Origin of the sequence: Salimicrobium salexigens, from assembly GCF_900156705.1 — a bacterium.
Classification (GTDB): domain Bacteria; phylum Bacillota; class Bacilli; order Bacillales; family Halobacillaceae; genus Salimicrobium; species Salimicrobium album.
Genome location: NZ_FTOK01000005.1, coordinates 173,015 through 228,885 on the forward strand (window position 1 = coordinate 173,015; position 55,871 = coordinate 228,885).

Here is a 55,871-nt window from a genome sequence, read left to right on the forward strand (position 1 = left end):
CCATTAATCCAAATTTTAATAAACTAACTAGGAGCAAGAAAGAACTTATTATTAACGCGTCAATCCAGGAATTTGTTCAAAACGGATTTGATAAAGCCTCAACTAATGCAATTGTAACAAGTGCCAACATTTCCAAAGGGTCGCTGTTCAATTATTTTAATAGCAAGAAAGATCTTTATGTATATTTGATCGAATTAAGCGTTCAGGTTATTGAAGATTTTTATGAGCAAATTGACTTGAGTGAAACAGATCTATTCAAAAGACTTGAAAATATCGGTTTGCAGAAATTGCATATTCAGGAAAAGCATCCTCAAATATTTGATTTCCTGACTGCTGCGGTCCAAGAGGAATCGGTTGAGGTAAAAGAAACTATCAGGAAAAGAATCGATCCCATCTATGAGCGGGGCACAGAATTAATATATAAAGATATTGATTACTCCAAGTTCCGTGAAGGGATCGATATTGAAAAGGCGATTGAGATTCTGAATTGGACGATGTTCGGTTTCAGCGATAAAGCACTTCGACAGATTAATACCTTTGAAAACTTAGAGGAATTCAGAGAAAAATATTTTGCAGAATGGAAGAGGTATTCAGAGATTCTCAAATACAGCTTTTATAAGTAAGCATGAACTGAAAAGTTGAATTCTCTAAAAAAGGAGTGTTCGTGTTATGACAGAGATTGTAACGATCCAAGGTTTACAAAAGAAATTCGGTAAGTTTCAGGCATTACGCGACGTTTCATTCACAGTAAACGCTGGAGAAGTTGTCGGCTTTATTGGTCCGAATGGGGCTGGTAAATCTACTGCTATCCGTATTTTATTGGGAATTATGAAGCGGGATGCAGGTCAAGCACAGATATTCGGTAAGGACGTTTGGAAAGACAGTCTTGAGATACACAAACGAATTTCATATGTCCCGGGAGATGTCACCCTGTGGGGAAACTTGACAGGCGGGGAGATTATTGATTTATTTCTTAAATTGCACGGGGGCGGAAATAAAAAAAAACGCGACTATTTAATAAAACGCTTTGAATTGGATCCTAAGAAAAAAGCCAAAGGGTATTCGAAAGGGAATCGTCAAAAGGTGGGTTTAATAGCAGCATTATCTGCTGATTCGGATCTGTACATTTTCGATGAACCGACTTCAGGTCTTGACCCATTGATGGAAGCGATTTTCCAGGAAGAAGTAGAAAAAATCAAAGAAACTGGCAAATCCATTCTGTTGTCCTCACATATCTTAAGTGAGGTGGAGCGTTTAGCTGACAAAGTGGCAATCATTCGCCAAGGAGAAATCGTGGAATCCGGGAGCCTTGATGATTTACGCCATTTGACCCGTTCTGCAATAACGCTGGTAACAGAGGGGGATGTGGCTGAGATGACCAATGTAAATGGCGTTTTCGATTTCGAACAAAAAGAAGATCAGGCAACGTTCTCTGCGGATAATAAACACCTTGATGAAATTTTAATGGCAGCAAGTAAATTGGGGGTCAAGAAATTTGAATCAGTGCCACCGACTCTTGAAGATTTGTTCATGCGTCATTATGAAAGCTGATTTTCAGAAAGGAGGGTGAATCAAGATGAGAGAAAATTTTGCACAATGGGAGACCTTGTTCCTACTTAATCTGAAACGGGACTGGAAAAAGATAATTGTCTGGATTTTGGGGTTCGGCCTGTTTTCAGCAGCTTTTGTGCCAGCCTTCAAAGAAATAGCGAAAGGCAACGGCCTGCTCGGAATGTTCGAAACGCTCCAAAACCCTGCAATGATTGCAATGGTAGGTCCAACGCCGGTTGGAACAGCGGTTGATTATACACTTGGAGCCATGTACGCCCATGAAATGCTGTTGTTTTGTGGTTTGTTTTCAATGGTCATCGCTGTTCTGCATGTAGTAGGGCACACCCGAAAGGAAGAAGATCTTGGTCTGACCGAACTGGTACGCTCCTTCCAAATCGGCCGACAAGCTAATTCGTTTGCCGCGATAATGCAAATTGTTTTCATTAACCTTTTATTAACACTTTTTATTAGCGTCGTGATGATCAGCTTTGATGCTGAGACTATTTCTGTCGAGGGCGCCTTTTTGTTCGGAGCCTCGGTTGGAATTGCCGGTATTATTGGTGCCGCTATTGCTCTCGTGATGGTACAAATTATGCCTGCTTCCTCCTCTGCAACAGGTTCAACGCTCGGAATAATCGGGTTATTGTACATTATTCGTGCCGGGACAGACGTTTCGAACGTTGATCTCTCCATGCTCAATCCGTTAGGCTGGACCTACCTCACCTACCCGTTTACTGAAAATAATTGGATTGCGCTTGTTTTTGCATTGATTTTCAGTTTGATTGCAGTAGTCGTCGCTTTTTCACTTGAAAGAGGCCGCGACATGGGGGCCGGTTATCTCCCGAGCAGAGAAGGTCGGGAAAGCGCAGCTAACTCTTTATTGTCCGTCCATGGTTTATTTATTAAGCTTAACAGAGGTACTATAATTAGCTGGTTGATAGCTTTTATTGTTATGGGCGCTGCTTACGGTTCAATTTATGGTGACATGCAAACTTTTCTCGAAAGCAACGAAATTATGAAACAAATGTTTGCGCAGGCGGACGTTTCCATTGAAGAATCATTTACAAGCACGATAATGATGGTGATGATTGCTTTAGTGTCGATTCTGCCGATTGCCATTGTAAATAAACTGTTTGCCCAGGAAAACAGGGCATATTTAAGTCAGATTTTTGCTACAAAAGTGACCCGCAGCCGACTTTATTGGACCAGCATCGGTTTAGCTATTATTACAGGAGCAGCGGGAATTCTAATAGCTGCCGGCAGCCTTGGTGGTACAGCTTTATCTGCTATGGGAGGCAGATCAACAATGGAGATAGCTGATTTTCTTGGTTCAGGCTTCAATTTCCTGCCGTCCCTGCTGTTCTTTATCGGTTTAGCTTCCTTAGCTCTTGGCTGGTCACCGAAATCAGGAAAAGTCGTATATGTGTACCTTGCATACTCTTTTCTGTTGAACTATTTCGGTGGGATCGTAGATTTGCCGGAATGGTTTTCAAAAACAGCCATTCAAAGCTGGATACCTCGATTGCCATTAGAAGATTTTGATGCATCAATCTTTATTACAATAACCTTAATGAGTATCGCTCTAATAATAATTGGTCACTTTGGTTACAATCGACGGGACATGATCGAAGGAGCTTAATGTTTACCAAGAAGCAAGATGGCGAACGCTATAAAGTATATCAATGAATAGCAACAGTACTGATTATTTGAAAAGGCGCATTTTTCCACGGAAGAATGCGTTTTTTGATGTGAATTCTCAGGGAACTCTACGTGGGTGCTTACGCTTCTATAACTGTTTGGTATACTAGGAGTAACAGGGGGTGGATGTATGACGCTTAACGACTGGGTCCTCGGAGCTATGTGTTTTTTTCTGATTCTCGGGGCTCTGGACTACTATATACTGAACAGACGGCTGAAGCTCGGGGACCGGTTTTACGAGGCATTCCGGATGATGGGAACGCTTGCTCTTGCCATGATAGGGGTTATCTCGTTCGCCCCCGTGATGGCCGAGTGGATGGCTCCGGTAGTCGTGCCGCTGTACGAATGGCTGGGGGCGGACCCCGGTATGTTTCCATCGATGCTTCTGGCTATCGATACCGGGGCGTATCCCCTGGCCGAGTCCCTTGCCGAGGACGCGGAAGCGGCTGTATTTTCATGGTCGCTTCTCGGAACGATGATGGGTTCGACCGTAGTGTTTACTATACCGGTAGCGCTTTCGGTATTACATAAGCAGGATTACCGTTATTTTGCCAAAGGAGTTCTGATCGGATTTACGACTATCCCCGTGGGCTGTTTTACAGGCGGGTTTCTTGGAGGATATGCTTTTGACTGGATGTTTGTAAATCTGCTCCCTTCCATTGTTCTTGCAATTTTAATTTCCATCGGTCTCGGTTTATTTACAGCTGTCACTATACGACTGTTCGCCGCATTTGGTAAGATAGTGGAAGTCCTTATTGCTGTAGGTCTCGTTTCTATTACTATTGAAACACTTCTTGGAGTGAGCGTTATCCAAGGTCTGGCTCCTTTGTCGGAAGGGGCGGTGATTGTCGCGAAAATAACAGTCACCCTGGCCGGAGCTTTTCCTCTGGTCGCTTTTCTCGAAAGAATGCTGCAGAGGCCTTTTGAGATAATCAGACCTTGGGTGAAAGTGGATAAAGTGGCGATGACGGGGCTGTTGGCCTCTATGGCTCACAATATACCTATGCTGGTAACAATGAAGGATATGGAGCCGAGGGGGAAAGTGATCAACTCAGCTTTCGCTGTCAGTGGAGCTTTTGCACTCGGAGCTCATATCGCTTTTGTGGCAGGCATTGAAAAGGATATGGTAGTGCCGGTGCTTGCCGGTAAGTTGAGTGCCGGCTTTCTTGCAGTAGTTATCGCATGGGCAGTAACAACAAAAGAGGAGGGGAAGTCCCATGAAACGGTGGTCGGATACGATTGAGGTAGAGACACCGATTGAACACGTCTGGTCATATTTCGATCAGTCCCTGGAACAGACCAAAAAAATTATGCCGAATATCGAAGAACACCGGCTCATCCATTCTTCCGGAGAGACGGTCGGGAATGTGTACAGACAATCGTACGGCGTAGGAGAGACAAAGGAAGAATACGAGGTTACCGTAACTGAATTCAAAGATGAAGAAAATGAAAAAAGACTCACTTATTCTTATACACTGGCCGGGGTTTATGATATACAGGCCACTTATTTACTTGAAAAAGCGGGAGAGAAGAAGACGACGTTCACCTATCTATCTTCAAATAGGCCAAGGAAATGGTATTTACGGATACTGATTCTTTTCTCCAACGATCAGGCCGTCGCTAACTTTGTCCGTCGCGTGAAAAGAGTGGCCGAGGAAGAATATAACGAATAGTACGGGTGTATACAAAAGTTGCCGCTCTCCCTTAGTGCTTTATGAGGGGGAGCGGCAACTTGTTTTCCTTACCTTCTTCCGAGAAGGTTAAAGTATGAAGATCCAGATCAGTGCTAACGTAATAACAAAGGTGATAACGTAGATGATGCTGAGACGACGGAAACTGGAAGTATCACGGGAGTCGGATTTCAGGCTGGCCAATTCTTCATCACTGTCGGCCGAATGTTCCTGCTTGTTCAGGTTTTTTCCGATATAGATAGTGGCTCCAAGGGCAACGGCTGTCATAATGATAGCTGCGGTATAATACAGTGGATACATAATATCTCCCCTTTCAGAAATAGGGTATATGCCAAACATACTATTATTATATAAAGAACGCAATTTCTTTTACATTTTTTCCACGGTTTTCATCCCGAGCAGATGGAGTCCTTTTTTCAGCACCGTAATTACCGCCTGTACAAGAGTGAGACGCTGATTCATCTGGTCCGTCTGTAAAATTTTCGTGTGGGCGTAGTACTGGTTGAAATGTTTTGACAGTTTTAAAAGATAGCGGGCAATGACGGAAGGGTCTTTCTGTATAAAAGCTCTTTTCGTTTCATCGGGGAAGAGATGCAGTTGTTTTACAAGTTCCCAGGCGCTCCCGTCTTTCAGGTCGGTCCTGAAGTCGAAATCGGCTTTTTCGGTAAGTGAAACGGCACGGGCATAAGTGTATTGCAGGTACGGTCCCGTATTTCCTTCGAAAGTGAGCATATCATCCAGTGAAAATTCAACGTCGTTTTGTCTCTGATGTTTCAAGTCGTGGAAAATCACCGCTCCTGTCCCTATGTCGGCATTGCCTCCGGCCCGTTCCCGGGCTTCTTCGAGTACGTCTTCAAGCAGAATAGTTCTCCCTTTCCTCGTCGACATCTTTTTTCCGTCCTGAAGCATCATGCCGAAAGAGATGTGCTTCATGGAGGGTGCCCAGGGGAATCCGGCTTTTTCCAGCACCTTCTGAATTTGTTCAAAGTGGAGCGTCTGTTCATTTCCGACCACGTACAAACTTTCAGTGAAACGATAGGTCCGATATCGATCGATCGCAGCCGTCAGATCTCTCGTAGCATAGGTTGTCGTGTCGTTACTTTTAACGATCAGACATGGGGGGAGATCATATTCATCCAGGCGCACTACGAGGGCCCCTTCGGATTGTTCGAGCAGTCCTTTTTCGTCAAGCATCGCTATCGTTTCTCCCATTTTATCACTATAATAAGCTTCTCCCCGTGTCAGATCGAAAGTTATATCAAGCTGTTCATAAATTCTGTCGAACTCTTTAAGAGATAACTCACGGAAATGACTCCAGAGAGCTGCGGCTTCCTCCTCTCCTTCTTCAAGACGCTTGAACCAGTCACGCCCTCCTTCTGTAAGTGACGGATTTTGTTTTGCCTCCTCGTGAAATCTGACGTAAATGTTTGAAAGTTCTTTCAGAGGATTTTCCTCTAATTTATCTTTCTCCCCCCATCGTTCGTAGGCTGCCAGCAGGTGACCGAACTGAGTGCCGTAATCGCCTACATAATTGATTTTCACTGGAGTATAACCGCAATATTCGGCGAGCAGGCTCAGAGAATTGCCGATGATTGTAGAACGAAGATGTCCCATGGAGAAGGGTTTTGCTATATTTGGGGCCGATAAATCCAGTACTACACGTTCTCCTTCCCCGAAACGGTGACGGCCGTAGTCATTGTGGGCAGCACGGCGGAGGATGTGGTCGGTCATAAAAGACTGGTCGAGAAAAATATTAACGTAGCCGTTAAGGGCTTCCGTGCCCGCAAAAATAGGGTGATCCAGCTGAGCGCTCACATCCTCTGCTATGTTTTGAGGATTTTTTCTGAAGTGCCGGGCCAGGAAAAAGCACGGGAAGGCGATATCCCCATGGCCGTTGTGTTTCGGCTGCTCAAGTTTCTGTTTCAGGTCTTCCGGAGTGAACTCCTCCCCGAGGATGTGAGCGAGCTGTAACGCGATGATTTCTTTTTCCATGTTTTCATCTCCTTTTCGGATCGAACCAGGTTTTTGTGTACTGTATAAAAGTTATTTGACATAAAAAAGCCCCCACGTCGTAAAGAGACGTGGGGGCGCCGCGCGGTACCACTCTTTTAGCCTTAAGGCCACTTGATCGGATAACGGGGTCCATCCCGGCGGCAGAGCTACTTATGTTCACTCCCGCACCTCAGAAGTCCGGTTCCTCCATCGTTTTTTGCCGGGCTCCCACCATCCCCGGTTCGCTGTTGAAAAAACAGATTAGATTACTCTCTTCGTCAAAGGTGATATGTTATTATTAGAAAATATAGCATAGTAAGAAAAGTAAATCAATAACCGGATTAAAAATGAAAGTGCAGGGAAAAAACAAAGTAGAGGTGAAGATTTCTATGGAAAAATTACAGACGATTACAGAAGCCAGACAAATAATTTCCAAAGAGAAACTGTCGCTGGTGTATATTTCCCAGCCGACCTGTTCTGTCTGCCATAGCCTGAAACCGCAGGTGGAAGAGTTGCTTGAGAGCTATCCGGAAGTAAAAGCGATTCACCTGGATGCGACTGAAATTCCGGAGGTATCCGGAGAATTTCAAGTGTTTACGGTACCTGTGGTACTTGTCTATTCAGAAGGAAGGGAACTTATAAGAGAAGCACGTTTCGTACCGGTAGGAGAACTGGATTATCAGCTGAATAAATTGCAGGATGCCATGAATGCATAAGAAGAGCCGCTCTCTAAAAGAACGGCTCTTCTTTATCATTGTTACACTTTTCTCGGAATCCATCCCGGAACACTCATGATGTTTGTCCACATCGGTTCGGGAATCACCAGCTCTTCCTGCGCATCCATATCCATTTCCGTAACTATGTGGTCTTCCTGTCCTTTTTCCACTTTCACAGCCCAGTCCGGGTCGATAAGGAGCTCTCTTCCTAAAGCCAGCAGTGGTACAGTTTCGAGTGCTTTTTCCGCATCTTCTTTTGTTCTTATTTCTCCGACACCGACAAGAGGAAGGTCGTCCCCGATCTGGTCTCTGATCTGCCGAATGACGGAGCTTCCATCATCTTCTTTCCGGATGGAAGACTGGTGGAAATCCCTCAGGGAAATATGAAGATAGTCCAGTCCTCTTTCGGTTAATTCGCTGACCAGTTTCATTGTGTCTTCAAGTGCAATACCGGGAGTATGCGGTTCTTCCGAGGAAAACCGGTATCCGGTGATGAAAGGGGTTCGGGCGTATTCCCGTACGGCCTGCTTCACCGCTTCCGTAACTTCTAACGGAAATGTCATACGCTGCCACACATCTCCGCCCCATTTATCGGTCCGGCGGTTGGAATGAGGGGAGAAGAACTGCTGAAGCAGATATGTATTCGCTCCGTGAAGTTCGACTCCGTCAAACCCGGCTTCAATTGCCCGTCTCGTAGCCTGTTTGAAGTCCTCGACTGTTTGTGAAACTTCTTCTTCAGACATCTCTCTCGGAGTTGCGGCCCCTTCACGTTCGGAGGGGACAGCACTGGCCGAGACCGGTGTTTCGTCCGGCAGGAGATGGGGCGGGCTCATTCGTCCTCCGTGATAGATTTGCAGGATGGCTTTTGCTCCTTCTTGATGGATGACTTCTGCCAGTCGTTTCAGGCCCGGAATGAGTTCGTCACGGTCTACCCCTATTTCTCCGTCGAAGCCTTTACCCTGCGTATTTACGTTTGCGCAGGCCGTAATGACGGTTCCGGTTCCACGTGATCTTCTTTTATAATAAGTCAATTCTTTTTCGGAGACCCGGCCATCTTCTTCCGAGAGAAAATTTGTCATGGGGGCCAGGATTAGCCGGTTTTTCAACGTTACGCCCGAAGGCAGTGTATATGAATCGAACATTTATGTTTCCTCCTTTGCTTTTATGAGTTTAACATTCGGAGAAAGGCAAGGTCTTTTAAATTGCTTTTATCATCCGTCATTAAACAGATATTTATTTCTGCTGAAGATCGTACGTGTTATTATTCCTGTACACTTCCGGAGAATGTCGGATGAAACCATGTATATTTGAAGGGAGCAGTGGCAATATGGAACCATTTATACGCAGCGATCAATACCACTTCCTGAAACAGCAGATCCGCCACATTGTTCAGACGAATGCACTTGTTAATGACAGGGAAATGGTCCGGACGGTGCAGGGGCTCGCGATGGACAAGATGAAGGATGTTTTTTACGGTCTCACCGACCTGCAGAAAAGGCTGCTCGACGGGATGACTGAACTGAAAGACCGGACAGATGTGGAAATGTTCGAAGCACGTATCCTCCCACTGGTCCATCCCTTTGAAATGCCGGAGGAAGAGGAGGTCAGAAGTCTGTTTCCGCACCTTTCCCGGGTGAAAATGCCCGTGCTCGGTTCCGGCGTAGACCGGCGTGATCTGACTTACGTAAGCTGGTTTGACCCGGGGCTCGACAGAAAATTCATTGTAACGTACAGAGAGGGCGTCCTTACGGGTATGGAAGGGTCTTTCACTTACAGTGGACGGAAAAACATGTGTGTCATCTGTCGCGAACATGAGTATGTCGGGCTTTTTGTCACAGACGCTACGGCATACAAAAGAAAAGGGAATTACGTCTGCAAAGACAGCATTACGTGTAACCGGAATATAACAGACCAAAAACATCTCCATAAATTTATGGACGACATAAAAAGATAGGATTCCCTGTCTTATTATGTCGTCTTTTCGTGAAATTTTTCTTTCTTGAATTTTCCGAATTTTTTATTTATACTTTACATACCAACTGGTTAGTATGCGGGGAGGAGAAATGATGGACTTTTCATACAATGAAAAAACAAAAGAATACCGGAAAGCCGTACGCTCATTTATGCAGGAATATATTTACCCGAACGAAAAAGTGTTTGCCGAACAGTTGAATGTCCAGACCGACCGATGGAGCGAGATTCCTCCGATCATCGAAGAACTGAAGAAGAAAGCCCGATCGCTCGGACTGTGGAACCTTTTTCTCCCGGATGAAGAGATCGGGGGAGGGCTCACCAATCTGGAATATGCTCCTTTATGCGAAGAGATGGGGAAATCGATGCTGGCTCCGGAAATCTTCAATTGTAATGCACCGGACACAGGAAATATGGAATTGTTGTCTATGTATGGTTCCCGGGAACAAAAAAAGAAATGGCTGGAGCCTCTTCTTTCCGGAGAGACCCGTTCCTGTTTTGCGATGACCGAGCCGGATGTCGCTTCTTCGGATGCGACGAATATCTCTTCCAGCATCGAGAAGAAGGATGACTCCTATATTATAAACGGCACGAAATGGTGGTCGACCGGAGCGATGGATCCGAGGTGTTCTTTCGCTATATTTATGGGCAAGACAGATACAGAAGCTCCCAGACACAAACAGCAGTCGATGATTATTGTGCCTATGGATGCAGAAGGAGTGTCAGTGAAGCGTCCGTTGAATGTGTTCGGCTATGATCATGCGCCGCACGGGCACGCGGAAATCGAGTTTACGAATGTGGAGGTGCCGAAAGAAAACCTGATTCTCGGTGAAGGACGCGGTTTTGAGATAGCCCAGGGAAGGCTCGGCCCGGGGAGGATCCACCATTGTATGAGACTGATCGGAGCTGCAGAAAGGGCGCTTGAAGATTTGTGCAGACGCGTACGTCACCGTGAAGCATTTCACCGCCCGCTGGCTGAACAGGGAGTAATCCGCGAATGGATCGCTGACTCCAGAACGGAACTTGAACAGGCAAGGTTACTGACTCTTCAGGCAGCCTGGCAGATGGACAAAATGGGAAATAAAGAAGCGAAAGCTGCGATAGCTATGATCAAAGTCACGGCCCCTTCGATGGCGCTCAACGTTATTGACCGTGCGATCCAGGCTCACGGAGGCGCAGGGGTCAGCGACGATTTCACGCTGGCCATGAATTATGCGAATGCCCGGACGCTCAGGCTGGCAGACGGACCGGATGAAGTTCACAAAAGACAGATTGCAAAACTGGAACTCTCTAAATACGAGGAGGATGGATATGCACGTACTTGATTATTTTAAGTTGGAAGGGAAGACCGCTGTCATCACAGGAGGAGGAAGAGGTCTCGGAGCACAGCTGGCCGAAGGTATGGCTGAAGCGGGAGCTGATGTTGTGTTATGTTCGAGAAAACTCGAAAATTGCGAGGAGAAAGCATCCGAACTGAAAGAAAATTATGGAGTAAGGACGCTGGCACTCGAATGTGACGTAACCGACGAAGACAGTGTGAGAGACGTTATTCAAAAAGTGAAGGACGAATTCGGAACGCTTGATGTGTTAATCAACAATAGCGGGGCTACGTGGGGAGCACCCGTGCTTGATATGCCCACGGAGGCTTTTCAAAAGGTGATGAATGTTAACGTTACCGGTACGTTTCTGATGAGCAGGGAAGCTGCAAAAGTTATGAGACAGCAGCAGTCGGGTAAAATTATAAATCTGTCCTCAGTGGCAGGATTCGGGGGGGCCGATCCGAGATTTATGGACACCATCGGGTATAATACGAGCAAGGGTGCAGTGAATACGTTCACAAAAGATCTGGCTGTGAAACTTGCGGGAGACAACATCCAGGTAAATGCAATCGCTCCCGGGTTTTTCCCTACGAAAATGTCCGAGGGCCTTCTTTCGATGAATGGGGAATACATTCTGGATCAGACGCCGATGAAGCGTTTCGGAAAAGAAGGGGAATTAAAAGGCGCAGCGCTTTTTCTGGCATCCGGTGCCTCCGACTACGTGACGGGAGATATTCTCACAGTCGACGGGGGGATGCACGCAACTTGTTAAAAAGGAGGAAGCAGGCGTGAAAGGGAAGATTACCGAAACAAGCATTTCACTTTTTGGCCAAAAAGGCTTCAAGGAAACTTCTATACAGGAAATAGTCGATCATCTTGGACTTACTAAAGGAACTTTTTACTACTACTTCAAAAACAAAGAAGAAGTTCTCGTTCAGATTCATGAACGATTCATTGATGATTTACTGGAAAAACAGGAAAAAATTTTGAACAGCAGCCTTCACCCGGAGGAAAAACTGCGCGAGCTTGTGAGGATGATGATCGAAAACATCCGTGCAAGTGTAAACAGTGCCATGATCTTTTTCCGGGAAATGCGGCACTTAAGCGAAGAAAAATTGTCATACGTGAGGCAGAAACGGGATTTATTTCAGCAGAATATCGAAAAGCTTGTGCAGGAAGGAATAGAAGGAGGAGCATTCCGCAGTGATCTTCGGGCGGACATGATCTCTTATTTCATTCTCGGCATGGCGAACTGGAGCTATTTCTGGTATGAGCCCGAAGGAGAAGTGTCGGAAGAACATCTGGCGGATATATATACAGCTATTTTATTGCAGGGTCTGGAATCGAAAGAGAAGGAGTGAGGGACATGCACGAACATGATATTAAAGTGAGGTTTTCGGAAACGGATCAACTGGGACACGTGAATAACAATAATTATTTTATATATATGGAGGAAGCAAGAATACATTTCTTCGACTACCTCGACCTGGTAGGGGATGGAGAGTGGAAGTTCGTTGTAGCCTCCGTAAAGTGCGACTTCGTTAAACAGCTGTACTTCGGTCAGTCGATTACGATTAAAAGTTTTGTGACGAAAATAGGGAACTCCAGTTTCCATTTGAAGCAGAACATGTATGAGAAAGAAAGTGGAGAACTTGTAGCGGAAGGGGATTCTGTAGTAGTCCAGTACGATTTCAAGGCGGAAGCAAGCGAGAAGATGTCCGAATGGATGAAGAACCAGCTTGCTTCCTGTCAGTTTGAAACTGCAGAAGGGAGATGACTGTATGGACACGCGCGAAGTAAGAAAAGGAGAGGAACTGGAGAAAGAAGTTCTTGAAGAGTATTTGAGAAGTACGTTCACGGACCTTCCTAAGTCCCCGTTAAACATCCGGCAGTTCGGTGCGGGACATTCCAATCTTACGTATGAACTGAAAATCGGAGACTGGGAAGCCGTACTGCGAAGACCACCGAAAGGGCCTCTCCCTCCCAAAGCCCACGACATGGAAAGGGAATATAAAGTCATCAAAGCGGTCCACCCTTTTTTCCCCCTTGCGCCTGAGCCTCTGGCTTTTAAGGGAGATGAATTAATTGGAAAGCCCTTTTTTATAATGGAAAGGAAAACAGGGATCGTGTTCGATACCGAATGGCCGGAAGAGGTGACCCCATCGCCGGAACTTGCGAAAGATATTTCCCGGGAAATGGTGGATCGTCTGGTTGAACTTCACTCCATTGATTATACGGAGACTCCTCTGAATAATATGGTTAAACCCGAAGGATTTATGGGAAGACAGGTAGAGGGATGGATCAGGAGATATGAAAAAGCTCACACCGAAGATGTAAAAGAAGGGAGCGAGCTCAAAAAGTGGCTCGTGGAACACATACCGGAAAACGAAGAGAGTGCCATCATTCATTATGATTATAAACTCAATAACGCTATGTTTTCTCACGACGACCCATCGGAAATGACCGGTCTGTTTGATTGGGAAATGACCACTGTCGGAGATCCTCTTGCAGATCTCGGGGCGGCTATGAGTTACTGGATGGAAGCGGGAGATTCTTCTGAGTTGAAAGAAGGACTGGGGAAACCTCCTCTTACGACAGCAGAAGGGTTCTACACAAGGAAGGAATTTATGGAGAGATATGCGGAGAAAAGCGGACGCGATTTAAACAACATGAATTTTTACCTGGCTTTTGCCTATTTCAAACTGGCGGGAATCGTCCAGCAGATTTATTTCAGATACAAGCAGGGACAGACGGACGATCCGCGTTTCAGACACATGAACCATTTTGTGAATAAACTTATGGATCAGGCTGCCGTGCAGGCAGGTATTACTTAAAAAAGAGAGGGATAAATTATGAAAGCTATACAATTCAAGGAATACGGAGAGGCGGACGTTCTGAACGAAGTCGACGTCGAGATGCCTGAACCGGGAGATAACGAAGTACAGATTGAAGTGAAAGCGATCGGAGTCAATTTTGCAGATACGGCACGTCGCCGCGGCCAATATGTTGTTCCAACCCCGCTCCCTTTCGTACCAGGGGCAGAGGTCGCCGGTGTTGTAAATAAAAAAGGTAAAGGTGTCACAAACGTTGAAGAAGGGGACCGGATCGTTACCCTGGTAGAATCAGGCGGGTACAGCGAATACGTTACCGCAAATGCTTCTTCGGTCGTACCTGTACCGGATGGAGTGGAAGATGAACAGGCAGTAGCTCTGTTGCTTCAAGGTCTTACCGCTTATCATCTGATCAGCACGATGGGCCGTATGGAAAAGGGGGAAACGATTCTCGTCCACGCGGCAGCCGGTGGAGTAGGAATGATTGCGGTGCAGCTGGCTAAGCATTTTCAGGCCGGAAAGGTTATCGCTACTGCCAGTTCCGAAGAGAAACTGAAGTTCGCCAAAGATTTGGGAGCAGATGCAGGAATCGACTATACGAAAGAAGACTGGCAGCAGGACGTTGTTGACGAAACCGGCGGGAAAGGCGTGGATGTCGCGCTCGAAATGGCCGGAGGTGACGTTTTCACAGAAACGCTGAAGACGATGTGTGCTTTTGGCCGTGTGCTTACTTACGGTGCAGCAAGCGGCGAACCGCCTCAGTTGAACGCAGCCGGTCTCATGGGACGCAATCTTTCCGTTATAGGATTTTTCCTTCCACAAATTATGAAATATCCGGAACTGGTTCAAAAAAGTATGAAAGAACTGCTGACTCTTGTACAGCAGGGAGAACTGAAACTTCACATCGGAGGAGTATACAAGCTTAGTGAAGCGTCGCAGGCTCACAAAGATCTCGAAAACAGAAAGACAAAAGGAAAACTGGTACTGAAACCTTAATAACGTGGATACGAAAGCTGTCGGGGACCTTTCCGGCAGCTTTTTTAATTGCACAGGGGATGTTTTCGGCGGAAAAGTGTTTAAAGCCTGCGACGGTGCGGTATAGAAAAAGAAAACAGTTAAACAGGAGGTTTTGATCATGCCCTGGGATACACAGGATTATCCGGACTCTTTGAAGAATCTGGACACGGCAGTTCGAAAAAAAGCGATAACAATCGCGAACGGCATGCTTCATGAAGGTTATGAGGAAGGGAGAGCTATACCTATCGCCACTGAACAGGCAAAGGAATGGTATAGTAATGCCACGGATAACGACATCAATAAAGTGAAACAGATGACGGATAAGGAACTGCGGACGAGAGATGAGGAAAATCCGCAGAACAGCCGCCCGGAGCTTATGGAAAAAGGAGAACATGTCATTGCTCATGAAGATGGCTGGGCAGTACAGGCGGAGGATGCCAGACAGCCTTCGGAAGTTTTCGGAAAGAAAGAGGAAGCAGTGAATCGGGCGAAAGAAATAGCTCAAAACAAAGGTACAGCTGCCATTATTCATAAGCAGGACGGTTCGATACAAGAGAACATTCCCTATAATAAGTAAAAAAAGTTTATTTTTGGAATTTATGGGTATACTAAAAAATGTACATGATTTTTAACAAGGAGGAAACACACATGACAAACGGCAACCAGGGAAGAAGCGGTGAGAACCGTACGGAGGAACAGAATAAAGAATACGGACGTCAGGGAAAACATGCAAAAGGAAAGCAGCAGTCAGGTAATAGCGGAAATTCCCGTCAAAACACTCCGGATCTTTCCGAAAAAGGAGAACACGTCATTGCTCATGAAGACGGCTGGGCAGTACAGGGAGAAAATTCCTCGCAGCCTACGAAAGTCTTTGACAAAAAAGACGAGGCAATAAAAAGAGCGAAAGAAATAGCCGGAAATAAAGGCGGCAGTGTTATCATTCACAAACAGGATGGTACCATTCAAGAGAACGTATCGTATAGTAACTGAAAGGGACCCGGTTCCCGGATGTAAAATACTTATAAAGTCATATAAAAAGGAAGCTCTGATTAAGAGCTTCCTTTTTGTAATGGATTAGAGGAAAGATTTAAAAGCTTTTGAAATCTTCATAAGGGACTTCTACAGTGAAAAATACACCGTCCTCGTCTTCGGTTGCAGCGATTACTACGTGAGAATCACCGAAAATAGTACGGAAAACCTCATCACCGTTATCAAACGGGGCGTCCAGATTAAAACCGGTAGAGAGAATGGCATTACGGTCTTTCTCTGTAAGTCCTTCTGTTTCTTCAAGCGTGATCATTGGACGTACCAGGTTGCCTTCGGAAGCAGCCGTGTACTCATAGGAGACGTATGTATTCACGAGGGAACTCACCTCTCCAAGCATTTCGGCTGTGATCTCCTGAATTTCCCCGGCATCGATCAGGTAACGCACTTCCACGGGATCAAACCTTTTTAAAAAATGACTCACCGGCTTTCTCTCCTTTAGTCGGAATTTTTGAAGGGGTAATAGGAAAAATGCAGATGTATAATCAATAAGCAGCGTTATGTAAAAGAAAATCCTTTCCCTCTATCTCACGGATAAAGGAAAAGGGAAGAAGTCGTGAAGGCTTTGGCAAAAATGTTGTAGGGGGAAGTCATTTTCCAAATTAGCGCCTTCCATACTACCTTACCCGTTACGTACATTTGAAAACGTGTTTCAGTTCTTTTTATCGATAATTTTTTTGATTTTTCTTCTTCCCAGCCTGAACAAGGGGAGCGAAGTAAGAAAATCGATTGCGACAGAAATGATCAGACCGTGCAGAATCACTCCCAGAATCGTGAAGATAACGACGATCACCTGGCCGGGGAGAGTATCCGGTTCAAAGGTGGCTCTGCCAAAGAATGTAATAGAAAGAAGTGCACTAAGGAATGCGTCGGAGTAGGTCTCCAGTTCGTCCTCTATCCAAGTAAGAGGGATAATAAGTAAAAAGATCACGATGCTGATGATTCCTGCCACAAAACCGAGATGTTGGCGTTTCAAAAAGCGGAGAAACGGCTTCGTGTAGTATTTGGTGATAGATTTCAACCGGAGCAGATGAAGAATTCTGGCAAAACGCGCAAGCTGGAAGACAGCATCCAGTGGAATGGCGGCAATGACTATAAAAGGGTGTTTTTTGACAAAATCCAGTTTGCTTTCACTTTTAAAGAAACGATAGAGAAAGTCGAGAAAGAATATAGCCCACGTTCCCCACACAATAAGACTGTCGTACTGCATTTCCTGCCATATGGTGGCTACAGATAAACTGGCGAGAAGGACCATGAATACTTCATATGCTGTTTTTCCTGGTCTTCTTTTCCAGCGATTCATCCTGCAGCCCTCCTTTGAGACTTCCATTATAGCATGGAACATTTCTGAAGGGCAGACGTGCGCACATGAGCCGTAAAAAAAGAAGAAGCCGCTCTTTAGAAGAGCAGCTTCCGAATTATAAATCCATTCCGTCATAAGGTTTTATGATTCCGTAAATCGTTTCGATATAGGGAAGGGTGAGGTTCTTTTCCGCTGCCAGCCGCATCGCTCCTCCGTGGAGATGCTCCAGCTCAAGCGGGAGCCCTTTCCGTCGATCCTGATGCATGGAAGAAGTCATGTCGTTCCCAAGATTTTCGAGCTGTTTAAAAGCATGATCCACTTCATCCTGCCCTATTTTAACTCCTCTGGCGACGCTCAGTCTCTGCATATCCTCAAGCATTCGCCTGGCAATAGTAAAGGTTGGGGGATAGGCACGGATGTCTCCGATAGTGGTATTCATTGAGGTAGTGATACCGGAGAAAGCTGTAATGAACATGTACTTTTTCCAGATTTCCTTCAGAATGTCCGAGCTCCACCGGCTGTTCATCACTGCCTGTTCCCCGGCAAGGGAAAGCTCTTCACATATCGATTCCTGGGAAGGGTGAAGAGGGCCGAACACTATATTATGGAAGTCGCTCGTATGTTCCACATGCCCTTTCTCATTAAGGGTAGCTATAATAAAGGCAAGACCTCCGAGGACTGTCTCCTCTCCCAGTTCCTTTTCCAAAATAGCGTAATGTTCCACACCATTCAGAAGGGGCAGAACTTTTGCGCCTTTTTTTACGAGAGACTTCAGCCAGGGCATCGTCCCCTCCAGATGGTATCCTTTAACGGCGAGAACCACGAGGTCCGGATCTTCTATCACGGAAGGATCCTCTGCGATGTTCGGGTTTTCCCATACCGTATCTTCTACATTACTGTGGATTTTCATTCCGTGTGTCCTTAACTGTTCAGCTCTTCCTTCACGAACGAGATTGATGACGGTGTGACCGGCATCATGCCACCTCGTCCCGAAGTAAGCTCCGAGAGCCCCGGCTCCCACAATGACTATCTTCACTTCAATTCCTCCCTCTCAAATACTTACGAAACGATTATTTTTTAACCGTGGATTTCCCTGCATCAATGATGAGAATGATTGCAGTGATGGTATGCAGGATCCAGCCGACTACAGGTATGATTCCGAGGGCGTTCGCCACCATACCGGCGACGCTTCCTGAGCTGAATTCGTTCTGCTTAACGGAAACGATAAGTACGATTACGTGGAAAACGAACATAAATAGTAGCGGCTGCCAGCCGCCGCTCAGTATAAACGTCCCGCCTATGACCGGGATAGCCAGAAAAGCCTCACAAATACCGGTGATCCATTTTAATAAAGTTGTTGCACTCATAATGATCCCTCCCTTTCTGCTCGCGGTAAGGCCGCTTTGTATTCAAATATTTTCGGGGGAAGCTGTAATTTCTCCGGAAAGATGCCGATTCTGTTCCCGATAAACAACAATCGTCCCTTATTCCTTTCCTGTTATAGCCTGTTATTAAACGCTTTTACCTGCATGGGATAAGTGAAAAAGTCCTCCATGCAAAAAGAAAACACCGGTGCGGCGGTGCTTTCTTTTAAATCATTTATTGGCTTTCTGTAATTTTTTTATCATTTTCAACGAACGGCCCGTTCCGACTGCGACAGACTCCAGCGGGTTCGGGGCCATATGTACAGGAACAACGATCTCACTTGACAGCCAGTCCTGCAGACCGTTTAAAAGTGCACCTCCGCCCGTAAGTATAATACCGCGATCGACTATATCCCCGCTTAGTTCAGGAGGACAGCTTTCGAGAGTCGTGCGGATCGTTTCAAGAATTTGTGCAAGAATCTCCTTCAAGGCGCCCTGTATTTCTGTAGAAGTGAGCTGAATCGGTTTAGGCAAACCGGTCACCATGTCCCGCCCCCGCACTTCCATTGTTCTTTCTTCATGCTCGACCGGAGCCTGGCCGACTTCCATTTTAATCAGTTCGGCGGTCCGGATGCCGATAAGCATGTTGTACTGTTTGCGTACGTAATTCATAATCTCCTCATCCATCACATCTCCGCCGGAGCGGATGGAGTTGCTGGAGACGACGCCCCCGAACGAAATGATAGCCACTTCACTCGTCCCGCCACCGATATCCACTATAACGTTCGCAAGCGGTTCATCTACGGGCAGATCCGCTCCTATAGCCGCTGCTATCGGTTCCTCAATGAGGTGCACCTGTTTGGCGCCGTAGTTTTTCACAGCGTTTTCGATTGCCCGTCGTTCTACGGAGGTGGAACCGGACGGAGTGCACACTACTACCGTAGGTTTTCTGATAGACATACCGGAGGATTTCCCGGCTTTCTTCAAAAATTCTTTCAGCATCTGGGAGGTCATGTCGAAGTCTGCGATCACTCCGTCTCTGAGCGGCCTTACGGGTATGACGTTCTTTGGTGTTTTCCCGACCATCTTTTTAGCTTCTTCCCCTACGGCGATCACTGATTTGGTGTCCGTATTGTAGGCGACGACGGAAGGTTCGTTCAATAACATTCCTTTGGATTTGGAATAGATAAGTATGTTTGCGGTACCAAGATCAATTCCGATTTCTTCGTTAGATAGCATTGATTTCACTCCAGTGATGATAGATTTTTCTGAATGGATAACTCTATTATAATGTATTTGGGAAAACAGTGATAGAAATAAATGAGTGATTGTTTTATAATCGGGGGAAAGTAAAGACAGGGGGACGCTGCAGTGGGCGGTTATTTGACTTATGAAGACATACGAAAAAAAAGTGACGTCCTGAATGAATCGTATGAACTGGATGTTTCCATCTTTGAGGAAGTCGTAGATGATCTTCTGGAAAGTGAAAAAGATACGGAGAGTATCATTCTCGAAGGTTTCGAGAAATTGCTCCGTTCGGTGGATGAAACGATGACGGATATAGATTCTTTCATGGAAATGAAACCGAACTGTTTCATGGGCTGTGCTTTCTGCTGTTATTTCCCGATAAGGGTCAGCAAAATGGAAGCGAAACTCTTCTTCCGCTCCATTGAACATATGGAGCCGGATAGAAAAGAAGATATCTACAGACACTGGGAAAAATACTACGAAAAGTTTCCCCGGAAGCTGGAGGAGGCTCTGGCTATTGAGGAAGACGACCCCGAGATGAAATGGAAATACAAACAGCTGAATTTACCGTGTCCGATGCTGGATGAGGAGAAACAGTTGTGCAAGGCGTATGAAATCAGACCGGTACCGTGCCGTACGTACGTGAACTATTCCGACCCGACAGTCTGTGCTACGGAACACATGCCGAAAGAGACGACAAGTTACGACTTTCTTTATAATTTTTACTTCCAGGGTATAAATGAACTTGTGCAGGCCCTGTATGAAAACGGGGAAGAACTTCCTGTCGATTACCCGATGGACGCCTGGAGCTATGATTACCTTCCGGGATGGATCAGACAGTATCGGCAGGGAGAAATGCACGTATAGGGGGTGGGGAGATGGATCTTGCTCACATCGTTGAAGAGAAAATTAAAAAGGCGGTTGATCAGGGAGACCTCGATGATTTGCCGGGAAAGGGCAGACCTTTGCCGGAAGATGAGTTCGCCCACGTGCCGGATGACCTCAGGAACAGCTACCGCGTATTGAAAAACGCCGGCATGTTACCTGAAGAGATGCAGATTAAGAAAGAAGTGGTGGAACTCGAGGAACTGCTGGATCAGATTGCGGATCCCGAAGAGAAAGAACGCACGGAAAGGAAATTGACGGAGAAACGTATCCGTTTTCAAATGCTTATGGAAAAGAGGAAAATGGCCCAGTCCGGAACTTTCGGCCAATATGAAAGTTCCATAAGAAAGCGGCTTTAAAACATAAACTTTCCGAGCGACCTCCGGGCCATACAGATCTGATAGGAAAGCCTCCCCCGCACAGGCAAGTGAGGGAGAGGCTTCATTTTTTTCTTTAAGAATAGAGACCGTTGTTAACCTGCAGAACGCTTCTCCTCTTTGGCGACTTTCAGGAACCGCTTCGTCTCCGAGGCTACGACTCCGGAAAGCAGGAGAAGTCCGATAAGGTTAGGGAAAGCCATAAGACCGTTCATGACATCAGCGAAGGTCCAGACAGTACTGAGTTCAATTACCGCACCGATGAATACAAAGGCGACGAAAAGAATTTTGTAAAATCCGAGCCCCCGGTCGTTAGTCAGATAACCGAAGCATTTCTCTCCATAATAGGACCAGCCTACAATAGTGGAGAAAGCGAAGAAGATCAGTCCGAACGTGACGATGTATCCTCCTATATCGCCGAGGAAAGCACTGAACGATGCGGTGGTCAGGGCAGCACCATCCTCGCTTCCTTCCCCCTTGTATTCCCCGGCCATAACGATGGTCAGTCCGGTCATTGTACAGATGATAATCGTATCAATAAGTACCTGTGTCATGGACACGAGAGCCTGACGGCCGGGATAGTCCGTACGGGCAGCAGCGGCGGCGATCGGTGCCGAGCCGAGTCCAGCTTCGTTCGAAAAGACTCCACGGGCTACCCCGTAACGGATGACAGTACCGAGAAGACCTCCTCCGACTGCATTAGCGCTGAAAGCATCTGTGAAAATCGTATTGAAGGCAGGGCCTACGAGTTCAAAATTAGTAATAATGATTATTAATGCACCAAGAACGTAAAAAGCTGCCATAATCGGAACGAAAAATGCCGTTACACGGCCGATGCTTTTGATTCCGCCGAGAAGAACGAGACCGGCAAACACGAGAAGAATCAGTCCTGTAATCCATGTCGGAATGTTGAATGTCTGGACTACAGCATCGGAGACGGAGTTGGCCTGGACCATGTTCCCTATGCCGAACGCGGCGATAGCTCCGAAAAATGCGAAAAGCACTCCCAGCCATTTTTGGCCGAGTCCGCGATCAAGGTAGTACATAGGTCCACCTGACATTTCACCTTTGTTGTTTTCGACCCGGTATTTTACGGCAAGTATTGCTTCTGCGTATTTAGTAGCCATGCCGAATATAGCGGTGATCCACATCCAGAATACTGCTCCGGGCCCGCCCAGCACGACCGCTGTAGCCACCCCTGCTATGTTACCTGTACCTATTGTGGCGGCAAGTGCAGTGGTCAGAGCCTGGTAGTGGGAGATGTCTCCTTTTTCTCCCTTCTGCTGAGCGCTTGGTTTAAATGCAAGTTTCAAAGCGTAAGGCAGAGTCCGGAACTGTAAAAAACCCAGCCGAAGCGTTAAGTAAACACCTGTACCTACAAGCAGTACGAGGAGAGGCCAGCCCCATACGAGGCCGCTTATGTTCCCAAGTATTTCGTTTAATCTGTCCATCTGAATCCCCCTTGTAAGATAATGCTTACATACTAAATATTCCGAAAATTCAACTAAAAGTCAAGGTTTTTATAGGAAAAAGTGAGGAAAACAGAAAAATCATTTATAATAAGAAGAGTGAAGGAGGTTACTATTATGATTCGTGTATTATTCATTTGTCTCGGTAATATTTGCAGGTCACCGATGGCCGAAGCCATTTTTCGCAGTAAGGTTGAACAGGAGGGGTTACAGGATAAAATAGATACAGACTCTGCCGGCGTGGGACACTGGCACGAGGGGTCTCCTCCTCATGAAGGTACCCGGGCTGTCCTTCGGAAAAATCACATACGTATGACAGATACGAAAGCCAGGCAGATTACGGAACAGGACTGGGAAGATTTCCACTACCTGATCGTCATGGATGATAATAACCTGAGAGATGTAGAAGCGATCAATGACAAAGAGGGTGTCATAATACAGAAACTGATGGATTACGCCGAAAATGTTCCGGAAAGTGAAGTGCCTGACCCTTACCTTACTGGCGATTTCGAAGGAACGTTTGAGCTCGTGAACAGCGGTTGTGAAGGGCTTCTGGATTCTATCAGAAGAGACCACTCATTATAGGGAAGGAAGGCACGGGATGCCTTCCTTTATTTTTATGAAAAAAAGAGGTGTGTATGATTGAATAGTGATACAGAAGATTGGTATAGTTGGAATTGTTAAAAAATAGAAAGGTGTGTATACATGAAAAAAATAATATTTTTATTTGCTCTCGCTTTTACTCTTGTACTGGCTGCCTGCGGGACCGGCAGTGACGAGAACTCCAGTGAGAAGAGCAATAGCAGCAAAGACGGTGAGAAAGAACAGACATTATTCAAGCAGCTTCAGGAAGAAGGGGCGACTGTAGCAACTTCCGGAACCCTGCTTGCTTCCACTTACTATCCGGAGGGATCGGATAAACTGACCGGTTATGACGTGGAGGTTTTGAGAGAAATCGGTAAACGGCTGGATATCGATATTTCTTTCGAAGAAATCGGTGTGGACGGCATGCTTCCAGCCCTTAAAAATGGAAGAGTGGATATGGTAGCCAACGATTTTGAAATCACTGAAGAAAGAAAAAGGGATTTCGCATTCAGCGAGCCCTATAAATATTCCTTCACTTCGATAATTGTTCGTGAAGATGATTTATCCGGAATTGAAACGCTTGAGGACGTTTCCGGTAAAGTACACGGTGGGGGAGCGACCACTACGCACTCCCAGCTCGCAGAGGAACTGGGAGCTGAGCTGAAGACATACAATAATGTGACTAATGATGTATATCTGCGTGATGTCGAGAATGGACGTACGGATTTTATCATTAACGACTACTACCTGCAGAAACTGGCGACAGAAGCTCTTCCTGATATAAATGTGAAGATACATCCGGACATTAAATTCAACGAAGCCAAAATTGCGGTCGTTCTTCCGCAGGATGCGGACGAACTGAAGAAGAAGGTCGATGAGGCGATTACGGAAATGAGAGAAGATGGAACGCTGAAAGAGCTGTCGGAGGAATTTTATAATGCGGACGTGTCCAAACGGCCGGAAGAGGATATTCCTTCTGTAGATGAAATGGATCTTTAAGGAGGGAATAAAATGATCGGAATCGAGATAGACGATTTTGAACCCGGCAAACTATTTAATTTTCAACGTTCTATCGAAAATCTGCCCCTGATATTGGAAGGGATCCCCTACACAGTGCTTGTAGCTCTGGCAGGTATGGTTCTCGGTCTGGTTCTTGGTTTCTTTCTGGCTCTGGCACGGTCGTCGGCTCAGCTATGGCTGCAGCTTCCCGCCAGATTTTACATATCGTTCATGCGGGGAACGCCGATCCTTGTGTATCTGTTCGTCATTTATTTCGGATTTCCGGCTGTAGGTATTGAAATCAATGCCGTTTCAGCTGCCGTTCTCGGTTTCGGGACGAACAGTGCCGCTTACGTGGCGGAGATCATACGCTCCTCACTTTCAAGTGTGGACGAGGGCCAGTGGGAATCTTCCCGGGCTCTCGGGTTCTCCTACTGGAAGACATTACAAAGAATCATCGTACCTCAGGCGACGAGAGTGGCCATTCCGCCGCTTGCCAACGTGTTTCTTGACCTGTTGAAAGCTACCTCTCTCGCAGCAATGATCACTGTGCCCGAAATATTGAATAAAGCGCAGATAGCGGCAGGGAGAACGGTAGATTCCATGACGATGTACATTACTGCCGCACTCGTTTACTGGGCTCTGACTTTATTATTCTCTTTCTTTCAGAACTATTTGGAGAAAAGGTATAACAGATATGTATAAACGCCATCCGGAGACGGAGGCGTTTTTTTCTTTACACATTCACCGGGCTACTATATAATCTAAATCGTAATCATTCTTATTTATAATTGGAGGAGGCGAATCATGGCTCAGGAACCGCTTATTGAACTTGAAGATGTGTCTTTCAAATATGACAGGAATTGGGTAGTGGAGAACGTGAACATGACTATAAACGAAGGGCAGTTCGTCGGTCTTGTGGGACCGAACGGTTCCGGTAAATCCACCCTTATCAAACTGATGCTCGGTCTCGAAAAACCGGTCAGGGGACACATCCGGCTGTTTGGTAAAGAAGTGAAAAAGTTCAATAGGTGGCAGGAAGTGGGCTTTGTTTCACAGAAAGCGAACAGTTTTAACTCCGGATTTCCGGCTACCGTCTATGAAGTCGTGCGCTCAGGCCTTGTGTCCCGCATGAACATGTTCCAGCTCTTTAATCACAGTCATAAAGATAAAGTGCTTGCCACTTTGCGCGAAGTGGAGATGGAAGAATATGCCCAACACTCTATCGGTGAATTGTCGGGAGGGCAGCAGCAGCGGGTGTTTATTGCCCGTGCTCTGGTGAGCGACCCTTCCCTGATTATTCTCGACGAACCCACTGTCGGAGTGGACAGTGAACATGTTACTGCTTTCTACGATCTTTTAGCTAAATTGAACGGAGAGCGCAATCTCACTCTTTTAATGGTAAGTCACGATATCGGCACCATTACAAGCCACGCTACACACGTTGCCTGCATGAATAAAACAGTCCATTTCCATGGTTCCACGGAGGATTACGAAAATATGGACGATGAAACTTTGAGTCTGATGTATGGTCACTCCCTGCAGCAGCTTACTCATAACCACGAAGGGAGTTCACTATGATTGAAGCGATTGTGGAATATGAATTTTTACAGAATGCGGTGATTACCGGTCTGCTTATCGGGCTTGTAGCTCCTTTGCTTGGAGTATTCATCGTTGTCCGGCGACTGTCGCTGATAGCGGATGCTCTCTCCCACATCACTTTAACGGGGATTGCTGCCAGTCTGCTGATTGAAAAGCGTGTATCGGCAGTGGACGACTGGAACCCGATGTATATGGGGATGGCGTTTTCCGTTCTGGGGGCTGTGTTCATAGAAAAATTGAGAAAAGTGTACAAGCATTACGAAGAGCTGGCAATCCCTATCATGTTATCGGGCGGAATAGGCCTCGGTGTTATACTTATTTCTCTGGCAGACGGATTCAATACGGACTTATTCAGTTATTTATTCGGAAGCGTTACAGCCGTCAGCAGAGGAAATATGTGGACAGTAGCTGTCATCACCACGCTGGTGGTAATTATCGTCCTTATGTTTTACAAAGAGCTTTTCGTACTTTCCTTTGACGAAGATCATGCGTCCATTGCCGGGGTGAATGCCAGGTTCGTCCACTTTTTATTTATTGTAATGGTAGCTCTCGTCATCGCCTCGGCCATGCAGGTAGTCGGCATACTGCTCGTTTCGGCACTCATGACGCTGCCTGTCGCATCCGCTCTCCGCATGTCCGTCAGTTTCAGGCAGACAATCGGTCTTTCGGTACTGTTCGGAGAAATTTCCGTTGTTATCGGGCTGATCAGTGCGTATCAGCTGGATGTACCGCCGGGAGGGACGATCGTAATGGCTGCGGTGGTGCTTCTTATGATAAGTATGCTGTACAAAAAATTCCGTTCCGGTCTTTTTGAGAAAGGAGAAAAAGTATGAGTGTAATGAACCGTGCTTTACAACAGCTGAAGGAGAAAGGGTACAAGAAGACGAAACAGAGGGAGCGGATTATAGAAATATTCGCATCGCACGATCAGTACGTACCGGCAAAGAAGATACTTCAGGATATGCAGAAGGAGTTTCCGAATATAAGTTTCGATACAGTCTACCGGAATCTTTATCTTTTATCCGGAGAAAACGTGCTTGAGGCTACAGAACTTGAAGGCGAAAAACATTTCCGGCTCAGCTGCGGTGCCGGGCACCATCATCACCATTTTATTTGCACAGACTGCGGAAAAACGAAGCTGATAGAGTTCTGTCCGATGGAAAAGATAAATGAAGATTTAAAAGGCTATGATGTGGAAAGTCATAAGTTTGAAATTTACGGGAAGTGCCCGCTATGTGCTTAACCCCGTGAGTTTATAAAGAAAGACTTTCAGGCGTGAAGTAATTGTTATGGATGAGAGGTGTGTGGAATGAAAAAGTCAGGTATTGCTCTGTTTTTACTCGCAGTAGTCGTTCTCTCGGCCTGCGATAGCGGTGAGAACGGGGAAAAAGGGAATAAGGAAGCCGAAGTCGACATTTATACTACTGTGTATCCATTGCAGTTTATGACTGAGAAAATAGCAGGTGAGACGCTTGAGGTCGAGTCTATCCTGCCGGCAGGTGCGGATGCACATACGTATGAACCGACGACCAAGGAAATGGTACGTATGGCAGAAGGAGAGGTATTCATCTACACGAAAGATGACTTCGAGGCATACGCAGAGACGATCGCCGATACGCTGGAAGCGGAAGATGTCCGGACGGTTGCTGCAGCGGAAGGCATGGAAGGACTGAAGAAGAACGGACATGAAGAAAAAGAAGGCGGAGATCACGCCGGGCACAGCCATTCCGCGAGCGGAGAAGATCCTCACATATGGCTCGATCCCGAAATCATGGCGGAAGTGGCGGAACAGATTGAAAAGGAACTGGCGACTATGTATCCGGAAAAAAAGGATGAGTTCAGCGAGAATACAAAAAAGTTGAAGGCAAGACTTCACGAACTTGATGAACGTCTGGCTGCCACCATTAAAGAGGCGGATACTCAGGAAGTGATAGTCTCACACGCGGCTTACGGGTATTGGGAGGACGCCTACGGCTTAAAGCAGATTTCCGTAGCCGGTCTCTCCTCTACGAATGAACCTTCCCAAAAAGAACTCGAACACGTGATCGAAACTGCAGAGGAGCATGGACTCAACTACGTATTGTTCGAAAAGAACGTGTCTATGAAAGCGGCGGATATAGTCCAGGAAGAAATAGGGGCAGAAGCCCTTTATCTGCATAATCTGGCTACGAGAACAGAAGAAGAAGCGGAAAATGGAAAAGATTACTTCGACATCATGGAAGAAAACAGGGAAGTTCTCGAACAGGCCTTGAACCGGTAAAGAAGACCCGTCTACACTTCAGACCGGGTCCTGCGTGACGGATACATCTTTTTTGAAGAAGAACACAAGAAAAATAAAGACGAGCAGACCTACGATCAAAAAGAAGAGAGACAGGCCCGGAAGTATGTCAAGAACGATCCCCGACAGAAACGGACCGAGAATACTGCCGATGCTGAACGACATCCCGCATAATATATTTCCGGCAGGGAGGAGTTCCCGGGGCAGAAGATCGGTCATATAAGAGATGCCGAGGGAAAATAAAGATCCGACACAAAGCCCGGCGAAAGCAAAGCATAGAAACAGTACAGTGGCCGAAGACTCGTAGAAGGAAGCGATGAGAAAAGCGGCTGTGCCTCCGGCAAGAGCATAGCGTATGACGCGAGGGCGCCCTATGGAATCGCTCCAGCGGCCGAGCGGAATCTGTGATAAAAGACTTGCTGCAGCGAAGGCCGGAATAATGAAAGAGACGGTCTGCACGTTGTGACCGATACGTAAGCCGTAAACCGGGAATATGCCGTGCAGCGACGCTTCCAGAAAGCCGTAGCAGAGCGGACCGAGAAAAGCGGGCCAGGCTATTGCGGCGGCTTTGAGGAATCTTCTGAACGAACTGGATCCGTGAGCGGAGGCGTAATCTTCCTCCGGAAATTCATTTCCCACTTTCAGCATGAACAGCCATACGCCCAAACTGAGGAAAGAAGCCAGCAGGAAAGGAAAGTACGTACTGACCGAAAGAAGATTGGTCATAAGAGGGCCCAGTGTGAAACCGAGACTGAAGAACAGCCCGTAATAGGCGATACTGCGTCCGCGGCTTCCTTTGTCGGCCGTAGTCGTAATCCACGTCTGCGTACCGAAGTGCAGAATCTGATCCCCGATACCTATAGCTACACGGAGGGCGAACCAGAACCATAGGGACTGCCAGAAAGGAAAAAGGAACAGCGACGTAACCACCAGGAGACCTCCGACCATAATAATCGGCTTGAAGCCGAGGGAACGGAGCGGCTTTTCTATAAAAGGGGAAGCAAGGAGAATACCTATGTAAAGACCTGTAGCATGGATGCCATTCAAAGAGGAGGATACTCCGTTCTGTTCCAGAATGACAGCCAGTAGAGGGAGGAGCATCCCTTGAGAAAAACCGGAAATAGTAACGAGTCCTATTAAGACACGAAATCTCTGTTTTACACTGAACATGGTACTTCCTCCCTCCGGTAAAGTCTTCCTACAGAATAAGCGAACAGAGGGATCGTTTGCAAGAAGATTAATTTTACGTTAGAAATACAGATGAATCGGTTATACTATGAATAAAGACGCATTTTAACAGAGGAGTGAGAGGGAATGGAATTTTATCTGAAAGATGAAGGCATCCGTACATCATTCGAGTTCGACAATCTTAATATTTCCAGTGATGAGAATTACGGTTTCCGTCCTTACCAGCTGATGACGGCTTCCATAGCCGGGTGCAGCATGAGTGTGTACCGGAAAATTCTCGATAAGCAGAGGATCAAATATGAAGACATCAATCTTACAGCTGATGTGAAAAGAAACCCTGATGAAGCGAACCGGATTGAAAAAGTCCATCTTCATTACGTAGTGAAAGGATATCATCTGAACCAGGATAAGCTGGCTAAAAACCTTGAAGTAGCAAGAAAAAACTGCTCGATGGTGCAGTCAGTGAAAGACAGTATCGACATTGAAGAAACGATAGAGTGTATTCAACTGAGCTGACTGGAGCCCTCTGCCTGGAGGGCTTTTTCTCCGGAAAAAATATCGACAGTGCGGTTGAACTGTACTATCATGAACTGGAATCGATTTAGAAGAAAAGGAGCTTTTTATGGAGGATCAGGAAAAACTGAGTAATTTGAAATTGAAGTTGGCTCAATTCGCCGAACGGATCGATGAACTGGATCCGGAGGAAACGGACGTCAAAGACATTGATGAACTGATACGAATGCTTGATGAACTCGAAGATAGAATGAAATGACTTTTTCAACCTTTTCAGACATTATGTGAAAGGGTTGATTTTTTTATATTTATTCTTTATCATGGTAAATCGTTAATGAGATGAAAGGGGTGGAGATGATGGCATCGGCTGTTATTGTATCCGTGCTGGTTTTGACTATTCTCAGTCTGGCCAGGGTCAATGTTATAGTAGCAATTATAGCTGCAGGTCTTACAGCGGGAGTGATGAACGGAGAATCGCTGACGGAGGCTCTGGATTTGTTCATCGCCGGCATGGGAGACCAGGCTGAGGTGGCGCTCAGTTATATACTGTTGGGAGCTTTTGCGGCCGCCATCAGTTTTTCGGGTATTACGACGCTTCTCGTGCAGACGCTCCTGCACCTGCTGAAAGATAAAAAAGTATGGCTCGTATTCATCATAGCAGCAGTGGCGAGTCTCTCACAGAACGTCGTCCCTGTACACATCGCTTTTATTCCGATTCTTATTCCACCGCTTTTACACATGTTCGACCAGATGAAATTGGACAGAAGAGCTGTAGCGGCAGCACTGACATTCGGTTTGAAAGCACCTTATGTCACTATTCCGCTCGGTTTCGGTCTTATTTTCCACCAGACAATCCAGGATGCGATGCAGTCGAATGGAGTGGAAACATCTATCAGTACGATCGCCAAATCGATGATAATACCTGGTCTCGGGATGGTGACCGGTCTTCTCGTCGCTGTACTTATCACTTACAGGAGACCAAGGGAGCCGCGCGCTTCGGATGGAAGCGGTCTTTCTGAAATACCGAAAGATGAGCAGGTGACATTTCGAAAACAGCACGTTTACACCATTATAGCGATCGTAGTGACGCTCTTTATACAGGCAGTGTGGGGGAACCTTATATTTGCAGCTCTTGCCGGACTGATCGTTATGTTCATCTTCAGAGTCGTTCCTTTTCAGTATGGTGATCGTACGATGGGAGAGGGCATAACCATGATGGGTTTTATCGCTTTTGTCATGCTGACGGCTGCCGGGTTCGCTAACGTCCTTACAGAAACAGCTTCTGTCCAGGACCTCGTGGAATCGAGTTCAGGCATGATCGGTGATAATAAAGCAGTAATTTCACTCGTGCTTCTTCTCGTAGGCCTTGTCGTTACCATCGGTATAGGTTCGTCTTTCGCTACCGTCCCTATTCTTGCTGCGTTATTCGTTCCGATTTGCCTGGAAGTCGGTTACTCTCCTATGGCGATCGCTGTTCTGATCGGTACGGCAGGGGCTCTCGGTGATGCCGGGTCCCCCGCTTCCGACAGTACGCTCGGACCTACGTCGGGTCTTAATGCGGACGGTCGTCACAATCATATCTGGGATACATGCGTACCGACTTTCCTGCATTATAATATACCTCTGATCATTTTCGGATGGGCGGCGAGCCTTCTATTCTGATGGCACTTTATTGAAAGTCTTACTTTTTCTCTTCGGGAAGAAGTAAGGCTTTTAATTTTCAACGGTTCCTGAAGAGCCTAAGGTTTCGTCTATACTGAAGTAAGGTAGAGAAAAAGCGGGAGGAATGATTATGTGGACAGAAAATATCGAATTGCCGTTCCGTTATGATTTTTCGTTTGTACTGGACCGGATGGGAGAAGACCCGCTCATCCGGCTGGACAAGCAGGAACAGTGGGTGGATGTTCCGCTGGTACTTCATGGCAATGAAAGAGAAGTCGCACGTGTGCAGTCTACAGGTACAAGAGATGCGCCGGAGTTCCGGGTTACGGGGGAGCGGGACAGAGATACTGTAGTAAATAGACTCTACGAAATTTTTCAATGGGACGTTGATCTTGAGAAAGTGGACGCTCACTTCCTCGGGACTTCGTTAGCCGACCTTCAGAAAAAGTTTCCGGCCACACCGGTAGTCCGAAGTTTTCATATGTATGATGCACTCATGAGAGTGATTATCCATCAGCAGCTTAATAAAACGTTCGCATATCGGTTGAGTACCAGATTTGTAGAAAATTTCGGGGAAAAGGAAAAGGGCGTCTGGTTTTATCCGTCTCCGGAGAAAGTGGCTTCACTCGCATATGATGACCTCCGGGAACTGCAGTTCAGTCAGAGAAAGGCGGAATATGTAATCGATACTTCCGGTAAAATCGCCCGCGAGGAGCTGGAGTTGAACGATTTTGAACAGATTGGTGCGGAAGATACGATAACGCAGCTGACCAAAGTGCGGGGAATAGGGAAGTGGACGGCCCAGAACTGGCAGATGAGAGCACTCGGCCGTGCAGACCTCTTTCCGGAAGCGGATGTAGGGATCCAGAACGCCTGGAAGTTGTATTTCGGAAAAGAATCGAAACCTTCGCAGGAAGAAATGCTTCGGGTCAGCCGGGAGTGGGCACCCTACAGAAGTTATGCTTCACTCCTGTTGTGGAGAAGTCTTATGGAACAGTAATAAAATGCATTGAAAGTGGAGATAATTCAGAAGTTTCAGGGTGTATCCGCTTACTTGGGAAAGTTTTCCGAAGCCTGTTTACAAAGGGTGTAAGACTCGTTATAATCCGTCTTTGTGAGAAGAAATTACGGATAAAACGAGGGGGTTGTGTTCCATGTGGAAACAAATGAAAAGTTTTTTGCTGATGAATCTTGGTGCTCTTTTTGTAGCAGTGAACGTAACTTACTTTCTGTCTCCTAACGATTTGGCTACCGGAGGCGTCAGTGGTCTTTCCATCGTAATGAGTAATGTTTTCCCTGGACTGTCTCTCGGGCTGATTATGGTTATACTCAACATTCTTTTATTTATCGTCGGATTCATTTTTCTCGGTTTTCGTTTCGGCGCGAAGACGATATATGCGGGTTTCGCTTTATCCTTCATGGTGTGGGGGCTTGAGACGTATTTTCCTATTCAGGAAGCGCTCAGCGAGGACATTTTGATTCAGCTGATTATCGGTCAGATCATCGCAGCTTCCGGAATGGCTATCGTCTTCCATCAGGGTGCTTCCACCGGAGGTACCGATATTATCGCTATGATTCTCAATAAATATTTCTCCATTGAAGTCGGGAAAGGGGTTCTCGTCTCCGATATTGCTATCGCGATATCTTCCGTACTCGTATTCGGCCCGGCTATCGGCATGTATGCATTTTTCGGAGTCATTTTGAACGGTCTCGTTATAGATTACGCTCTCGAACAGTTCGAAGACAACAAGGAAGTCGTCATCATCAGCCAGGAAAGTGACGAAGTCCGTCAGTATATTGTAGAAAAACTGGGTCGCGGAGCTACTATCCATCAGGCTAAGGGTGCTTTCAACAAAGAGGACAGAGAAGTGATCACTACGGTGCTGACCAGAAAAGAATACACTCTCCTGAAAAAATCCATGACTCTCATTGATGAGCATGCGTTTATCACTGTACACAAAATGAATGAAATACTGGGAGAAAACTTCAAACGTTTAGCTTCCTGATAAATACTCCTGCTTTGGACAAAGAACCCTTTTGCGTAAAGTTCTTTATTCGAAGCAGGTTTTTTCTGGCATAATAATTGTTTGAATCATTCCAAAAAATCAGAATCTTAGGTATAATGAAAGAGATACATTTTATTTGGGGGGATTTTTAATGGATAGAAAGGAACTCATTGCACCGGAACAGTATAATATTATTTCCGAAATGGAAAAGTATGCCCGGGGTGAAGAACGGAAGGCCTTAATCTGGATTGACAGTGAAGGCAACAAAAAGGAAGCTACATATCAGCAATTAATGAGAAGAGTAAACAAAATTGGTAACGCTTTCCTGAATGAAGGACTGAAACCGGGAGACAAAATAGTTATCATGATTCCGCGGACGATTGAAGCCTACGAAGTATATCTTGCTGCTATGAAGACAGGGATCATCATTATACCGGGGTCGGAGATGTTGCGGGCAAAAGATTTGCAGTACCGCATAGAACACGGAGAAGCGAAAGCCGTAGCCTGCTATCATCCATTCACTTCACAGTTTGATGAAGTGAAAGGGATCGATGATCTTCATCTGTTTTCTGTCGGAGAAGGGAAAGAAGGCTGGATATCTCTTGAAGAAAAAATTAAAAATACATCGGAGGAACTGGAAGCGGCTCCGACCCACAGGGACGACACAGCTTTTCTTCCATATACGTCCGGGACTACCGGAAACCCGAAAGGTGTGGTGCACACTCACGGATGGGGGTACGCCCATCTGAAGACGGCTGCATCCAAATGGCTGGCTATAGAAGAGAACGACGTAGTCTGGGCTACAGCCGGACCGGGCTGGCAGAAGTGGATCTGGACACCTTTCCTTTCCGTTCTCGGCACGGGGGCGTGTGGCCTTATTTATCAGGGTAAATTCGACCCGCGGACGTACTTGCAGATTATGCAGGACTATCACGTGAATGTTCTCTGCTGCACGCCTACGGAGTATCGGCTGATGGCCAAAGTGGATAATCTTGATGATTATTCGCTTCAATCGCTTCACAGTGCCGTATCCGCAGGTGAACCGCTGAACCGGGAAGTGATCGATACGTTCAAGAATCATTTCAACATCACGGTACGGGATGGTTACGGTCAGACGGAAAACACTCTGCTTGTCGGGATTATGAAAGATATGGAAGTGCGCCCGGGATCGATGGGTCGCCCTACACCGGGCAACGATGTGGATGTAATCGATGAAGAAGGTAAACCGGCAGAAGTCGGGGAGGTAGGGGATATAGCGGTGCATCTTGATACACCGGCCCTGTTCAAAGAATACTATAAAGATCCGGAACGTACGAAAATGTCCCGGAGAGGGGATTATTATATTACCGGAGACCAGGCTAAAAAAGATGAAGAAGGTTACTTCTGGTTCGAAGGCCGAAGTGATGACATCATCATCAGTTCCGGATACACGATCGGGCCTTTCGAAGTGGAAGATGCTCTCGTGAAACATAAAGCCGTCCAGGAATGCGCAGTGGTCGCAAGTCCCGACGAGGTAAGAGGTAACGTAGTCAAAGCTTTTATTGTACTGCAGTCCGGCGTGGAAGGGAACGAGAAGCTCGTCAAAGAACTGCAGGATCATGTTAAAGCGGAAACGGCCCCTTATAAATATCCGAGAAAAATCGAGTTTATCGAGGAGCTGCCGAAGACGACTTCAGGAAAAATACGGAGAATCGAATTGAGGAAGAAAGAGAAATAAATGAAATAATATCAGAAACAGGCGCAGAAGAACAACGCTCTTCTGCGCCTGTTTAGTGAAAAAAGACAGCTTTTCGCGCGGGAATTTTTCTTGTTTTATGGAAGTAAGAGCTATAAGGTATGATGGAAGTAGAAAGGAGAGAGTAACATGAGCAATACATTTCATCATATCTTCAATAGTATCGTCGGTATACTGATACTGGTGGAGGGAGGGCTGTTCATCTTTACGAATAATAAAGACGGGGACTTGCATTTAAGGAGTATAATTATGACGGGTCTGCTGCTTTTAGCCTGGGGGATGTCCTATTACAAACAGGTGAAAGGGGACCGGAAGACAGAGTGGCTGATTTTCACTATAATCATCATGATACCAATGATTCTGCCTTTCCTGTTCTTTATATAAGCCACATCCACAAACCGGCTGCAGAAAAGAACAGGGCACCTGTCAGATAGACGTAGCCGAAAAAAATTTCTTTGCCTGAATCTCCACCGGTTTCCACGAAGCCGGAGAATGATAAAAAGAGGATGCATAATATATAAAGAGTCAGTGTCGTAGCGTGCCATTCCGTCGATCCAAGAAGCAACCATAAGCCCGCCGGGTATGCGGTTACAAGGGGTACGTACAGGGCGTCAAGCTTCCATTTTTCAAAGAATTTTTTCATGAATAACTTTTCCTCATTCCCTTTTTTTAATATTTTTAAACTGTGTGAAATTAACCATAATATGGTCGAAAAGTAATGAATTCCCTTTGACTTATTTTAAGGCTTTGTTACAATACTAAACCGTACACAGCAATGAAACAACACAAGCTTTTGGAAAGGATGGAGAAAATGAATAAACGGATTATGGATTGGCCCACATTTTTTGGGGCACTGGCTCTTCTACTGCTTGTAACTGTTCCGCTCATTTTATTTCCGGAAGCAGGTAAAGAACTGGTAGGGCAAGCGAACGATTTTATGACCGATAAATTCGGGTTTCTTTATATGGCCATGGGGCTGGCAGTTTTTGCATTCCTCGTATTTGTAGCATTCAGTAAGAATGGTCATGTAAAACTTGGCGAAGAAGGAGAAAAAGCGGAGTTCAATACGTTCTCCTGGGCGGCCATGCTATTCGCCGCCGGTATCGGCTCAAGTATTCTGTACTGGGGTGTCATAGAGTGGGTATACTATTACCAGGGACCTCCTTTTGGCATAGCGCCGGAATCGAAAGAAGCGATACAGTGGTCTACCGCTTACGGGATTTTCCACTGGGGTCCAATCGCCTGGGCGATTTACACCTTACCCGCACTTCCTATATCATATTTCTTTTACGTAAGACGAAAACCTGTACTTAAAGTAAGTGAAGCAGTACGTCCGGTCCTCGGAAAATGGGTGGACGGCCCTGTCGGGAATATCATAGATGTGTTATTTATGTTCGGTCTGATGGGCGGTGCCGGAACGACTCTCGCTCTCGGTACACCGATGATTGCCCAGGGGGTCAATTATTTGACCGGCATTCCCGTCACTCTCGGAATGCAGGCTGTCATTATGCTTGTAGCCACCGGAATATTCGCCGTCAGTTCCTATTCGGGACTGAGAAACGGGATTAAGGTGCTTAGTGACATCAATATATGGCTGGTCATATTTATACTCGCCTTTATATTAGCTGTAGGACCGACACGGTTCATTTTGGAAACGACATTCAACGCCGTCGGGATCCTTTTGGATAATTTCTTCAAAATGGCTACCTGGATGGAACCATTTGGAAATCTTGGACAATTTGAAGAAACCGGTTTCCCTGAAGCGTGGACCGTTTTCTACTGGGCGTGGTGGCTCGTTTACGCTCCGTTCGTCGGTCTGTTTGTTGCCAGGATTTCAAGAGGCCGGACGATTCGCGAAATGATTTTCGGTACGATTGTATACGGAAGTCTCGGAAGTATCCTTTTCTTCGGTATCATGGGGAACTTCGGACTTTATCTGCAGCTTACCGGTCAGTTCGATGCAATCTCCTTCCTGGAGGCCAACGGTGCTCCGGCAACCATCATTGAAATTATTGCCCAGCTGCCGTTTGCTCCTTTTATGGTGTTTGTATTCACTGTGCTGGCAATCATCTTTCTTGCAACCACATTCGATTCCTCTTCCTATATTCTTGCTTCTGTCGTTCAGAAAGAGATCGAAGGAGAACCGGAAAGATGGAACCGTTTGTTCTGGGCTTTTGCCCTGTGTCTGATGCCTCTTGTTCTTCTTTTCCTCGGGGGACTCGGTACACTGCAGACGGCCAGTATCGTAGGTGGTTTTCCGCTCATCTTCATAATGTTCCTGCTTGCCTGGTCGTTCATGAAAGCTTCCAGCGCGGATATCAGATCAGAAGATGATTATGAATCACCGACGATTCATATTAAACGTTGGAAAAAAGAAGGCAAGCGTCGTGCCGCTTCCCAGGTCTTCAAAGATGATCAAAAGAATCAAAAGGATCAAAAATAGAAACATCAAGCCGCCTCTTCCAGCTAGGAAGAGGCGGCTTTTTATTCGTTCGAAGAATTGTGACGGGTTAAGTAGGAGTCGGGGTGCTCCAGCGTAATACGATTGCTGTTTTTTAAAAGATTTTTCAGTAAGGGGAGTGTTTCCTCGCTTACAAATGCAATGATCCGCTCTTCGTGCCGGATCATTCTTTCCAAATTGGCGGCAATCGCCAGATTCTTTTCAAAATATTGTTTCAGCCAGGCCGTTCCGACCTGGTGATACCGATCCCCTGCAATATTTATGGAGGCGTGCAGGTGTTGAATGAGAGTGATGTAGGTATCGCTGTTTATCTGTTCCAAAACCCCCTGGATATCATCGTACGTTCGAAAAGCGTCCGCTTTTTGTTTAATGGATATGATTTCCTTCAACAAAGACGGCTGATACTCTTCCACCCAGGTAAATACCTGATCGAGGGAAGGGTCGGACATATTCACGATTTCATCAACCATATAGAGGACGGCAAGCCCTGCCTGTTCTGCCGTGCGGAAAGAGAACTGCTCCAGTGCATCATAAGTAAGAATGAATTCTTCCCTGAGATAAGAATCGAGATTTTTGTTGACTTCCTCTTCCACATAGTAATTTTTCTCGATAGCTATCGCAGTCGGTTCAAATGAAGCGAAAGACTCCGCAATAGACGAAATTTTCTCCTCCTGGACGAGGTCGGGATGAACTGAAAAGTTAGGTACTGCTATCAGTAAAAGACGACTCATGAGAAATTTTCCTCCTCAATAGCAGGTATAATATATTCTTTAAATTCGTGAATCACTTCTTCTACAGGCCGCTCACTTTTGGCCAGGTTGAACATAATGTGATTCACTCCGATTTCCCTGTACTCTTTCAAAATATCAACGATCGCTCTCCGTCCACCGCGGTATCCTGCCGGAATCTTCGAAAGGGGGGCATCTTCGTTTTCCTCCAGCTGCACAGGAAGCGGCATAATAAATGGATGGAATTCATCTTCGTGGAACTCTGCTGCTTTCTCTCTGTAGGATGCTACCATCTCCTTCTGTTTTTCGGGAGCTTGCGGGTAAAACATCCACCCATCCCCATTTTCCGCAATCCAGTCAAACGTCTGCTGACAGTAGCCGGTCATGAGCAAAGGTATGGGAGAAGACGGTTTCGGGACAAGGTTGGATTTATCGAGTTTGCCCATGGGGGATTCGAGTGCCGGGTATTCTTCGCTTATCGCTCTTTTGAAGAAGTCGAAAGATTCCCGGAACAGGCGTCCTCTCTCCATAATCGGGACGTTCAGCCCTTCGAAATCCTTACGCCGGTCTCCGGAAGAGATACCGAGTATTAGTCTCTCCGGGAAAAGCCGTTCTATACTCGCAGCTTCCTTGGCAAGGCGGAGCGGATGACGTAACGGCGTTACTACTGCTGCAGTACCTAGATTTATCGACTTTGTGTGTGCTCCGAGATAAGTGAGGTAAATCAGACTGTCGAAAATCTGACCGGTGGCAGGATCTTCAAACGTGGGGTCTTCAAGTACGACGTCCTGAAACCATAAGCAGGAAAATCCGGCTTCTTCTGCCAGTTGTGCCCGCTCCACCTGCCGATCAAGTATGGGTACCTCTTTCCCGTGAGCCTCTATAGGAATATTCAGCCCAAGCGTAAGTTTTCTTTTCTGAAACATAGAAGTGAATCCTTTATGCTCTTTCAACAGTATTCTCCCCTTTCCAAAAAATTAAGTATGGCTGATTGTGCAGACAAGTAAAGATATAGCTTTCTTCCCAGTATAGAGAAAGGGCGAGGCAATTTCCCAATATTGCGATTCAGAAAGAGCGTAACTCTTCTTCTGTGAAAAAAGGCGTCGTCTCGGACGAAGCGGCACACGTGATTATTTCTCCCGTGAAAGGGTGGGGGAAAGACAAAGCGGCTGCATGCAGAGACTGGCGTCCAAGTACATCGCCCTGTCCTCCATAAAGATCATCTCCAAGGAGCGGATGCCCCAGGTGACTCAGATGCACACGGATCTGATGAGTGCGGCCCGAGTCCAGTTTCAGACTGAGAAGTGTATAATCCTGTCCCCGCTGTACAACGTGATAATTAGTAATGGCGGGCTGCCCGTCTTCATCGACCATTCTTTTCACAGGATGAGCGGGGTCTTTTGCAATCGGCACCTCTACACGCCCGTTGTCATTTTCCACAAGGCCGTGTACTTTAGCTGCATATGCACGGCTGATTCGTCTGTTTTTCATCATATCTCCCAGTATCGCCGTGGCCAGAGCGTGCTTTCCAAAAAGTACGGCTCCGGAGGTGTGACGGTCGAGCCGGTGAATATATTTAGGTAAGACGGGTAATTGTTGTTTTCTGCAGTAAAAGGCTATGCCATTCCATAGCGTCTGCTGGATATCAGCAGCTCCATTTGGATGGGTGAACATTCCCGCCGGTTTGTTTACGACCAGTACGTGGTCGTCTTCGTAAAGGACATCCAGCTCCATTTCGAATTCAGGAAGGGTAAAGTCTTCGTGTTGAAAAAAATTTAAGGAAAGTATGTCTCCGGACCGCACAGGAGCAGTTTTCCAGTGGGGAGGACTGCCGTTCAGCAACACTTTTTCGTTGGAGCGGAAATCGTGTCTCAGTTTTCTCGGCACCTTCCATTTATTCTTCATTACGTTAGCTATTGTTATTCCGGACCAATTTTCGGGTACGGTCATATGTAGCCATTCACCATGTCGTTCCATAGACTTCTCCCCCCTTTTCTGTGAATCTATTGTAATCATGTTGTTGAACTATGTCTACACTATGTTATAATAGGTAGGTTAAAAAATGAAACGAGTAGAAAGAGGTGTTTTCACCGTGCAACTTAGAGATGATATTCGCAATATTGCTATTATTGCACACGTCGACCACGGAAAAACGACGTTAGTAGACCAATTGTTACGTTATTCTGGAACATTTCGTGACAACGAAAATGTAAGTGAAAGAGCCATGGACTCCAACGATCTGGAAAAAGAACGCGGAATTACGATTCTGTCCAAAAACACCGCTGTTCAATATGGAGATTCAAGAATCAACATCCTGGACACGCCAGGACACGCTGATTTCGGCGGGGAAGTTGAACGTATTCTGAAAATGGTGGATGGCGTTCTTCTCGTCGTCGATGCTTATGAAGGGTGTATGCCGCAGACACGCTTTGTTCTGAAAAAAGCACTTGAACAAAAGCTTACGCCTGTAGTAGTACTGAATAAAATCGACCGTCCGAATGCCCGTCCTCAGGAAGTCATCGACGAAGTGCTCGATCTTTTCATCGAACTGGGTGCAGACGATGAGCAGCTTGAATTCCCTGTCGTCACAGCTTCTGCCCTGAACGGTACTTCCGGAGAAGGGGAAGATGATCAGGAAGAGACGATGGAACCGATCTTCAACCTTATCATGAATAATATTCCTGCACCGATCGACAACCGGGATGAATCGTTGCAATTCCAGGTAACGCTTCTGGATTACAACGATTATCTCGGACGGATCGGAGTAGGCCGTGTCTTTCAGGGAACACTGAAAGTGGGAGACAACGTTTCCCTTATGAAGAAAGACGGCTCCGTGAAGAACTTCCGTATCTCCAAACTGTTCGGCTTTATCGGTCTGAAACGGGTGGAGATAACTGAAGCGAAAGCCGGCGATATTATCGCACTTGCCGGCCTTGAGGACATTAACGTCGGTGAAACGGTAACGGCCAAAGATAACCAGAAAGCCATGGAGATTCCGCGTATCGATGAGCCGACACTGCAAATGACTTTCCTTGTAAACAACAGTCCATTCGCAGGCAGGGAAGGTAAATTTGTGACTTCCCGTCAAATCGAGGAGCGTCTTCTTACTCAGCTGGAAACAGACGTAAGTCTGCGTGTGGAACCTACTTCTTCCCCGGATGCCTTTACCGTATCCGGACGTGGAGAGCTGCACCTTTCCATTCTGGTGGAAAATATGCGCCGTGAAGGTTTCGAACTGCAACTGTCCAAACCTAAAGTAATCATCAAGGAAATCGACGGAGTGAAGTGTGAACCGATGGAACGTGTCCAGGTGGATACACCCGAAGAGTATCAGGGTGCCGTCATGGAATCACTCGGTACACGGAAAGGTGAAATGAAAGACATGGTCAACGATGGTAACGGCCAGGTACGTCTTGAGTTTCTCGTACCTTCCCGTGGACTGATCGGTTATTCCACAGAATTCATGAGCCAGACACGCGGGTATGGTATTCTGAACCATACATTTGACGGATACGCTCCATTACAGAAAGGTAATGTCGGCGGACGCCGCAGCGGGGTACTTGTTTCCCAGGAAAAAGGGAAGGCTACAACGTACGGAATTATGAACCTTGAAGACAGAGGTACAATTTTCGTCGACCCTGGTACGGATGTTTATGAAGGAATGATTGTCGGAGAACACGTCCGGGAAAACGATCTGACCGTAAACATTACAAAAGAGAAACACCTGACTAACGTACGTTCAGCTACGAAGGACACGACGAACACTATTAAGAAGACTCGTGACCTTACGCTTGAAGAAGCGATTCAGTATCTGGATGACGATGAGTATTGCGAAGTAACGCCTGAAAACGTTCGTCTTCGTAAGAAAGTCCTTAACAAAGGTGAACGCGACCGTGCCGCTAAAAGGAATAAGTTACAGAACGCTGAAGAATAGAAGAACAGAAAAAGCCGGAGACGAGGAGTCTCCGGTTTTTTTGTGGTAAATAACTACTGGATCGTGACTTTCTTTTCCTGGTGCTGATGAATCTCTTCGGAAGGCTTTTCTATATGGACTGCCACTGTGTAGGTGCCTTTGGAAGGAAAGGAATGCCGGGCCCTGTAAACTCCCGGTTCTGTTTCTTCTGCATCCACATATTCATGCTTCTCTGATTCCGGGCTCGAGATCTCATAAGTGATCTCTCCTTTTTCGAAAGGAACCCCGTCTTTATTGATTGTCGTCTTTAATACGGTTCCTTCATCATTTTGGGATTTTTCAAGCGTTACTTCGAAAGGGGAGGATGCATGACTGTGGCTACCATCTTCGGAAGTCTGTCCATCTGCGCCTTCCACCGTAACTTCATTCTGAGGCATGGTGTGAAGTCCCCGGGCCTGTGTATGGGCGATAACCTGGTAGGAGCCGGCTTCAGAGAAACTGTACTGGGTAGTGTATTTTCCTTCTTCCGACTGTACGGCCTGAATCGTTTCGGATGACTCCTGTCCCTGGTCCGTTTTCCATATTTCAAACTCCACGTATTCGGCATCATTGACCGGCTCCGCATTTTGGGTCACTGTAGCGGTAATATCTGCATTCTCCGCGGCCGTGAGGGGGTGAGGTTCAAAGCTGACCTCCACCTCTACAGGAGCGGCAGCCATTTCATCCTCCTTTTTCTCTGAATCCGTGGATTCTTTCTCGGAAGATGCCGAACCACAGGCAGCAAGAGTGATTATTAGTAATAAGAACGGGATTGCTTTTTTCATATGGGTAATACTCCTTTATTATGTGTTTCCTTCAGCATATCATGGTTTCAGGACTTCGTCTGTGAACATTCCCTAAAATATTTTTTCATTCCATGCCGGCCGGGGGGCGGGGGAGCAGGAGATCCGGAAATCCGGAAACACTGCACCCGTGTATGCAAAAAGACTGACCCTGAAAATGAGGGTCAGTCTACGTTGTCTTCTTTCCAGTTGTATGAATAGAATTGTTCTCGGGTCACCCATTTCATAGCTTCCGGATTCCCGCTTCTTACTCCTGCTTCGAGATCGCTCAGGAGCTGCGATGTCTGGGAGTCGTGCGCTTTCAGTGTTCTCAGTTTCTTTTCCTGGACTTCCGAAATATCGTGAGACACATCCGGCTGCCCGAGATTTTCCTCCGTATCGTTCGCAAAAGCGAGAGCATAAAAAGCAGGGCGTTCTTCTTCTTTGATGTTCCGTAAGGCACGGACAACAGCACGGGCTGTCGCCTCGTGATCAGGGTGTACAGCATACCCCGGGTAGAAACTTATGACGAGGGAAGGTTCCAGTTCTTCCAGAAGATCTTCCACCAGACGCTGGAGCTTATCATCATCTTCGAACTCTAGTGTTTTATCCCGGTATCCCATCATACGCAGGTCTCTGAGTCCCATTTCTTCCGCTGCTTTCTGCAGTTCTTTTTTTCTTATTTCAGGAAGGGATTCTCTCGTGGCGAACGCCGGATTTCCGAGATTCCTTCCCATTTCTCCCAATGTGAGACATGCGTAGGTGACCGGAACCCCCTGGTTAATATACGAGGATATAGTGCCACTTACTCCGAATGCCTCATCGTCCGGATGTGGAAAAATAACTAATACGTGATTTTCGTTCCTAAGCATACAGACTTCCTCCTTTAGCTATATTCATTATGATAGAAGTTTAAAGAAATATAAATTCATCTGCTTAAAAGGATTCTTTGGAGAAAGTATGCTTGTTTAGATTTCGAAATAAAAGGGTATTTTCAGAAAAAAGGAAGGAGCGGTACAATGAACCGTTACAAACTTGCCCGATTCCAGCAGGAATTCGCCGTCCTCGTTCAGGAGAGGGAAGAAACTGATGAGCTGCTGGTACTTCGTGAAAGGCTGGAAGCTTTTGCGGTGCCCGGAGAATTTCTCTATATTGATTTTGATGAAGTAGGTAATCTTAAAACCGTGGAAGTGGAACGTGATGAAGAACCGACGCCCTGACGTGGTGATTATAGGTTCTGGTGAAGTGACGTATCCTGAAGAACAGAGAGAAACCTGCCTATAAGGTTGACTTTCAGTTCTGAATTTTATAAACTATTCGAAAGTTACATTATAAAGTCGAGAATGAGAGCAGTTGAGCTGAGAATTCAGGTGAGCCGAGAGAACGCAGATAAAGACGGACGTAAGGAGCTGTCTGAGGGCTGCGTCATATCCCCTGCACCACCACTCTCTTACATTCTTCATAATCTCATTCTCCATTCTGCAACTATGGAGAGGTGAGCCACTTGACTACTTATGAATCCTTCCGAAAAGATTCTGATCATTATCTTACTATTCCTGTGATGGAGACATTTACAACAGACACTATCACTCCGATTCACATGTTTGCGGCTCTTGAAAAAGAAGCGGTCTACATGCTTGAAAGTGGAGACAGGGAGTCGGAGTGGTCCAACTACTCCTTTATAGGCCTCGACCCCGCCTATACTATTTTTCAGGAAGAAGGGCGATTTTTTGTAAAAACTCTGGAAACGGAAGAAACTTCCGCATACACATCGCTTGAAGAAGCGTATGAAGGTCTTTATGAATTTCTTCAGATCAAGATTCCGAAGACGCCTCTTCCGTTCAAGGGAGGGTGCGTAGGGTATATATCCTACGATGCAGTTTCTGATTTTGAACCTGTGCCTCCCGTTAATGAAGATCAGGAAAACTATCATTTTGTGTTCTGTCGCACCATTATTGCTCATGAACACCGTACCGAAAAAACGACGATCATTTCTTTTGCGGACGGGAAGTTCCCTGAATCTTCTTATCGAAACACCTGCGAACGCATTAATGAGGTGAAACGGTCGATTGTGAAAGGAAGTGTGTTTCCGGACTTCCTTATTGATGAAAACATCCGTCCGGTGGAAATGACTCTGACAAGTAATTTCACCAAAAACAGTTACCTCGAAAGTGTACGTACTATCAAGGAGTATATTGAAGCGGGCGATATATTTCAGGCAGTGCTTTCCCAGCGTTTCCAGGCTGAAACGACACGTTCGGGCTTTGAACTGTACCGGGTCCTCAGAAAAGTGAACCCTTCCCCGTATATGTTTTATTTGAACTTCCCTCACATGGAAATAATAGGAAGTTCACCGGAAAGGTTACTGCGTGTAGAAAAAGGACAGCTGGAAATCCATCCTATCGCCGGGACGAGAAAGCGAGGCGAAACGGAAGAGGAGGATAAAGAGCTGGCGGCCGAACTTCTGGCGGACGAGAAAGAGCAGGCAGAACACCGTATGCTCGTGGATCTTGCCAGGAATGATGTCGGACGGGTAGCTAAATACGGAACAGTGGACGTCCATGACTATATGACGATCGGACTTTTTGCAAAAGTAATGCATATCATCAGTAAAGTTACAGGAGAGATAAGGGAGGATATTTCCTCTATCGATGCTTTAACAGCCGCATTTCCGGCAGGGACACTTTCAGGAGCGCCGAAAGTAAGAGCAATGCAGATCCTGCGTGAACTGGAACCTTCTCCCCGGCACGTGTATGGGGGTGGAGTGGTATATCTGGGTCTTGACGGAGACCTGGACTCCTGTATTGCCATCCGGACGATGACGAAAATCGGTCAGCAGGTCTTTATCCAGGCCGGAGCCGGAGTCGTGGCCGATTCGGATCCTGAAGGGGAGTATGAGGAAACAGTGAAGAAAGCGAGTGCGTTGAAATATGCGCTGGCTGTAGCAGAGCAGGCATTTGAGACGAGAAGAGAAGGAGCGGAGAAGAAATGAACAAATTTTTAAATGACACCCTGGAAGGTAAAGTTTTTTCTGAACATGAAGCTTATGAGCTGATGCATTCGATAATGAACGGGGAAGTGACCACGGCTCAGCTGGCCGGTCTTCTCAGCCTTATGAAATATCGCGGGGAAACCTCAAGTGAAATCACAGGATTTGTCAAAGCGATGAGAGAACACATGAAAGAATTTCCGATGTCCGACTCCGATGTCGTGGATACGTGCGGTACGGGGGGCGATGGCGCCTCTACCTACAATATTTCGACTGCCGTCTCGATTATACTGGCTGGAATGGGGGTTAAAGTCGCGAAACATGGAAATCGTAAAGTTTCTTCCACGAGCGGAAGCGCAGATGTTATAGAAACTCTCGGTATCCGGGTGGACTCCACTCCGGATGAGGGAGCGGAAACGATCCGGGCTCAAGGTCTGACGTTTCTGTACGCCCCGGTTTATCATCCTGCGATGAAGCATGCAGCAAAAGCCCGGGAAGAACTGGGATTCCGCACGGTATTCAATCTGCTCGGCCCGATGAGCAACCCTGCAAACGCGAAGAGACAGCTGATAGGTGTGTATGACACGGAGTATGCCGAAAAGATGGCGGAGGCTCTTAGACAATTAGGGTCGGAACACGTACTGTTCGTAACAGGACAGGATGGTCTGGATGAGATTACTATTACCGGTACGACGGACGTAGTGGAACTTAAAAATAACGAAATAACCAGATTCACAGTCCATCCCGCGGATTTCGGTTACAGTACTTTTCCGATTGAAGATGTTCAGATCTCATCCTCGGATGAAAGTGCCGCTTTAATCCGGAACGTGCTGAAAGGTTCTGCTCCGGAAGCCGCTCAGGCTATTGCCGTAATGAATGCCGGTGCCGGCGTTTACGTAGCCGGAGGTGCTGAAACCATCGCCGACGGGGTAACACAGGTGAAGGAAGCGATCGCCGGTCGAAAAGTTGAACAGTACTATGAACGCTTGACAGAAGGGGAGAGCAGTTATGCTGAATAAGATTCTGGAAGTGAAAAGAGAAGAAATCAGCAGACTCACCCTTCCGGAACGTGAGGGAGAACCGTGTGTGCCGTTCGCTGATTCTCTGAAGAAGGAAGGATCGATCGGACTTATAGCCGAAGTAAAAAAAGCGTCTCCTTCCAAAGGACTTATACGCGAAGATTTTGACCCTGTGGCTATAGCGAAAGCCTACGAAGCAGGCGGAGCCCAGGCTATATCCGTATTGACCGACCAAACCTTTTTTCAGGGAAATCCTGAATATCTCACAGCGATTAAACAGCACGTTTCCCTGCCCGTAATGAGAAAGGATTTCATCATCGACTCCCTCCAGGTTCAGGAGAGCCGCCGATTAGGGGCGGATGCTATCCTGCTGATCGGTGAAGCGCTGGATGTGGAACAGTTGAAAAAGCTGTATGATGAAGCGTACAGTCTCGGCATGGAAGTGCTGGTCGAAGTGCATGCTTTAAAAACGCTGCACAGAATTCTGGAGGTTTTCACGCCTGCAGTACTCGGTATCAACAATCGTGATTTGAATACTTTCAACACGAGCCTTACCCACACAGCTACTATTGCCGATTCGGTGCCCGAAAACTGTTTTCTCATATCCGAAAGTGGAATCTATACGAGCGAGCATGTAGCCGAGGTAAAGAAAGCCGGAGCGGGAGCGGTTCTTGTGGGTGAGTCATTAATGAGGCAGTCAGATGTGGAAGAAGCGGTACGACAGCTGCTGAAGGAGGAGAACTAATGGAACCACTTATTAAACTTTGCGGAAACCAGCGTGAGGCTGACGTGGAAAAAGGCGCGTTTTCGCCTGCTACCCATTTAGGTTTTATCTTTGTGAAGGCTGCGGGAAGATACGTTCTTCCCGAGAAAGCAGGCAGCTGGATTAAACGTATCAGACCTGCTCAGAAGCTGGTAGGTGTATTCGTTAATCCGACTGTAGATGAAATTGATGAAGTGCTGAGGTTTGTACCTCTCGATGTTATACAACTCCACGGTAACGAGACGGTTTCGGAACTCCTGAAAATCAAGGAAACTTTCCCTATGCCCGTATGGAAAGCTATCCCTCACCAGAAGGATGGTCTGGCGACGATGAAGCTGTTCAGCGGGGTGGCTGAGGGCTTCGTTGTGGATTCCAAAGTGAAGGGAGCTTACGGCGGCACAGGTGTCAGCTTTGACTGGGAAGCTATTCCTGCTTACCAGCAGGAAGCGAACAGGCAGAACGTACCGTGTCTGATGGCGGGAGGTATTACTCCCGAAAACATTAAGGAATTGATGACCTACTCTCCGGAAGGCGTAGATATTTCAAGCGGAATTGAAACAGAGGGTCGGAAAGATTTTCATAAAATCCAGGTAATTACGAAAGAGGTGACGGGTCATGCTTACAAATTTGCCAAATCATAAGGGGAGATTCGGTGACTTCGGTGGAAAATACGTACCGGAAACGCTGATGGCACCACTGGAGGAACTGGAATCCGCGCTTGATGAAGCGATGGAAGACGAGACTTTCCTGAAACAGTATGAAAACGATCTGAAAGAATATGCCGGCCGTCCGACTCCACTGACGTATGCTGATAAACTGACCGCTGAACTGGGAGGAGCCCATATTTACCTGAAGCGGGAAGACCTGCTTCACACAGGAGCACATAAATTGAATAACGCTCTCGGTCAGGCCCTTCTGGCCAAACGTATGGGTAAAGATAAAATCATAGCCGAGACCGGAGCAGGACAGCACGGTGTCGCCTCCGCGACCGTAGCGGCAAAGCTCGGGCTTACCTGCAAAGTATTTATGGGAGAAGAGGATACCCGGAGACAGGAACTGAACGTGTTCCGGATGAAACTTCTTGGTGCGGAAGTGGTTCCTGTTTCAAGCGGGAACGGTACATTAAAAGACGCTACAAACGAAGCGATCCGCTACTGGGTAGCGAACTGTGACGACCATTTCTACCTGATCGGTTCCGTCGTCGGGCCCCACCCTTATCCGAGAATGGTGAGGAACTTCCAGCGTATTATCGGTGATGAGACAAAAGAGCAGATGACACGGAAAGCTGACAGGATTTATGCATGTGTCGGCGGTGGAAGTAACGCCATCGGTATGTTTTATCCGTATCTGGAAGAAGATGTAGAGCTTATCGGTATCGAAGCTGCCGGAAAAGGGATAAATACTGCGGAACACGCGGCCACTCTTACAAAAGGAACACCCGGAGTGATTCACGGGTCTCTCACCTATCTGATGCAGGATGAGAATGGACAGATTACAGAGCCGTATTCCATTTCAGCAGGACTCGACTATCCGGGGATCGGTCCGGAGCATGCAAATCTTTTCAGAACGAAGCGGGTCCGGTATGAATCGGTCACCGATGAAGAAGCTCTGGAAGCCGTGAAGCAGCTTTCCCGGGCTGAAGGTATCATTCCTGCGATCGAGTCCGCTCACGCAGTCGCTCAGGCGATAAAGGAAGCGAAGGAGATGTCCGTGGAAGATACTATCGTTATCAACGTCTCCGGCCGGGGAGATAAAGACATGGCGACGCTTATGGAACATTTTACGGAGGAGGGACTGCAATGATGACACAGAGGACGATGTTTCAGGGAAAGCTGACCAGGGAGAAAGACCTGTTCATCCCTTTTATAGTTGCAGGTGACCCCCATCCGGATAAAACCGTCCAATATGCCCTCCGCCTCCAGGAAGAAGGAGCGGACGTGCTGGAGCTTGGGGTCCCGTATTCCGATCCTCTGGCGGATGGTCCGGTCATTCAAAAAGCCGCCAAACGGGCGCTTGATGCGGGGATGTCTTTGAAAAAAGCAGTGGAGATGGTCCCGACATTGAGAAAAGCGGGAGTATCCATTCCGGTCGTCATCTTTACGTACTACAATCCCGTACTTCAATACGGCCACGATAAGTTTATCGAAGCCCTTGAACAAAATGGAGTGGAAGGACTGCTTATCCCGGATCTTCCCCTCGAAGAAAGTGAAGACCTGAACGAGCGTACTAAGCAGAAGAACATAGAACTTATTTCGCTTGTGGCTCCTACTTCCGAAGCGAGAATCAAAAGAATAGCGGAGCAGGCCCGCGGTTTTCTTTATTGTGTATCAAGCCTGGGTGTTACGGGGGAGAGGAAAGAGATAGCGCCCGAAACACTTGCTTTTATAGAAAAAGTGAAAGAATACAGCAGTGTTCCTGTGGCGGTCGGCTTCGGCATCTCCTCGTATGATCAGGTGGAGCTGATGAAGAAACATGCAGACGGATACATTATAGGAAGTAAAATAGTGAAGATGATTGAGGCCAGTGTGGAAACAGAGAAAAATACAGATGAAAAAAGAGGATTGGAACAATTTTCGGAAGAATTGCGAAAACTTGTGAAAGGATAACAGTATTCAGAATTAGCAGAGAGGAGCAGAGCAGAGATGATCTACATGATCGACCATTATGATTCGTTCACTTATAATCTCGTTCAATACATCGGGGAACTGGGAGCAGAAGTGGTGGTTCGTCGCCCCGAGGAGATATCGCCGCAGGAAATCAGGGAGCTGGCTCCTGAACTTATAGTTCTCTCGCCCGGACCGCAATCTCCGGAAAAAATGCCCCGTACTCAGGAAATCATTCGAATATTTCATAAAGAAATCCCTATATTCGGAGTGTGTCTCGGTCACCAGGCGCTTGCTTATTACTTCGGGGGCTCGATAATTCGTGCGGACCGCCTGATGCATGGGAAAGCTTCCGAAATCGATCATGACGGGCACACTGTATTCGCAGGCCTGTCGACGCCTTTGACCGCAATGCGCTACCATTCTCTTATAGTGGACCTGCCGACATTACCGCCATGTTTTGATGTTACGGCTGCCACTTCCGAAGGGACAGTGATGGGAATCAGGCACAGAGACTATCCTCTTGAGGGGGTCCAGTTTCACCCTGAATCAATTGGCACCGTGGAGGGGAAACGATTAGTCAGAAATATGCTTCAAGCGTATACCGCGGTGAAAATGTGAAAAAGCGCCTCGCTTCAGAGGCGCTTTTCTTCGTGCGAAGAAGAGATTTCAGCCACTGTAAACGCCAGTTCCTCATTTCCGAAAGCGGAAAGGACGTCCAGTAGAAGCTCCTCCTGAATTCCTTCCGACTCTTTTGCAGGAACCGTGTCTTTGAGCATCTCTTTCAAAAGAGGACTGACTTCCTGATAGGGGTAAGCCGTCTGATAAACTTCTACTGCGTTTTCCCCGTGGTCGACACACCACTGGGCAAACAGCAAAATCATCATTTTCTCTTCTTCTTTATATTTCTGTATGATCCATTCGTCTTTTTCGTTCATAAAAAAAACCTCCTGATAATTATTATAGGAGACCTTCAGCAATTAGTATAGGGAGAGTGGGGGTGCTTGTTGATTGTCAGATTACTGGATCACCGTTATATTTTTAGGTGATTCCTCCTGACTGCCGGTGTTAAGAAATCTGCTGATTTCTTCCGGTGAGAGTCCGAGGTTCCGGGCTTCCTGCATCAGTTCCACCCATTCCATATCAAGTTTTTTATTCAAGCAAATCACACCCCACTCTATAGGATGACTTCATTATAACGCTTTTATCTGATAAAATAAACACAAATTTTTGTATTTATCAGAAAACTTTTGTTCTCTTTTTGGTTTTTGGCAGAGAGGAAATGGTTTATACTTAATAGTGTATACAAAACATTTAACCAGCAGGGAGCAGTGATGTATAAGAAACAACACTTTTATCGGTAGAAAAAGGGGGGCGCAAAAGGCGCTTTCTCTTACAGGAGAATCTTGGAGCTAGAACGATTTATTCCTACAAACAATCGAAAGGAGTAGTTGGTCATGAAACTGTATCAGGATGATAAACGTTTTTTCGCAGGAGACAGCGACAATCCGGAAGCTTACATCCATTTCGAGAAATTCGGAGATGATAAGCTTATAGTCGATCACACGTATGTCGGTGAATCGATGAGAGGCCAGGGGGCGGGAAAGCAGCTGGTGGAAGCTGTAGTCAACTATGCGAGAGAAGAAAATAAAAAAATCGTCGCTCACTGTCCTTACACGCGCGATGTCCTGACGAATAACGAAGAATATCATGATGTATTCATTGGAATTCATAATTCCTGACTCCCATGTAAAAACAGCGCTTTTGCCACGCAGGCAGGAGCGCTGTTTTAGAAGAAAAAATACTTAATGAACCGCTGATTATAAAAATATAAGGGCAGCGTGTTGACAGGTTTAAATAAAAATGTATAATTATGAATAAATAATAGTAAAAATACATTCAGCGAAAAAGTAAGTATTTCAGTCGAAGACTCCAGCGAACCGGCGGATGGTGGGAGCCCGGTGTACGGAAGCTGAAAGAAACGCACTTTGGAGAAGTTCCGGTGAAAATAAGTAGCCGGAACCGGGTTCCTGCCCGTTATCCCGTGACGAGCCGGTCCTTTACTGTCAGAGACAGGTGAGGACAACGAGAGTGGTACCGCGGATATACGTCCGTCTCTTTACGAAGAGGCGGACTTTTCTTATTGCAGATCAAACGATTATTGAAAATAACTATAAGGAGGAAGATATTTATGGCTAAACCTAAAGTAGTGCTTGCATATTCCGGAGGGCTGGACACTTCCATATCAGTTAAATGGATTCAGGAAAAATATGGTTACGACGTAATTGCACTCGGTATCGATGTCGGAGAGGGGAAGGATCTTGAGACGATCAGACAGAAAGCGCTCGATGTCGGAGCAGTTAAAGCGATCATGATAGAGGGGAAAGAACTGCTCGCCGAAGAGTACTTAATGCCCGCGCTGAAAGCGAATACGCTCTACGAAGGGAAATATCCGCTCTCTTCCGCCTTATCGAGACCTCTCATTTCCAAACTGCTGGTGGAAGTAGCGGAGCAGGAAGGGGCAGTAGCCGTAGCACACGGATGTACCGGAAAAGGGAACGACCAGGTCAGGTTTGAGCTGTCCATTCAGGCTCTGAATCCGGAATTGGAAGTCATTGCCCCCGTCAGAGAATGGGGTATGACGAGGGATGAGCAGATAGGTTATGCAGAAGAGAAAGGTATACCTATTCCGGTAAACCTTGAAAATCCTTTCTCCATCGACGCGAATATCTGGGGGAGAGCCTGTGAAGCGGGGGTTCTGGAAGATCCGTGGCAGGAAGCACCTGAAGCAGCATATGACTGGACAAACCCGGTGGAAGACACACCGGATACCCCTGAAACGATCGAAATCTCCTTTGAACAGGGAAAGCCTGTGAGTCTGAACGGAGAAGCACTCGGACTCGTCGACATGATTGAGAAACTGAATGTTCTTGGAGGAGAGCATGGAGTCGGGCGGATAGATCATACAGAGAACAGACTGGTGGGGATCAAGTCGAGAGAAGTGTACGAAAATCCGGCAGCCATGATTCTTATTAACGCCCATAAAGAACTGGAGTCGCTTACACTTACCAGGGAAGTGGCTCACTACAAACCCCAGGTAGAACAGCAACTGGCTCAAGTGGTATATGACGGGCTCTGGTATTCTCCGCTCAGAACAGCCCTGCAGGCGTTTGTGGAAGATACTCAGCAGTTTGTGACGGGAACGGTGAAAATCAAGCTGTTCAAAGGGCACCATCAGGTCATCGGTAAGCAGTCCCCTGTAAGTCTTTATAACGAAGAATTATCAACCTATTCAAAAGAAGATGCTTTCGATCATAATGCTGCCGTAGGTTTTATCAAATTGTGGGGGCTTCCTACAAAAGTGCATGCGGATGTGCATAATAAGAAGAAACATCTGGTGTCAGTAGATGAGTAAGCTTTGGGGCGGAAGATTCACGAAGCAGACGGACGAACTGGTCGAGGAGTATACAGCCTCGATCAGTTTTGATAAAAAGCTGGCGGCATTTGATATTGAAGGAAGTAAGGCTCACGTGCGTATGCTCGGAAATCAGGGGATAATCCCGACGGAAGAAGCCCGGGAGATCGGTGAGGGACTGGATAAAATTCTCTCCAGAATAGAGAGGGGAGAAGTTGAATATTCTGTAGCTGACGAAGATATCCATATGAATATCGAACATATGCTTATTGACGAAATAGGTCCTGTGGGCGGAAAACTTCATACGGGGCGGAGCCGTAATGACCAGGTGGCTACAGATATGCATCTGTATCTGAGAGAGAAGACGAAGAAACTCATTGAACTTGTAGAGACTGTCCAGCAGGCGATCGTCGGGCAGGCGGGATCGAATGTGGAGACGATGATCCCCGGGTATACTCACCTGCAGCGGGCTCAGCCGATTTCTTTCGCCCACCATATTCTTGCTTATTTCTGGATGTTTGAAAGAGATAAAGAAAGACTTCAGGACAGTCTGAAACGTGTGAACTGGTCGCCTCTCGGGGCAGCGGCACTGGCCGGAACGACGTATCCGATCAATCGCCGTGAGACAGCGGAAGCTCTCGGTTTCGAAAAGGTGTATCCGAATTCTCTCGACGCAGTGAGCGACAGGGACTTTATTCTTGAATTTCTTTCGGACGCTTCTATATTGATCATGCATATCTCCCGGCTGTCCGAGGAACTGGTAATGTGGAGCAGCGAGGAATTCCGGTTTGTGGAACTGGATGATGCTTTCTGTACCGGTTCAAGTATTATGCCGCAGAAGAAGAACCCCGACGTCCCTGAGCTGCTGCGGGGGAAGACAGGAAGAATTTACGGAAACCTGATGGGGCTTTTAACACTGTTGAAGGGTCTGCCTCTTGCTTACAATAAAGATATGCAGGAAGACAAAGAGGGGATGTTCGATACAGTGGAGACGTTGGAGGGTGCCCTCTCCCTTCTTGCCCCGATGCTTGAAACGATGGAAGTCAATAAGCACAGAACGGACAGTTCCGTAAAAAGTGATTATTCCAATGCCACTGATATGGCGGATTATCTTGCGGTAAAAGGTCTGCCATTCCGTGAAGCGCATGAAATCATCGGTAAAATTGTTCTGTACGCTATTCAGGAAGAGAAGTATCTGCTTGATTTGAAACTGGAAGAATTCAAAGAATTTTCGGAACTGATCGACGAGGATATTTTTGAAAAACTGGCCCCTGATCAGGTGATAGCAGCCAGAAAAAGTGAGGGCGGCACGGGATTTGACCAGGTGAGAGAACAGTTGAAAGCTGCTGAAGAACATTTGTCTTTTTAAGGAAGGCAAGTGTTCTATTATTGGGAAAAGGGAAGAGGATACTACGTCACGCAGTCAGGAGGAGAATAATGAAACAGGTGATCGCGTATTTTGCAAATGAAAATGATGCTGAAAGCGCCCTCACTTCGCTTAAGAAGTATAAGGTGGAGAAAGAAAGAGTCGAAGAGATACCGCAGGATTCAAAACTTGAGCGCGTCATCCCTTTTACTTCCGGAGGGTTCCAGGCGGATGTTGCGGAGTACGGGGAAACTTTTAACGAAGCACTTGGAAATAAAGGAAAAGAAGTTACCCACCTTTTTCAGTTCGAAGTCGAAGAGGAGGATCACGAAGGAGTACTAAAAGTGCTGCAAGAGCATGGAGCAATGAAAAAAGAATAGATGGCCGTGGTGATTTAAGTGAAATATCTCCATTATCGGAGCAGAAGCCTCCGCTAGTGGAGTTTTTTTAATTACACAGTAAACTTATAGGAATAATGTTGACATACGTCGCGTTTTTATTTAAAATTTAATGCTAAGTAAACAAGTAGGTTTTGAAAAGGGAGGGAGTACATGTTTTTGGAGTTTGAGGACACAGGAAAACGCTTTGGCGAAGCAACGGAAAACGAGTTTGAAGTATTCAAGGGAGTGAATATAAGTATTGAAAATAACCAGTTCGTTTCTATCCTCGGACCGTCCGGCTGCGGAAAGTCAACGCTATTATCGATGGTGGCGGGACTCGAGGATACCTCCGAAGGGACGATTAAACTC

The 55,871-nt window shown here is 46.6% G+C and carries 64 protein-coding genes, 1 pseudogene and 2 other annotated features (1 of these 67 cut by a window edge); of the genes and pseudogenes, 47 read left to right on the plus strand and 18 right to left on the minus strand.

Features of this window, described 5'->3' with window-relative positions; all coding sequences use genetic code 11:
- Window positions 1-50: 50 nt before the first annotated feature.
- From BW931_RS13770 to BW931_RS07810, 6 genes and pseudogenes are all read left to right on the plus strand, one after another.
- Window positions 51-170 (plus strand): annotated as a pseudogene (locus BW931_RS13770) (TetR/AcrR family transcriptional regulator); the annotation flags it as partial.
- A 15-nt stretch (window positions 171-185) separates the two neighbouring features.
- Window positions 186-623, plus strand: a complete 438-nt coding sequence (locus BW931_RS07790; RefSeq protein ID WP_234972605.1) for a TetR/AcrR family transcriptional regulator — start codon at window positions 186-188, stop codon at window positions 621-623.
- Between the two features lie 46 nt (window positions 624-669).
- Window positions 670-1,551, plus strand: coding sequence for an ABC transporter ATP-binding protein (locus BW931_RS07795; protein ID WP_076571343.1), 882 nt, complete (start codon window positions 670-672; stop codon window positions 1,549-1,551).
- Window positions 1,552-1,576: 25 nt separating this feature from the next.
- A complete protein-coding gene (locus BW931_RS07800; protein WP_076571345.1) occupies window positions 1,577-3,190 on the plus strand; it encodes an ABC transporter permease in 1,614 nt (537 codons plus the stop codon).
- Window positions 3,191-3,379: 189 nt separating this feature from the next.
- Window positions 3,380-4,492, plus strand: a complete 1,113-nt coding sequence (locus BW931_RS07805) for an ethanolamine utilization protein EutH (RefSeq protein ID WP_076571347.1) — start codon at window positions 3,380-3,382, stop codon at window positions 4,490-4,492.
- A complete protein-coding gene (locus BW931_RS07810) occupies window positions 4,467-4,922 on the plus strand; it encodes an SRPBCC family protein (protein WP_076571349.1) in 456 nt (151 codons plus the stop codon). Before BW931_RS07805 ends, BW931_RS07810 begins: the two co-directional genes overlap by 26 nt.
- A gap of 87 nt (window positions 4,923-5,009) precedes the next feature.
- On the opposite strand, the gene BW931_RS07815 is transcribed toward BW931_RS07810, so the two are convergent.
- Both BW931_RS07815 and argS read right to left on the minus strand, forming a co-directional pair.
- Window positions 5,010-5,240, minus strand: coding sequence for a hypothetical protein (locus BW931_RS07815; RefSeq protein WP_008588364.1), 231 nt, complete (start codon window positions 5,238-5,240; stop codon window positions 5,010-5,012).
- A 69-nt stretch (window positions 5,241-5,309) separates the two neighbouring features.
- Window positions 5,310-6,932: an arginine--tRNA ligase gene (argS, locus tag BW931_RS07820; RefSeq protein WP_076571351.1), complete on the minus strand. Its 1,623-nt coding sequence runs from the start codon at window positions 6,930-6,932 to the stop codon at window positions 5,310-5,312.
- Window positions 6,933-7,012: 80 nt separating this feature from the next.
- Window positions 7,013-7,223, minus strand: a binding site (T-box leader).
- A gap of 98 nt (window positions 7,224-7,321) precedes the next feature.
- Between argS and BW931_RS07825 the strand changes: the two genes are divergently transcribed.
- On the plus strand, window positions 7,322-7,648 hold the full coding sequence (locus BW931_RS07825) for a thioredoxin family protein (RefSeq protein WP_076571446.1): 327 nt from the start codon (window positions 7,322-7,324) through the stop codon (window positions 7,646-7,648).
- 41 nt (window positions 7,649-7,689) lie between these two features.
- On the opposite strand, the gene BW931_RS07830 is transcribed toward BW931_RS07825, so the two are convergent.
- On the minus strand, window positions 7,690-8,790 hold the full coding sequence (locus BW931_RS07830) for an NADH-dependent flavin oxidoreductase (protein ID WP_076571353.1): 1,101 nt from the start codon (window positions 8,788-8,790) through the stop codon (window positions 7,690-7,692).
- 185 nt (window positions 8,791-8,975) lie between these two features.
- Here BW931_RS07830 and BW931_RS07835 point away from each other — a divergent pair, with 185 nt between their 5' ends.
- The 9 genes from BW931_RS07835 to BW931_RS13310 all read left to right on the plus strand — a co-directional run bounded on the left by BW931_RS07835 (window position 8,976) and on the right by BW931_RS13310 (window position 15,776).
- The gene (locus tag BW931_RS07835; protein WP_076571355.1) at window positions 8,976-9,602 is read left to right on the plus strand and encodes a FusB/FusC family EF-G-binding protein; all 627 of its coding nucleotides are present in this window, start codon (window positions 8,976-8,978) and stop codon (window positions 9,600-9,602) included.
- Between the two features lie 112 nt (window positions 9,603-9,714).
- On the plus strand, window positions 9,715-10,944 hold the full coding sequence (locus BW931_RS07840) for an acyl-CoA dehydrogenase family protein (protein WP_076571356.1): 1,230 nt from the start codon (window positions 9,715-9,717) through the stop codon (window positions 10,942-10,944).
- The gene (locus BW931_RS07845; protein WP_076571358.1) at window positions 10,931-11,710 is read left to right on the plus strand and encodes an SDR family oxidoreductase; all 780 of its coding nucleotides are present in this window, start codon (window positions 10,931-10,933) and stop codon (window positions 11,708-11,710) included. Before BW931_RS07840 ends, BW931_RS07845 begins: the two co-directional genes overlap by 14 nt.
- A 16-nt stretch (window positions 11,711-11,726) precedes the next feature.
- Window positions 11,727-12,299, plus strand: a complete 573-nt coding sequence (locus BW931_RS07850; protein ID WP_076571360.1) for a TetR/AcrR family transcriptional regulator — start codon at window positions 11,727-11,729, stop codon at window positions 12,297-12,299.
- A 5-nt stretch (window positions 12,300-12,304) separates the two neighbouring features.
- Window positions 12,305-12,715 carry an acyl-CoA thioesterase gene (locus BW931_RS07855; RefSeq protein WP_076571362.1) on the plus strand — a complete coding sequence of 137 codons (411 nt, stop codon included), beginning with the start codon at window positions 12,305-12,307 and terminating at the stop codon, window positions 12,713-12,715.
- A gap of 4 nt (window positions 12,716-12,719) precedes the next feature.
- Window positions 12,720-13,772 (plus strand): phosphotransferase family protein, encoded by a 1,053-nt coding sequence (locus BW931_RS07860; protein ID WP_076571364.1) that lies wholly within the window; start codon window positions 12,720-12,722, stop codon window positions 13,770-13,772.
- An 18-nt stretch (window positions 13,773-13,790) separates the two neighbouring features.
- Window positions 13,791-14,765, plus strand: a complete 975-nt coding sequence (locus BW931_RS07865; RefSeq protein WP_076571366.1) for a quinone oxidoreductase family protein — start codon at window positions 13,791-13,793, stop codon at window positions 14,763-14,765.
- A gap of 139 nt (window positions 14,766-14,904) precedes the next feature.
- Window positions 14,905-15,363 (plus strand): DUF2188 domain-containing protein, encoded by a 459-nt coding sequence (locus BW931_RS07870; RefSeq protein ID WP_076571368.1) that lies wholly within the window; start codon window positions 14,905-14,907, stop codon window positions 15,361-15,363.
- Window positions 15,364-15,434: 71 nt separating this feature from the next.
- Window positions 15,435-15,776 carry a DUF2188 domain-containing protein gene (locus tag BW931_RS13310; RefSeq protein ID WP_084193883.1) on the plus strand — a complete coding sequence of 114 codons (342 nt, stop codon included), beginning with the start codon at window positions 15,435-15,437 and terminating at the stop codon, window positions 15,774-15,776.
- Between the two features lie 97 nt (window positions 15,777-15,873).
- Here the strand turns inward: BW931_RS13310 and BW931_RS07880 are convergent, their stop codons facing one another.
- The 5 genes from BW931_RS07880 to mreBH form a co-directional block, all read right to left on the minus strand.
- Window positions 15,874-16,254, minus strand: coding sequence for a hypothetical protein (locus BW931_RS07880; RefSeq protein WP_076571370.1), 381 nt, complete (start codon window positions 16,252-16,254; stop codon window positions 15,874-15,876).
- Window positions 16,255-16,482: 228 nt separating this feature from the next.
- Entirely contained in the window at window positions 16,483-17,133 is a 651-nt protein-coding gene (locus tag BW931_RS07885) for a hypothetical protein (protein WP_076571372.1), read from the minus strand.
- 115 nt (window positions 17,134-17,248) lie between these two features.
- Entirely contained in the window at window positions 17,249-18,169 is a 921-nt protein-coding gene (locus tag BW931_RS07890; RefSeq protein ID WP_076571374.1) for a ketopantoate reductase family protein, read from the minus strand.
- 34 nt (window positions 18,170-18,203) lie between these two features.
- Window positions 18,204-18,500, minus strand: a complete 297-nt coding sequence (locus BW931_RS07895; RefSeq protein WP_008588398.1) for a hypothetical protein — start codon at window positions 18,498-18,500, stop codon at window positions 18,204-18,206.
- 228 nt (window positions 18,501-18,728) lie between these two features.
- A complete protein-coding gene (mreBH, locus tag BW931_RS07900; protein ID WP_008588401.1) occupies window positions 18,729-19,736 on the minus strand; it encodes a rod-share determining protein MreBH in 1,008 nt (335 codons plus the stop codon).
- A 132-nt stretch (window positions 19,737-19,868) separates the two neighbouring features.
- Here mreBH and BW931_RS07905 point away from each other — a divergent pair, with 132 nt between their 5' ends.
- Both BW931_RS07905 and BW931_RS07910 read left to right on the plus strand, forming a co-directional pair.
- Window positions 19,869-20,612 (plus strand): YkgJ family cysteine cluster protein, encoded by a 744-nt coding sequence (locus BW931_RS07905; protein WP_008588403.1) that lies wholly within the window; start codon window positions 19,869-19,871, stop codon window positions 20,610-20,612.
- 11 nt (window positions 20,613-20,623) lie between these two features.
- A complete protein-coding gene (locus BW931_RS07910) occupies window positions 20,624-20,989 on the plus strand; it encodes a DnaJ family domain-containing protein (RefSeq protein WP_076571376.1) in 366 nt (121 codons plus the stop codon).
- Between the two features lie 113 nt (window positions 20,990-21,102).
- Here the strand turns inward: BW931_RS07910 and BW931_RS07915 are convergent, their stop codons facing one another.
- Entirely contained in the window at window positions 21,103-22,458 is a 1,356-nt protein-coding gene (locus BW931_RS07915; RefSeq protein ID WP_076571378.1) for an alanine/glycine:cation symporter family protein, read from the minus strand.
- Between the two features lie 135 nt (window positions 22,459-22,593).
- Between BW931_RS07915 and BW931_RS07920 the strand changes: the two genes are divergently transcribed.
- The 7 genes from BW931_RS07920 to BW931_RS07950 all read left to right on the plus strand — a co-directional run bounded on the left by BW931_RS07920 (window position 22,594) and on the right by BW931_RS07950 (window position 27,922).
- On the plus strand, window positions 22,594-23,061 hold the full coding sequence (locus tag BW931_RS07920; protein ID WP_008588409.1) for a low molecular weight protein-tyrosine-phosphatase: 468 nt from the start codon (window positions 22,594-22,596) through the stop codon (window positions 23,059-23,061).
- A gap of 120 nt (window positions 23,062-23,181) precedes the next feature.
- A complete protein-coding gene (locus BW931_RS07925; RefSeq protein ID WP_076571380.1) occupies window positions 23,182-24,060 on the plus strand; it encodes a transporter substrate-binding domain-containing protein in 879 nt (292 codons plus the stop codon).
- 12 nt (window positions 24,061-24,072) lie between these two features.
- The gene (locus BW931_RS07930; protein WP_076571382.1) at window positions 24,073-24,765 is read left to right on the plus strand and encodes an amino acid ABC transporter permease; all 693 of its coding nucleotides are present in this window, start codon (window positions 24,073-24,075) and stop codon (window positions 24,763-24,765) included.
- A 102-nt stretch (window positions 24,766-24,867) separates the two neighbouring features.
- Window positions 24,868-25,641, plus strand: a complete 774-nt coding sequence (locus BW931_RS07935; RefSeq protein WP_008588416.1) for a metal ABC transporter ATP-binding protein — start codon at window positions 24,868-24,870, stop codon at window positions 25,639-25,641.
- On the plus strand, window positions 25,638-26,495 hold the full coding sequence (locus tag BW931_RS07940) for a metal ABC transporter permease (protein ID WP_008588418.1): 858 nt from the start codon (window positions 25,638-25,640) through the stop codon (window positions 26,493-26,495). Before BW931_RS07935 ends, BW931_RS07940 begins: the two co-directional genes overlap by 4 nt.
- Window positions 26,492-26,905: a Fur family transcriptional regulator gene (locus BW931_RS07945; RefSeq protein ID WP_076571384.1), complete on the plus strand. Its 414-nt coding sequence runs from the start codon at window positions 26,492-26,494 to the stop codon at window positions 26,903-26,905. The genes BW931_RS07940 and BW931_RS07945 overlap by 4 nt, the downstream gene beginning before the upstream one ends.
- A gap of 66 nt (window positions 26,906-26,971) precedes the next feature.
- Complete coding sequence (locus BW931_RS07950) at window positions 26,972-27,922, plus strand: metal ABC transporter substrate-binding protein (RefSeq protein ID WP_076571385.1); 951 nt, start codon at window positions 26,972-26,974, stop codon at window positions 27,920-27,922.
- 18 nt (window positions 27,923-27,940) lie between these two features.
- On the opposite strand, the gene BW931_RS07955 is transcribed toward BW931_RS07950, so the two are convergent.
- The gene (locus BW931_RS07955; RefSeq protein WP_008588425.1) at window positions 27,941-29,110 is read right to left on the minus strand and encodes an MFS transporter; all 1,170 of its coding nucleotides are present in this window, start codon (window positions 29,108-29,110) and stop codon (window positions 27,941-27,943) included.
- Between the two features lie 144 nt (window positions 29,111-29,254).
- Here BW931_RS07955 and BW931_RS07960 point away from each other — a divergent pair, with 144 nt between their 5' ends.
- The 7 genes from BW931_RS07960 to BW931_RS07985 all read left to right on the plus strand — a co-directional run bounded on the left by BW931_RS07960 (window position 29,255) and on the right by BW931_RS07985 (window position 35,428).
- The gene (locus BW931_RS07960; RefSeq protein ID WP_008588428.1) at window positions 29,255-29,644 is read left to right on the plus strand and encodes an OsmC family protein; all 390 of its coding nucleotides are present in this window, start codon (window positions 29,255-29,257) and stop codon (window positions 29,642-29,644) included.
- Window positions 29,645-29,750: 106 nt separating this feature from the next.
- Complete coding sequence (locus BW931_RS13620) at window positions 29,751-29,900, plus strand: SE1561 family protein (RefSeq protein WP_008588430.1); 150 nt, start codon at window positions 29,751-29,753, stop codon at window positions 29,898-29,900.
- Window positions 29,901-29,998: 98 nt separating this feature from the next.
- Entirely contained in the window at window positions 29,999-31,303 is a 1,305-nt protein-coding gene (locus tag BW931_RS07965) for a Na+/H+ antiporter family protein (protein ID WP_076571387.1), read from the plus strand.
- Window positions 31,304-31,433: 130 nt separating this feature from the next.
- The gene (locus BW931_RS07970; protein ID WP_076571389.1) at window positions 31,434-32,303 is read left to right on the plus strand and encodes a DNA-3-methyladenine glycosylase family protein; all 870 of its coding nucleotides are present in this window, start codon (window positions 31,434-31,436) and stop codon (window positions 32,301-32,303) included.
- A 154-nt stretch (window positions 32,304-32,457) separates the two neighbouring features.
- Complete coding sequence (locus BW931_RS07975) at window positions 32,458-33,309, plus strand: YitT family protein (protein ID WP_008588437.1); 852 nt, start codon at window positions 32,458-32,460, stop codon at window positions 33,307-33,309.
- A gap of 151 nt (window positions 33,310-33,460) precedes the next feature.
- Window positions 33,461-35,026 carry an acyl-CoA synthetase MbcS gene (mbcS, locus tag BW931_RS07980; protein WP_076571391.1) on the plus strand — a complete coding sequence of 522 codons (1,566 nt, stop codon included), beginning with the start codon at window positions 33,461-33,463 and terminating at the stop codon, window positions 35,024-35,026.
- Window positions 35,027-35,173: 147 nt separating this feature from the next.
- Entirely contained in the window at window positions 35,174-35,428 is a 255-nt protein-coding gene (locus BW931_RS07985; protein ID WP_076571393.1) for a hypothetical protein, read from the plus strand.
- Here the strand turns inward: BW931_RS07985 and BW931_RS07990 are convergent.
- On the minus strand, window positions 35,421-35,687 hold the full coding sequence (locus BW931_RS07990) for a hypothetical protein (RefSeq protein ID WP_076571395.1): 267 nt from the start codon (window positions 35,685-35,687) through the stop codon (window positions 35,421-35,423). The genes BW931_RS07985 and BW931_RS07990 overlap by 8 nt on opposite strands.
- A gap of 168 nt (window positions 35,688-35,855) precedes the next feature.
- Here BW931_RS07990 and BW931_RS07995 point away from each other — a divergent pair, with 168 nt between their 5' ends.
- Window positions 35,856-37,487, plus strand: coding sequence for a BCCT family transporter (locus BW931_RS07995; RefSeq protein WP_076571397.1), 1,632 nt, complete (start codon window positions 35,856-35,858; stop codon window positions 37,485-37,487).
- Between the two features lie 41 nt (window positions 37,488-37,528).
- On the opposite strand, the gene BW931_RS08000 is transcribed toward BW931_RS07995, so the two are convergent.
- The 3 genes from BW931_RS08000 to BW931_RS08010 all read right to left on the minus strand — a co-directional run bounded on the left by BW931_RS08000 (window position 37,529) and on the right by BW931_RS08010 (window position 40,210).
- Window positions 37,529-38,236, minus strand: a complete 708-nt coding sequence (locus BW931_RS08000) for a DUF5694 domain-containing protein (RefSeq protein WP_008588448.1) — start codon at window positions 38,234-38,236, stop codon at window positions 37,529-37,531.
- Window positions 38,233-39,186 (minus strand): TIGR03571 family LLM class oxidoreductase, encoded by a 954-nt coding sequence (locus BW931_RS08005; RefSeq protein ID WP_084193884.1) that lies wholly within the window; start codon window positions 39,184-39,186, stop codon window positions 38,233-38,235. Before BW931_RS08005 ends, BW931_RS08000 begins: the two co-directional genes overlap by 4 nt.
- Window positions 39,187-39,298: 112 nt before the next feature.
- Window positions 39,299-40,210 (minus strand): RluA family pseudouridine synthase, encoded by a 912-nt coding sequence (locus BW931_RS08010; protein WP_076571399.1) that lies wholly within the window; start codon window positions 40,208-40,210, stop codon window positions 39,299-39,301.
- Between the two features lie 115 nt (window positions 40,211-40,325).
- Here BW931_RS08010 and typA point away from each other — a divergent pair, with 115 nt between their 5' ends.
- Window positions 40,326-42,167 carry a translational GTPase TypA gene (typA, locus tag BW931_RS08015; RefSeq protein WP_008588455.1) on the plus strand — a complete coding sequence of 614 codons (1,842 nt, stop codon included), beginning with the start codon at window positions 40,326-40,328 and terminating at the stop codon, window positions 42,165-42,167.
- Window positions 42,168-42,220: 53 nt separating this feature from the next.
- Here the strand turns inward: typA and BW931_RS08020 are convergent, their stop codons facing one another.
- Together BW931_RS08020 and bshB2 are read right to left on the minus strand one after the other, a co-directional pair.
- Entirely contained in the window at window positions 42,221-42,970 is a 750-nt protein-coding gene (locus BW931_RS08020) for a FixH family protein (protein ID WP_076571401.1), read from the minus strand.
- A 182-nt stretch (window positions 42,971-43,152) separates the two neighbouring features.
- Window positions 43,153-43,839 carry a bacillithiol biosynthesis deacetylase BshB2 gene (gene bshB2, locus BW931_RS08025; RefSeq protein WP_076571403.1) on the minus strand — a complete coding sequence of 229 codons (687 nt, stop codon included), beginning with the start codon at window positions 43,837-43,839 and terminating at the stop codon, window positions 43,153-43,155.
- A 147-nt stretch (window positions 43,840-43,986) separates the two neighbouring features.
- Between bshB2 and BW931_RS08030 the strand changes: the two genes are divergently transcribed.
- From BW931_RS08030 to BW931_RS08065, 8 genes are all read left to right on the plus strand, one after another.
- Entirely contained in the window at window positions 43,987-44,187 is a 201-nt protein-coding gene (locus tag BW931_RS08030; RefSeq protein WP_008588461.1) for a hypothetical protein, read from the plus strand.
- 284 nt (window positions 44,188-44,471) lie between these two features.
- The gene (gene trpE / locus BW931_RS08035) at window positions 44,472-45,959 is read left to right on the plus strand and encodes an anthranilate synthase component I (RefSeq protein ID WP_076571404.1); all 1,488 of its coding nucleotides are present in this window, start codon (window positions 44,472-44,474) and stop codon (window positions 45,957-45,959) included.
- On the plus strand, window positions 45,956-46,975 hold the full coding sequence (gene trpD / locus BW931_RS08040) for an anthranilate phosphoribosyltransferase (protein WP_076571406.1): 1,020 nt from the start codon (window positions 45,956-45,958) through the stop codon (window positions 46,973-46,975). Before trpE ends, trpD begins: the two co-directional genes overlap by 4 nt.
- Window positions 46,965-47,720 (plus strand): indole-3-glycerol phosphate synthase TrpC, encoded by a 756-nt coding sequence (trpC, locus tag BW931_RS08045; protein ID WP_076571408.1) that lies wholly within the window; start codon window positions 46,965-46,967, stop codon window positions 47,718-47,720. Before trpD ends, trpC begins: the two co-directional genes overlap by 11 nt.
- Window positions 47,720-48,379, plus strand: a complete 660-nt coding sequence (locus BW931_RS08050; protein ID WP_076571410.1) for a phosphoribosylanthranilate isomerase — start codon at window positions 47,720-47,722, stop codon at window positions 48,377-48,379. Before trpC ends, BW931_RS08050 begins: the two co-directional genes overlap by 1 nt.
- A complete protein-coding gene (gene trpB / locus BW931_RS08055; protein WP_008588471.1) occupies window positions 48,354-49,541 on the plus strand; it encodes a tryptophan synthase subunit beta in 1,188 nt (395 codons plus the stop codon). Before BW931_RS08050 ends, trpB begins: the two co-directional genes overlap by 26 nt.
- The gene (gene trpA / locus BW931_RS08060) at window positions 49,538-50,344 is read left to right on the plus strand and encodes a tryptophan synthase subunit alpha (RefSeq protein WP_008588473.1); all 807 of its coding nucleotides are present in this window, start codon (window positions 49,538-49,540) and stop codon (window positions 50,342-50,344) included. The genes trpB and trpA overlap by 4 nt, the downstream gene beginning before the upstream one ends.
- Before the next feature lie 36 nt (window positions 50,345-50,380).
- Entirely contained in the window at window positions 50,381-50,962 is a 582-nt protein-coding gene (locus tag BW931_RS08065; RefSeq protein ID WP_076571412.1) for an anthranilate synthase component II, read from the plus strand.
- A 14-nt stretch (window positions 50,963-50,976) separates the two neighbouring features.
- On the opposite strand, the gene BW931_RS08070 is transcribed toward BW931_RS08065, so the two are convergent.
- Both BW931_RS08070 and BW931_RS08075 read right to left on the minus strand, forming a co-directional pair.
- On the minus strand, window positions 50,977-51,279 hold the full coding sequence (locus BW931_RS08070) for a hypothetical protein (RefSeq protein ID WP_008588478.1): 303 nt from the start codon (window positions 51,277-51,279) through the stop codon (window positions 50,977-50,979).
- Window positions 51,280-51,360: 81 nt separating this feature from the next.
- Complete coding sequence (locus BW931_RS08075) at window positions 51,361-51,501, minus strand: anti-repressor SinI family protein (RefSeq protein ID WP_076571414.1); 141 nt, start codon at window positions 51,499-51,501, stop codon at window positions 51,361-51,363.
- A gap of 297 nt (window positions 51,502-51,798) precedes the next feature.
- Here BW931_RS08075 and BW931_RS08080 point away from each other — a divergent pair, with 297 nt between their 5' ends.
- From BW931_RS08080 to BW931_RS08100, 5 genes are all read left to right on the plus strand, one after another.
- A complete protein-coding gene (locus tag BW931_RS08080; RefSeq protein WP_008588481.1) occupies window positions 51,799-52,083 on the plus strand; it encodes a GNAT family N-acetyltransferase in 285 nt (94 codons plus the stop codon).
- Window positions 52,084-52,234: 151 nt separating this feature from the next.
- Window positions 52,235-52,463, plus strand: a binding site (T-box leader).
- 69 nt (window positions 52,464-52,532) lie between these two features.
- Window positions 52,533-53,756 carry an argininosuccinate synthase gene (locus tag BW931_RS08085; RefSeq protein WP_008588483.1) on the plus strand — a complete coding sequence of 408 codons (1,224 nt, stop codon included), beginning with the start codon at window positions 52,533-52,535 and terminating at the stop codon, window positions 53,754-53,756.
- Window positions 53,749-55,125 carry an argininosuccinate lyase gene (gene argH, locus BW931_RS08090; RefSeq protein WP_008588484.1) on the plus strand — a complete coding sequence of 459 codons (1,377 nt, stop codon included), beginning with the start codon at window positions 53,749-53,751 and terminating at the stop codon, window positions 55,123-55,125. Before BW931_RS08085 ends, argH begins: the two co-directional genes overlap by 8 nt.
- Before the next feature lie 68 nt (window positions 55,126-55,193).
- A complete protein-coding gene (locus BW931_RS08095; RefSeq protein ID WP_084193885.1) occupies window positions 55,194-55,502 on the plus strand; it encodes a hypothetical protein in 309 nt (102 codons plus the stop codon).
- Between the two features lie 171 nt (window positions 55,503-55,673).
- Window positions 55,674-55,871 carry the beginning of an ABC transporter ATP-binding protein gene (locus BW931_RS08100; RefSeq protein WP_008588488.1) on the plus strand. 597 nt of this gene lie beyond the right edge of the window, so only the first 198 of its 795 coding nucleotides appear in the window; its start codon is at window positions 55,674-55,676; its stop codon lies beyond the right edge, outside the window.

Coding starts and splice junctions, on each gene's coding strand:
- BW931_RS07920 (WP_008588409.1), top strand. CDS start 22,594: ATGATTCGTGTATTATTCATTTGTCTCGGTAATATTTGCAGGTCACCG.
- BW931_RS07990 (WP_076571395.1), bottom strand. CDS start 35,687: ATGAAAAAATTCTTTGAAAAATGGAAGCTTGACGCCCTGTACGTACCC.
- BW931_RS07915 (WP_076571378.1), bottom strand. CDS start 22,458: ATGGACAGATTAAACGAAATACTTGGGAACATAAGCGGCCTCGTATGG.
- argH (WP_008588484.1), top strand. CDS start 53,749: ATGAGTAAGCTTTGGGGCGGAAGATTCACGAAGCAGACGGACGAACTG.
- BW931_RS07935 (WP_008588416.1), top strand. CDS start 24,868: ATGGCTCAGGAACCGCTTATTGAACTTGAAGATGTGTCTTTCAAATAT.
- BW931_RS08080 (WP_008588481.1), top strand. CDS start 51,799: ATGAAACTGTATCAGGATGATAAACGTTTTTTCGCAGGAGACAGCGAC.
- BW931_RS07815 (WP_008588364.1), bottom strand. CDS start 5,240: ATGTATCCACTGTATTATACCGCAGCTATCATTATGACAGCCGTTGCC.
- BW931_RS07995 (WP_076571397.1), top strand. CDS start 35,856: ATGAATAAACGGATTATGGATTGGCCCACATTTTTTGGGGCACTGGCT.
- BW931_RS07860 (WP_076571364.1), top strand. CDS start 12,720: ATGGACACGCGCGAAGTAAGAAAAGGAGAGGAACTGGAGAAAGAAGTT.
- BW931_RS07960 (WP_008588428.1), top strand. CDS start 29,255: ATGGAATTTTATCTGAAAGATGAAGGCATCCGTACATCATTCGAGTTC.
- BW931_RS07855 (WP_076571362.1), top strand. CDS start 12,305: ATGCACGAACATGATATTAAAGTGAGGTTTTCGGAAACGGATCAACTG.
- BW931_RS07885 (WP_076571372.1), bottom strand. CDS start 17,133: ATGAATCGCTGGAAAAGAAGACCAGGAAAAACAGCATATGAAGTATTC.
- trpB (WP_008588471.1), top strand. CDS start 48,354: ATGCTTACAAATTTGCCAAATCATAAGGGGAGATTCGGTGACTTCGGT.
- BW931_RS07840 (WP_076571356.1), top strand. CDS start 9,715: ATGGACTTTTCATACAATGAAAAAACAAAAGAATACCGGAAAGCCGTA.
- BW931_RS07975 (WP_008588437.1), top strand. CDS start 32,458: ATGTGGAAACAAATGAAAAGTTTTTTGCTGATGAATCTTGGTGCTCTT.
- BW931_RS07950 (WP_076571385.1), top strand. CDS start 26,972: ATGAAAAAGTCAGGTATTGCTCTGTTTTTACTCGCAGTAGTCGTTCTC.
- BW931_RS08000 (WP_008588448.1), bottom strand. CDS start 38,236: ATGAGTCGTCTTTTACTGATAGCAGTACCTAACTTTTCAGTTCATCCC.
- BW931_RS07970 (WP_076571389.1), top strand. CDS start 31,434: ATGTGGACAGAAAATATCGAATTGCCGTTCCGTTATGATTTTTCGTTT.
- BW931_RS07830 (WP_076571353.1), bottom strand. CDS start 8,790: ATGTTCGATTCATATACACTGCCTTCGGGCGTAACGTTGAAAAACCGG.
- BW931_RS07930 (WP_076571382.1), top strand. CDS start 24,073: ATGATCGGAATCGAGATAGACGATTTTGAACCCGGCAAACTATTTAAT.
- BW931_RS13620 (WP_008588430.1), top strand. CDS start 29,751: ATGGAGGATCAGGAAAAACTGAGTAATTTGAAATTGAAGTTGGCTCAA.
- mbcS (WP_076571391.1), top strand. CDS start 33,461: ATGGATAGAAAGGAACTCATTGCACCGGAACAGTATAATATTATTTCC.
- BW931_RS07895 (WP_008588398.1), bottom strand. CDS start 18,500: ATGAGTGCAACAACTTTATTAAAATGGATCACCGGTATTTGTGAGGCT.
- BW931_RS13310 (WP_084193883.1), top strand. CDS start 15,435: ATGACAAACGGCAACCAGGGAAGAAGCGGTGAGAACCGTACGGAGGAA.
- BW931_RS08070 (WP_008588478.1), bottom strand. CDS start 51,279: ATGAACGAAAAAGACGAATGGATCATACAGAAATATAAAGAAGAAGAG.
- BW931_RS07965 (WP_076571387.1), top strand. CDS start 29,999: ATGGCATCGGCTGTTATTGTATCCGTGCTGGTTTTGACTATTCTCAGT.
- BW931_RS07945 (WP_076571384.1), top strand. CDS start 26,492: ATGAGTGTAATGAACCGTGCTTTACAACAGCTGAAGGAGAAAGGGTAC.
- BW931_RS08020 (WP_076571401.1), bottom strand. CDS start 42,970: ATGAAAAAAGCAATCCCGTTCTTATTACTAATAATCACTCTTGCTGCC.
- BW931_RS07795 (WP_076571343.1), top strand. CDS start 670: ATGACAGAGATTGTAACGATCCAAGGTTTACAAAAGAAATTCGGTAAG.
- BW931_RS07835 (WP_076571355.1), top strand. CDS start 8,976: ATGGAACCATTTATACGCAGCGATCAATACCACTTCCTGAAACAGCAG.
- BW931_RS08050 (WP_076571410.1), top strand. CDS start 47,720: ATGGAACCACTTATTAAACTTTGCGGAAACCAGCGTGAGGCTGACGTG.
- trpA (WP_008588473.1), top strand. CDS start 49,538: ATGATGACACAGAGGACGATGTTTCAGGGAAAGCTGACCAGGGAGAAA.
- BW931_RS07810 (WP_076571349.1), top strand. CDS start 4,467: ATGAAACGGTGGTCGGATACGATTGAGGTAGAGACACCGATTGAACAC.
- BW931_RS07955 (WP_008588425.1), bottom strand. CDS start 29,110: ATGTTCAGTGTAAAACAGAGATTTCGTGTCTTAATAGGACTCGTTACT.
- BW931_RS07985 (WP_076571393.1), top strand. CDS start 35,174: ATGAGCAATACATTTCATCATATCTTCAATAGTATCGTCGGTATACTG.
- BW931_RS08095 (WP_084193885.1), top strand. CDS start 55,194: ATGAAACAGGTGATCGCGTATTTTGCAAATGAAAATGATGCTGAAAGC.
- BW931_RS07870 (WP_076571368.1), top strand. CDS start 14,905: ATGCCCTGGGATACACAGGATTATCCGGACTCTTTGAAGAATCTGGAC.
- BW931_RS07845 (WP_076571358.1), top strand. CDS start 10,931: ATGCACGTACTTGATTATTTTAAGTTGGAAGGGAAGACCGCTGTCATC.
- BW931_RS07925 (WP_076571380.1), top strand. CDS start 23,182: ATGAAAAAAATAATATTTTTATTTGCTCTCGCTTTTACTCTTGTACTG.
- argS (WP_076571351.1), bottom strand. CDS start 6,932: ATGGAAAAAGAAATCATCGCGTTACAGCTCGCTCACATCCTCGGGGAG.
- BW931_RS07910 (WP_076571376.1), top strand. CDS start 20,624: ATGGATCTTGCTCACATCGTTGAAGAGAAAATTAAAAAGGCGGTTGAT.
- BW931_RS08065 (WP_076571412.1), top strand. CDS start 50,381: ATGATCTACATGATCGACCATTATGATTCGTTCACTTATAATCTCGTT.
- bshB2 (WP_076571403.1), bottom strand. CDS start 43,839: ATGCTTAGGAACGAAAATCACGTATTAGTTATTTTTCCACATCCGGAC.
- trpC (WP_076571408.1), top strand. CDS start 46,965: ATGCTGAATAAGATTCTGGAAGTGAAAAGAGAAGAAATCAGCAGACTC.
- BW931_RS08085 (WP_008588483.1), top strand. CDS start 52,533: ATGGCTAAACCTAAAGTAGTGCTTGCATATTCCGGAGGGCTGGACACT.
- BW931_RS08010 (WP_076571399.1), bottom strand. CDS start 40,210: ATGGAACGACATGGTGAATGGCTACATATGACCGTACCCGAAAATTGG.
- BW931_RS07800 (WP_076571345.1), top strand. CDS start 1,577: ATGAGAGAAAATTTTGCACAATGGGAGACCTTGTTCCTACTTAATCTG.
- BW931_RS07805 (WP_076571347.1), top strand. CDS start 3,380: ATGACGCTTAACGACTGGGTCCTCGGAGCTATGTGTTTTTTTCTGATT.
- BW931_RS07865 (WP_076571366.1), top strand. CDS start 13,791: ATGAAAGCTATACAATTCAAGGAATACGGAGAGGCGGACGTTCTGAAC.
- BW931_RS08030 (WP_008588461.1), top strand. CDS start 43,987: ATGAACCGTTACAAACTTGCCCGATTCCAGCAGGAATTCGCCGTCCTC.
- trpD (WP_076571406.1), top strand. CDS start 45,956: ATGAACAAATTTTTAAATGACACCCTGGAAGGTAAAGTTTTTTCTGAA.
- BW931_RS07825 (WP_076571446.1), top strand. CDS start 7,322: ATGGAAAAATTACAGACGATTACAGAAGCCAGACAAATAATTTCCAAA.
- BW931_RS07940 (WP_008588418.1), top strand. CDS start 25,638: ATGATTGAAGCGATTGTGGAATATGAATTTTTACAGAATGCGGTGATT.
- mreBH (WP_008588401.1), bottom strand. CDS start 19,736: ATGCTATCTAACGAAGAAATCGGAATTGATCTTGGTACCGCAAACATA.